The following is a 57,671-nucleotide window of genomic DNA, read 5'->3' as shown; positions in this document are numbered from 1 at the left end:
CCGGTGTTGGTCGTCGCGATCACCGGGACGCCGCATGCCATCGCCTGCGCCATGACCAACCCGAAGCCGTCTTCGACTGACGGCAGGACCAGCACCGAGGCCTGCGAATAATGCGCGGCGAGCTCAGTGCGGGGGAGCACGCCCAGCTGGCGCAGCGGCACATCGCACTTGGCGACGATGCGCGCCGCGTCCTTATCGACCTGCCCAATCAGCACCAGGTCGAGCGCCCCAATCCCCGCGCGCTTGACCGCCTCGAGCAGGTAAGCGATTCCCTTGCGAATCGAAATCGAACCGACAAACAGCACGCGGAAGACTGCGTCGCGCTTGGGCATCGGATGGAACATCGAGAGATCGACGCCCAGGGGATTGAGCCGCAGCTTGTCGCGCGCCACGCCCTTCTCGACGAACGATCGGATCGAGAAGCTCGACGGCACGCTGATCAGGTCGCAGAATTCGTACTCGGCAAGCTCGCGTTCGACGATGCGCGCGTCGATCCCGCGATACGGGATGCCGTAGTGCTCGTATTCATCGCGCAAAATCTCATTTTGGAATGTGATATGCGATGAGCCCCGATCGCACACCGTAAGCGCGCCGTGCCTTGAGCGCGCCGCTCGATGGCTCTGCAAGCCGAAGCTGGATAGGCAATGGAACACGTCGCACGGCGCGAGCCGTTTCGCCATCCAGCGGTCGAACGTTTCGATCATCGGAAAATTCAGGCGCTCGCGCAGTCCCGGCATTCCAAGACGTCCCGCGAGCGCGGCCGGTCCCATGATCCAGGGGAAGCTGCTTACTTTCGCAGCCGGCAGTCCATCCACCTTGAAGCGCGGATAGGCGGTGTAGAAGCGGGCCAGATGGCCGAGGCGTTCCATCTGGCGCGCCAGATCGAAAACGTGAAACGGGCCGGCGCTCGCAACACAGACCTTCATGACGCCGGCGTTGCCTGCGGCTGCGTAAGATCGCATGCCGGAACCTGGCTGGGGTTCGCCATACCGCTCAATTCGAAAATGCGATCGAGCACCGGGGCAAAGACCCGCTCGTAGTTATATTGTTCCTCGAATGCGCGCCGCGCCGCGCGGCTCATCGTGGCGTATCGCTCGCGGTCCGCGAAGATCGACGTGATCGCGCGCGCGATCGATCCCGGATCTTCGATGTCGGCATACGTCACCCACTCCGCATCGCCCAGGAAGCCTCGGTAGCTCTCGCGATCCGGCACTACCACCGGCAATCCCATCGCCGCGTATTCGAACAGCTTGTTGCTCGCCGATCCCAGGTATTCCAGATTCTTCGTCGCCGGTTTGTGGAGCGCGAGTCCCACCGACGCGCGGGAAGCCCGCGCTCGCAACTCATCAAGCGCCAGCCATCCGTCCAGCCGCACTCGATCCGTGACGCCAAGCTCGCGTCCGAGCGCGTTGAAGCTCGCCTCGAATTCGGCAAGATAGCCGCCGATCACCCGCATCCGAATGCTGCCGTCCGTCATCGCTAGCGCACGCAGTCCCTCCAGATGGCCGTTGGCGGCGCTCGCGTAGCCGACGTAAACCACTTCCCGCGCGCGATATCTCATCGCGATCGTCTCGTTCCAATCTGCCGGCCCGGGATAGTAACTCCGACCGGGACAATTCGGCACGATTATCGGCGCGCGCGAGTCTCCCGCAGCCGTTAGCCAGTGGCGGGCGCGATACTTTTCCGGAAACACTGCTGCATCTGCCGACTTGGTGCCGGTTAACGCCGCCTTTACGACCCACGTTTGCATCGAGGTCCACGAGAGACTCGCCGTCTCCGGCAACTCGTGGAGCTGAAATATCAGCGGCGTCGCTCTCCCGCCCATCCGCCCGACAATGCTTGCGACCAACGCGTGCGGGTCGTACGAATAGACAATCGCCGGCTGCATCTGCTTGACCAGCGCGCGCGTCCGCGCGATGAATTTCGCATATTCGATCAGCTTTGCACCCGCGCTCGCCGCTTCTTTTTCGCGCGGCGACGCGTACGCGCCGAATCGCTCGATAGTCACATCGGCGGGCCATTCTTCAATCGGCTCGGCCATGTTCCGGCAAAGAATGTGTATCGTGAAATAGCTACTTAGTATCCGAACTGCATACACTGTCGGCGGATAATAATCCGGATTCGCGTATATCGTGATAAGCAATCGGGGTTTCATTTCCGAAGCGCGATCACGTGCCCGTATTCGCTGATGCTCGAAACCGCGGCGCCCCCCATATCCTCGACTTTGAAGCCCAATTCATCCAGCAGGCCGAGAAAGCTCGCGCTGGTCGTGCCCGTCTCCGCCCACGCGAAAGGATGCACTTCCAGCAGGATCGCCCGGGGACGCCGATGCTGTTCAGTCAGGATCGTTCGCGCACCCTGGATAACCTGCTGCTCGAAGCCCTCGACGTCGATTTTCATGACATCGATTCTCCCGCCGGCCAGCTGCCCGTCGAGCGTGACAAGCGGCACCGTAATCACGCCGTCGCCCGAATCCGAACGCGTCTCGATTCGCGATTCCATTCCCCGCGCCGCGGCAAAGCGGACTTGTCCGCTGCGCTGGCCGACCGCGGCTCTGATCACGGTTATTCTGTCTTGCCAGCCGTTGACTCTGACGTTGGCTTCCAGAGCCGAGGCACTCTGAGGATCGGGTTCGAACGCCGTGACATGGCCCGCCTCCCCGACTCGTCCCGCGAACGCCAGCGCGTAGAGTCCAAAACTTGCGCCGACTTCCACCACCTGGTCGCCCGTCCTGACTTCGTGCATCACGCGGCCCCAGACCGCCGGTTCATACTCTTGCGCAACGAACCCACGCGACTGCGGGCTCAGGCGGATCGTGTCAGTGCCATTGATCACCCGTTCCAGGCCGTGACCACGCGCAATTGTCGCCAGCATCCGATCGTACGCAGGCCGGATCCGGTCCCACAGCCAGTCGGCATGTTCCAACCCCGGTGCGTGACGGATTGCAGCGCCGGCTCGTTCCAGGATGTTCATGATTTCCGATTCATTGTGGGCGCTGCGGCAAGCCGTGGAACGGCGGACCTGACAGGCTGCGCCGCAGCAGCGGCGGAAGCATCGGGCGTGTCGTAGAGCCACACCGATACTCCGTTGAAGATGACTGGAGGATGGGTCCGGTATTCGTGCGCCAGCGCGGCAGCCAACTGCACGGATTCCCGTTTGTTCGGGTCGCGCGGATCGAGATCAATACTGCCCGGCTTCATGAGCCAAATGCGACGGTAACTCTTCGGGAGTGAACCGACCTTCCCCAGCACGCCGCTGGTATAGGACGGGAACCGATTCGTCACGATTCGAATCCCGTCCACGAGGTCGCGGTTCTCGCCCAGTATAACGGGGAAGGCAGCAGTGTTTGGTTCTCGTGCGGCGTAATATTGGAACGCGTAGCGGCACTCCGGAGTGACGAAAATCGCAGCGTCGCCGGGTTGGCCGTGCCTCATCACGTATTGAGCCGTGCTGCGCCAGTCATCCCGTGATTCTAAATTGTAGGAGTCGCGCAGTTCCCACGCGGTCAAGGCGACAAGTGCGGCGACCACGATGAGCGCTGCCTTCCGCGGGCGAACAGTCAAAAGGCCTTGCGCGGCGAGTACTACGAAAGGCGGAAAGCAAAGCAGGAGATACCGCCCCATCAGCATCGGCACGAAAAACCCGCCCGCAATCGTTGCCATGATCGGAACCAGAAATCCGGCTGACGCAAATGCGCAACTCTCCCATCCTGACCGATCGTTGCCCTTTTGAAATGACCCGAGAAAGGCCCAGATCAGAAGCAGGACATAAGTCAGGCAGAAAATCGCACCGGCATTGCCGTGAAGCCCACCTGAGACTGTCACGAAAACATCGGCGATCTCCGCCCATGAAAGCGGAGCAATCCAGCCTGCCTGTCCGGAGTTCAGCGTCACCATGAAAATCGGAATTAGCGCCAAAGCGACTGCGGCGGCCGCGGTCGCCAGAGCGAGGCGCTTGACGGAGGATAAATCGGGACGCCGAATCGCGATGCAGACCCATTGCGCGGGGATAATGCCCAATCCAATAAAATGGCAATAACCCATGAGCACCATCAGCACGGACCATATGCTCAGATTTCGCGGCCGGGAATTGTGAAGAGCCGCCAGAAACGCGAGCCAGCACAGGGCGCTCAGAAGTACATAGAGCGAATAGCCGCGCACCTCCTGGGAATACCAGATTTGCACCGGGCTGACGGCGGTCATCGCGGCCGCGATCAATCCTGCCCGGCGGCTGAAGAGCCGCTCACCGAGATAATAGATCGCCACGATAGCCACGAGGCCCAACACTACCGACAACGAGCGCAGCGCCACCTCGCCGGTCCCAAAACAGAGCGTCCAGGGTTTCAAGAGCACGAAGTAAAACGCGGTCCATGGCTCGTAAAGTATCGACAGCCAAAATGGGCGCCACGGCTGCATCACGATAGCGGCGCTGAAGCCCTCGTCACCCCAGAGGCTGTAGTCGGTGATTTTTAGGATTCGCAGCGCCGCGCCGGACACGACGATGAGCGCAAGCGCAGTCGCCGGTTTCGAAAACCATCGAATCAGCTCGCCACGCGGCTCGCGGCTTTGGGTATTGGCGCGTCCGGGAAGACCCGGCGTGTGAGACGCGGCGACGGCGTTGGTCATGAGTTAACCGGGTAGAAGACGGGCTCGTTCCAGGATGTTCATGATTGCCGATTCATTGCGGACGTTCTTCCAAAAACGGTGAACCTGACAGGCTGCGCCGCAGCCGCGGCGAAAGCATCGGGCGCGCGCAAAAGAATCGCGCGGTCACTTAGAGCCAGCTCGTGGACCGGGGCGTGGCCCCATTCGAGGCCGAGGGTTTCAAGCGCCCCGGAGTACGCCGCCAAGGCGGATGCGCTACCGCGCCTTCGTCGGAGGCAAACATCATGAGGTTCTGGCGATAGTAGTATGCGAGGCGATGGTCGGTGAGGATCAAATGGGGGCGTCCCAAACATTGCCTCTCCCTTCGAGATGGCGGTTGATCTCCATCGTACAGTCGCGCCGCAGGATAACGTCTTCGCCCCGCTGCGATTCGACGAAACCGTAGGGCGCCGTGGCCCGCCGAAGGGCCTCCCCGCAATCAGGCTCAAAACGGTCGTGCAGTTCGACGAACATCGCACATACCCGGCCGAGCCAACGATCACACGGGGCGGAGAACAGCTGTTTTTCAGCCCCTTCGATGTCGATCTTGAGTATGTCGATCAAGGGTGCGCCCGTCCATCTTAGCAGCTCCTCAATCGTGATCCCGACCACGGTATCGACCTCGGCTGCCGTTGCTTGCCGAGTCTGAAATCGCCACGATTCATCGCTTGGATTTGCGATTGCAAGAACGTCAGGCCGTCCCCATATGGCCGCGCGGATCGGCACGATGTTGCGGTAAGGGGCGGCATTCCTGCGCAGCATCTCGAAGTTGGCCGCCTCTGGTTCTATTGCCAGGATGGTGGCCTGCGGGTACCTGCAAGCAAAGAACACGCTCGCGCACCCAATATGGGCGCCTGCATCGATTATGAGGCGCGGCTCGGGCGAGACCTCCACATCGTATTGCCGTTCCATAAAAATCTGCCGGAACACCCTGACATCGGCGGTTCCGCCTCGCAGGAAAAATGGTCTTCGAGAACCCGGAATCAGTAGTCCCAGCGTGCGACCGGACGCTCCCGGACGGGTGCGCAGTACAAACATAGCGATCAGCCCGCGTGCTACGCCCAGGCTCTGCAGATACTCGCCTGCATGGCGGCACCTCCAGTAACACCAGAGCGCCGGTCGGTGCAATCGCACTGCTCGAAGCATGCGCCCTGCAAGCGGCATCAGCGCGTTCCTCTTGATATCGACTTATCGACCCATCTGCGTCGAGTTAGCCATGCGCCGTTTCTGATCTCAGGCGCAGCGCTGGCTCGTTCCAGGATGTTCATGATTTCCGATTCATTGCGGGCGATCCGGCAAGCCATGGAACGGCGGACCTGACAGGCTGCGCCGCAGCCGCGGCGGAAGCATCGGGGACAGCATTCCCGCAACTTTGGCGGGAAGCATGGCCCACCCGAGCCGGAAATAAGTCTTCAACATCAGCGGTCTGTAGCGAAGCGACGCGCGATAGCATCGCCGCGCAAGCGTGCGATCGCCCTCGTGCATCGCCGTCATCCCGACTGCGATCAGCTCGTTCGCGAGCTTATCGATCGCCCATTCTGCAAGTTTGCGGCCGCGAGCGCCGAAATGCTCGCGCACCAGTCGTGCAAAAATCAAAAGCCCGTCGCTCAGCCGCTCCGGCTCTTCGAACTGATCGATCCCGCTTTGGTTGCTGTCGCGCGAGCGGATCCGCTTGGCCAAATTCCCGTTAAAGTCCGAAAGCCGGTAGCGCACCAGTTTATCCGGCACGAAGTGAATTTCGCCCCGCTCCCGCACCAGCAGGGCCGCGAACGTGTCTTCGCCGCCGTATCCGCGACGGCCGAATTCCTCCGAGAAACCGCCGATCGCCATGATCGTCTCCCGCCGTATGACGGTCGCGCTGGGCAGGTTCGGCCACGGCCACTCAAGCATCTCGTCGAGCGTCGGCGAATGCTGGAATTCGGGTGAAACCCAGGTTCCATATTCCTTGCCCGCGCCGTCCACCTGCATCACATCCGAGAATACCGCCGCGCACGCCGGATTTTCATCGAGCACCGGCGCCGTCTTCTGAAGCTTGTCTTCATTCCACGTATCGTCGCCGTCCAGCAGCGCGATATATTCGCCCGACGCCGCTCTGATGCCGGCGTTGCGCGCCGCCGACACGCCCGAGTTCTTTTGATCGATCACGCGGATCCGATCGCCGAATTTTGCCAGTATCCCGCGCGTGCTGTCGGTCGATCCATCGTTGACGACGATCACCTCGAACTTGGCCTCGAACCGCTGCGCCAGCGCGCTCTCCACCGTGGCCGCAATTGTGCCTTCGTTGTTATAGGTGGGAATCACGACCGACACTTTCATTGCGGACGTTCTTCCAAAAACGGCGGACCTGACAGGCTGCGCCGCAGCCCCGGCGCGAGCATCGGTGACAGCATTTGCGTGACGCTCGCCGGCACAGTCGCCCACGCCAGCCTAACGTAGGTCTTCAGCTTCAACGGCCGGTTGCGGAGCGAGCTCAGGTAACATCGCCGCGCGAACCTGCGATCGCCTTCATGCATCGCCATCATTCCCATGGCCACTTGCTCGTGCGCTATCGAATCGATTGCATAGTCCGCAAGGCTGCGGGCGCGAGCGCCGAATCGCTCGTGCATCAGCCGCGCCCACGCATGGTATCCTCTGACGTGCCGCTGCGGGTCTGCCGGTGGGTCGCGCAGTTTCCCGCTCCGGTCAATCTCTTCGCGCAATTTTTTGCTATTCAACTGTCGATGAGGAAACCTGCGTCCGGACGAGCCGAGACAATAGTAACACGCCTCGAGCGGTTCCTCGTCGCGCAAGTAGGCTTCCAACTCTTCTCTGAGTCGCGGGTTGTCATGAATCCTCACCCCGTCTAAATCGCGGTTCAGGACCGACTCACCTCTGAGCGCCATTCGGCCTTGCAGAAAAGGAGCCGGCGAACATTTGAAGTAGTAACCTTGATGAACTGTGTGGCAGCTCCAGTCATGCGCCAAGGCGCACTGCCTGAAGATTCGCCGCACCAAGCTGGCATCCCGATGGCGGCTGTTGAGCGTGGTAACTCTGAAGCTGTCAACTCTTTTAAGCTCCAGCTTAAAGTTATATCTTCTCGATAAGGATTCGAGCTCACGCTCTTCAACTCGGAGCCTGACACCGGGGTAAAGGCTGACCCGCAACCGATCAATCAGCTCAAATGTCGCCGGATCGCAGCGATGCAGGAGCAGGCCGTTGGTGCTCAAGGTTATCTCTTCTGCAAGCCCGCTCGCGCGCGCACATCGCAGATACTCCAGCAAATCGGGGTGCAACAAGGGCTCGCCCCCTAAGAGTCTCAACTCATTAAGATGCAGCACCTGCGAAAGCACGGCTAAGTCGCGTTGAAATTCCTTCACCTCGGCAAATTTCTTCGGCAAAAGCTCCGAGCTATGACTGCAACCTGCGCATCTCAGGTTGCAGTGTTCCGTTAGATTGTATTCCGCAGCCTTCTGCACGATTTTAGGCAAGGCTTTAGGCAAGGGTTTAGGAACGTCCGGCCCAAGCGTGCCTCCAGCCATTTGCCTGCTCATATTTGCCGCTTGGTAGCCACCAGGGTTTGAACGGTTTGAATGATTCAACGTGTTTGATCCACAAGTAGGCTGCTAAGTGCCACCAACCTGGCGGTGGCGGATAACACCGCGCTCAAATCGCTGGAGGACCGCACAGAGCGCGCGCAATCCTCCGCGGCAGCACCGCTGCGATCGGACGGGCGAGCGAGGACGGGACCAAGGTCCACGCCAGTCGAAACGGCAGCTTCAACTGGAGCGGTCGCCGCTTCAGCGCTTCGAGGTAGCAGTCGCGCGCAAAGCGCGCGTTGCCCTGATTGATCGCCAGCATCCCCGCGACGGTCAGCATCTCGGCCTGTTTTGTGCGGTGATTGCTAATGAGGCCTCGCGCTCTGCGGCCATACTCGCGGCGGACCAGGCGAATAAGAATCTCCTCTCCATGGACCAGCGACCGAGCGCGGATGTCTGGTCCGCCGTCGTTCGGTCCTCCAGGGAAGTTTGGAATCCGCTTCGCGAGATGGGCCACGGGATCGGCTAGCTGATAGCGGACGAGCTGCTCGCGAATGAAGTGGAAGGGCGCGCGGTCTCGCGCCCGTATCCACATCAGGACGTCGGAGCCGCCGTAGTCGCGCGGCCCGAATTCTTCGGCAAAACCGCCACAGCGATCGTAGATCGAGTGGCGCATCACTGCTGTGCTCGGCAGGATCCACCACCACTCACGCAGCAGGTCGTCCAATGAAGGCTCGCGGGAATACCCCGCGGCAATATACGAATGATTCCTGGGCACGCCGCGCGAATCCACCAGCGCGGCGTCCGAATAGGCCAGCCCGCAATTTGAGTCGCCCTCGAGCGTCGATACGGTCTTCGCGAGCTTTTCCGGCAGCCATTCGTCGTCGGCATCGAGGAACGCCAGGTATTTTCCTGCTGAGTTTCGCACCGCGGCGTTTCTTGCGGCTGCGCACCCGCGATTGGGCTGCGCGACCACCTTGATGCGATCGCCGAAGCCGCGCAGGACCTCGGCGGTGCCGTCGGTCGATCCGTCGTTGACGACGATCACCTCGAACCCGCCCTCGAACTTCTGCGCCAGCGCGCTCTCCACTGCGGCCGCAATTGTGCCTTCGTTGTTATAGGTGGGAATTACGACCGACACTTTCATTGCGGACGTTCTTCCAAAACCGGAGGACCTGTCAGGCTGCGCCGCAGCCCCGGCGAAAGCATCGGGGAGAGGCGCTGCGCAACTTTGCCGGGAAGCATGGCCCATCCCAGCCGGCAATAGGTCTTCAACATCAGCGGTCTGTAGCGAATCGATGCGCGGTAGCATCGCCCCGCGAACCCGCGATTGCCGTCGTGCATCGCCATCAACCCGACTCCGACCAACTCGCTCGCGGCGCCATGGACCGCCGACTTTGCAATTTTGCGGCCGCGAGCGCCGAAGTGCTCGCGCACCAGTCGTGCAAAGACAGTGCTCCCCTCGAATCGGCGCTCGAACTCGCTGAATGCTTCCGCCGAATCGATCTCGAAGCGCCGGCTGCGCAGCCGGTTGGCGTACTTTGTGGCGAATTCCCTGAACGGGCGCCGCGCCAGCGTCTCAGGCAGGAACATGATTCCGCCGCGCTCGCGCACCAGCAGCATAATGAAAGTGTCCTCGAAGCCGTAATGTCCCGCCGCGAATTCCTCCGAGTATCCGCCGATCGCCAGCAGCGTATCCCGCCGGATGACGGTCGCGCTGGGCAGATACACCCACACCCGATCGAGCATCTCGTCGAGCGTCGGCGAATGCTGGAATTCGGGTGGAACACAGCACCAAAGTTCGCTGCCCGCGCCGTCCAGCACGATCACGTTCGAATACACCGCCACGCACGCCGGATTTTTGTCGAGCACCGGCACCGTCTTCTGAAGCTTGTCCTCCGTCCACGTATCGTCGCCGTCCAAGGGCGCGATGTATTCGCCCGACGCCGCTCTGATACCGGCGTTGCGCGCCGCCGACACCCCCAGGTTCTCTTGATCGATCATCCGGATCCGATCGCCGAATTTTGCCAGTATCCCGCGCGTGCCGTCGGTCGAGCCGTCGTTGACGACGATCACCTCGAACCCGCCCTCGAACTTCTGCGCCAGCGCGCTATGCACCGTGGCCGCAATCGTGCCTTCGTCGTTATAGGTGGGAATCACGACCGACACTTTCATTGCGGGCGTTCCTCGAAAACCGGCGGGCCTGACAGGCTGCGCCGCAACCCATGCGGAAGCATCGGCGACAGCATTTCCGCAACTTTGGCGGGCAGCATCGCCCACCCCAGCCGGAAATAGGTCTTCAGCATCCGCGGATTATAGCGAATCGACGCGCGGTAGCATCGCCGGGCAAGCGTGCGATCGCCCTCGTACATCGCCATCAACCCGACTCCGATCAGTTCGCGTGCGACGCTATCGATCGCCAAGGCTGCAAGTTTACGGCCGCGAGCGCCGAAATGCTCCAGCGTCAATCGCGCAAGGATGAGGTTTGCCTCGTAGCGGCGCTCGAACTCGCGAAATGCCTGCGCTGAATCGATCTCGAGGCGCCGGCTGCGCAGCCGGTTGGCGAGATGTTCGCGAAATTCCCGGTAACGGTACCGGACCAGCGTCTCGGGCACGTACCGAATTTCACCGCGCTCGCGCACCAGCAGCATAATGAAAGTGTCCTCGCAGGCGTAATGTTCCGGTTTGAATTCTTCCGAAAAGCCGCCGATCGCCACCAGCGTCTCGCGCCGGATGACGCACGCGCTGGGCAGGTACGCCCACAGCCGATCGAGCATCTCGTCGAGCGTCGGTGAATGCCGGAATTCCGGCGTAACCGGGTACGAAACGACCCTGCCCGCGCCGTCCACCCCGATCACGTTCGAAGCCACCGCCACGCACGCCGGATTTTCATCGAGCACCGGCACCGTCTTCTGAAGCTTGTCCTCGGTAAAGGCATCGTCGCCGTCCAGCAGCGCGATATATTCGCCCGACGCCGCTCTGATACCGGCGTTGCGCGCCGCCGACACGCCCGAGTTCTTTTGATCGATCACCCGGATCCGATCGCCGAATTTTGCCAGTATCCCGCGCGTGCCGTCGGTCGATCCGTCATTGACGACGATCACCTCGAACGCTCCGTCGAACCGCTGCGCCAGCGCGCTCTCCACCGTGGCCGCAATCGTGCCTTCGTCGTTATAGGTGGGAATCACGACCGACACTTTCATTGCGGGCGATTCTCCAGGCTGGCCAACGGCGCAACCGTGGGCGCGAGCTTGCGGTACACGGTTAACATCTCGCCGGCGACTTGCTCCATCGTTCGACTCTTCGGGATCCCAAGTCGAAGCCGGGGCAGCAGCCCGGGTTCCGTTAGCAATCGATTCAACGCCGCGACCCAGGCCTCGATTGAAGCAGGCTCGACCAGCAACCCGTTTTTCTCGTGCTCCACAAGTTCCGCGATTCCACCCAGGTTGGAACCAATGACCGGAATACCCGCGGCGAATGCCTCCAGCACTACCAGCGGACCGGTCTCCAACCATTGCGAGGGGACGGCGAGACAATCGTATCCGCGAAGTTCGGATATCGCATTCACGTTGGCAAAGGGCGGGAGCAGCCGGATGCGCTGATCGGCTGCGTCCACCACTGTTTGCTTGACGGACTGCGCTTCGCTGTCATTTGCGATGCCGAATATATCGAGCTTGAGCCGGGGGCTGCTGATTCGCCGCATCGCCGCGAGCAGAATATCGATACCCTTCTCGCGCGCCAGCCTGCCCAGGAAGGCAATGCGGATATCGTCACCAGCCCTTCGCGGTTCGCCTGGATAGTTCAGTTGCGGCGAGTTGCGCAATGCATGATGCGAGATTGTCAGCTTCGACTTGTCCACGCCATTTCGCAGCATCAAATCGTAAACCCAGTTGCACACCGCGACTAATGCGTCAGCTTCGTCGAACAGACCCGTTAGCGCGTCTTTGCGCAGATGTATAAGTTCCGACGCGCGCACCGCCGTCATCAGTCTTCCTTCCAGCCCGAGCTTGCCGATCCGTTCGCCTATCGCGACCGGCAGACTGGCTAATGCAATGCTGAGTGGGCGGCTAAGTCCTTTGCCGTGAAGCATGCAAGCGGCGCATGGCGATGACTCCAGGTCGCCATCGCATTGCTCGATTCCCCAGCGCAACAGGGTTCCGCGGACGCAACTGACAGTGGGCGTATGATAGGTGAACACGACCGGGATACCCGCGGCTTTGGCGATGCGCAATACCCGGATTGACACCCCGGCGGTCCAGGAATGCAGGTGTACGACATCGGGTGCGCAAGACTCAAGGACCTTTGCAAACGACTGTGCCGCAACCGGATCCCCAAGGCCATATAAATCGGCCAAGCTCGGAGTACCGGTCGCGAATCGATGCACCGTCAGGTCATTGTATCGATATGAACGCTGATCAGGCGCCGGAACCGCGATTTCCGCCTCAACGTTCAGCTTACGCAGGCACGTAGCCAGCGATTCGACGTATATCTCGGTGCCACCAACCGGATCAGGGTAGAAGCAGAACGGAAGGTGCAAAGTTTTCATTGCGCTCACGATAACGGAAAAAAGCGAACGGCAGCCCGTGTCATTCTAGAGCGAAAGTCGCTGTGATTGAGCCGAAGCCCTGAGCGCTGCCGAAGGGGAAGAATCCCGGTTCCTTCCTTTTCTGTCATTCAGAGCGGAGTCTGCGAAGCGAAGAATCCCGGATCTTTCCTTTTCTGTCATTCAGAGCGGAGTCTGCGTAGCGAAGAATTCCGGATCCTTCCTTTTCTGTCATTCTAGAGCGGAGTCTGCGAAGCGAAGAATCCCGGTTCCTTCCTTTTCTGTCATTCAGAGCGGAGTCTGCGCAGCGAAGAATCCCGGATCTTTTCCTTTGCCGCGTGCCCGTGGCACCGCCCTGACAGGGCGAGGCCGACGCGAGTCGTCGAGCGTCGGGTGCGGGTCCAAATTCCAAATTCCTCTCCCATTTCTCTTTTCCGTCATCCTGAGCGTAGCGAAGGAACCCGGATCCGGGATTCTTCGCTTCGCTCTAGAATGACACAAAAAAAGAGCAACCAAGCTTCCCCTTAACCTCTTCTAACAGGGCGAAGCCCGCACGCCTGCCGTTCTTCCATTGCGTAGTCGCGAAAAGATGCGCTGCGCAGATTCTCACGTCTTCTCACTGCGGTGCAGGGCTCAGCCCTGCCCAAGGAGGTGCGGAACCCATGGTGGGTTCCGCATTTAATTAATTTCTCCTTTCACGGCCTCAAAGCGCTCAGGTAGATACTGTCGGCAAACTGGAGCATCGCCGGCACACGCTCGCTGGCGGCGCGCAACGCATCGGACGCACGCACGATCAGGCGATATCGCGCAGGCAGGATGCGCAGGTCGGAATGCTGCGGATTGAGGCTGAAGTAGCCATCGACTGAAATCGTAGCCGGCCCGATCGCCCGCGATGCGGCCAGGCGCAGTTCGCGCGGTGTCCAATAGCGAACCTGGAACCCGGCGGGTTCGCGAAAGCGGCGTCGCGCCTGATGGTAGAGGCAGCGCAAGCCGTAAACATTCGCCATCTGGATCAACGCGCGCCCGCCCGGCATCAGCACGCGGCCGGCCTCGCCGAATGCGCGCACGGCGTCCGGCTTTGCGAAGTGCTGCAATACGCTGTACGAAAACGCGACGCTGAAAACTGAATCGTGAAACGGCAGATAGCGCGCGTCGCCTACGACGAAGCGCACCTTTGCGCCGAGTTGCCTGGCGACTCGTGAAGCTGCCTGAAGCGACGCGAGACCGGGATCAATTCCAACCGGTTCGTAACCGAGTCGCGACGCCGCGATACACCAGCGGCCCCAGTTCGATCCGATATCCAGGAGGTACTGGCCGGGTCCGGTGGCGCGCGGCAGGCGCATCTCGGGGATTGGATACTCGGTGAGCGATCCGATTAGCCCCGCGTACAAATATCCTCCCGTCGCGGCGATCGCGCTCTGCACGTAAGGGTCAACCCCGATAGCCGGCGGCGGCGCAGCTGATGCGGTTGGCGGTTCAGCATCGTCGCTGACGGCGCGCAGCGAATCGGATGCGACGCCGAGCGTCTGCGGCACGTCGTCCAGCAACATCACCGGGATATCGCCAACCACGCGATAGCGATGCTGCTGGGCGCAAGCGAGCACGTCGCCGGCCGCGTCGAGGTCGATGTGATCGCGCGGGCAGACCAGATTCGCGACCAGGAACGGATCGAGCGGGCATTTGGTCCGGCCGCGAATCATGGCATCCGGGAAACTCTAACAGCGTCCTTCATCGCTCCGACAATCCCACCACTGCTCCCCTTACCCGGTCCTGGCAGGGCTCAGACCTGCTCGTGGCGACGGCAGCGCAGCATTTAGCCGTTGGCAGGGGCCGCGCGCGACAACGGAGCGCGGCCTTAACACTGGGTGAAGGGGTCACCCCTTCCCGACAATCGAATCGAGCGCGGACAGCAAGCCGTCTCGGTCCGCGTCGAAGCCAAGATGCGCAACTTTTTCGAGAGCGCGCGCGCCCATCGCGGCGCGATCCTCGGGGTTGTCGATCATCCGATGCAGCCGATTTGCGAGCGCCGCGACGTCGCGCGCCGGATACACGAATCCATTGACGCCGTCCTCGACCAAATCCGGCCCCGCGCCGACGCGATCGCTCACGACGACCGGCGTGCCCGCGTTCATTACTTCGTTGATCACCAGCCCCCACGGCTCGTGCTCGGAGGGCAGCACGAATACGTCGGATAGATCGTACAAGGCGGGAAGTTCGGATTGGTTCCTGAAGCCGATGAAGCGGATCGAGTTCCACTTCAGCGCGCGCGCGCGGCGTTCGAGCTTGGCTCGCTCCTCGCCGTCGCCGGCGAAGACCAGGCAGGCCGCGGGCTCGGCGGCTCCGTCGGGCGACATTCGCGCGTATGCCTCGAGCAGGTCGCCGGCGCGCTTGTGCGGCTGCATCTTCGAAGCGAACAGAATCACCGCGCGCCCCGGATGCAATCCAAGCTCGGCGCGCAGCCGTTCGCGGCGCGGCCGCGCTTGATCCGCCGCGGCGCGAAAAAATTCGTTGTCCACCGCGTAAGGCATCGAAAAAATTCGGCCGGCTTCGACGCCGTAATGAAGATAGTATTCGCGATTGAGGCGCCCGATCGCCAGCCACGCGTCAATCGTCCGCAGCAGCGCCGGCATCGCGATACGCTTGAGGCGCAGCTTCAGCGCGTCATCGGTCTCGCTGAGCAGATTGGACTCGCCGCGCAGCATTACCGGGATGCCCAGGGACTTCGCCGCCGCGATTCCCGCGATACATCCGCGATGCGCGTAGCCGTGGACCCACAACGCGTCGAATCGCCCGCGTCGAAGCCGCGTGCGCATCCCGAACGTCCACGGCCGCCAGAAGGAAAGTCCGCTTCCCGAACCCAGATGCGGCAGAAAATCGTGGCGGTAGCCGTCGAGCAGCGGCACATCCCATTTCACGCTCACGCCAAAGCCCGAATCGCGATAGGCGCGGATCGAGAAATCGCTCAGGAAAAAAACCGTCAGTTCAATGCCCGGACGCGCCGCCAGATAGCGGAACAGCGGCGCCTGGTACTGGATCGGATGGCTGACCAGGCACGCAACGCGGTACGGCGCTTTCATCGCGGGATGCCGCCGGCCGCGCGGCATCAGACCAGCAGCGCCCCGAAGTTCTGCCGGAAGCGATCGAAGCTGAAGTTGGTCGCGACCAGCGCGCGTCCCGCGGCGCCCATCCGCGCCCGCAGATCGGCATCGCCCAGCAAAAGCCTCAAGCGGCCGGCCAGCGCGTGGGCGTCGCCGTGGTCAACCAGGAAACCCGCCGTTCCGTCCGCCCAGACTTCGGGCGTTCCACCATGATTGCCGCCGACCACCGGGATTCCGAGCGCCATCGCTTCCAGGAAGACGATGCCGAAGCCTTCCGTCCTGCTTGGCATCACGAAAATTTCGCACGCCGCGTAGAATGCGCGCAGCGCGGCGGCGTCCACCGAGCCGGCGAATGTCACGTGCTGATCCACTCCGCAGCGGTGCGCGAGCTGCTCGAGACGGGGACGATCATCGCCGTCGCCGACTACCACGTAGCGAACGCCGGGAAACGCCGCCAGGACCTCGGGGAGCGCCTCGATCACCGTGTCGATGCCCTTGTATTCGCCGTGCTCGGCGCTCATCAGGCGCGACACGGTCAGCACAATGGGCGGCTCGCCCGGATGCGGCCGCGGTGACGCGACGCCTTTCGGAGGCGCGAATTCCGGGTCGAGGGCGCACGGGACGATCGCGATCCTTTCCCGCCCGACACGCTGGAGCGCCACCACCTTGGCCGCGTTGAACTCTGCCGTCGCTGTGACCCGATCCGCGCATCTAAGCCCAAGGGCGCGCACGCGCGGCAGCGGCTCCCAGACCTCCGTGCCATGGGTGCTGACGATGTAGCGCGCCGCCGGATTGAGCGCGCGTATCACCAGTCCCAGCGGCGCCAGATTCGGATGATTGAAATAAGCGAGCCAAACCCCGCGCGCGCGCGCCATCACGGCGCGAGTCATCGCGAGCTTGTTGCGCGCAAATCCGGTGACGGGAAAGCTGGCGCCGGCGGCCTCGATTTCATGCTGGCCCACGGAGTCGTTCAGGCCCATGAACCGATAATCCTCGCCGCGGCTGCGCGCCAACGTCGCGATAACCGCGGCGGCGTGGCGTCCATAACGCTGGATACCGCCGTGCTCGGTGAGACCTGTGAAAACGCCCAGAATCATCGAATGCGTGCCGAGTGCATAGCTGGCGGCATTGCGAGTTGGATGCGTCCGCCTGAAGTTGTCAACTAAAGTAGGAGGAAATCCCGCGGGGCCGCGAACCGATCGTGAGCCGCGATGCGGCGTCAAACCTTGGGGCGAAGATTGCGGACAAAGCGGGGATGCAATGTCTCGCTATCGTCGGGGCGAGGCGACGGGTCGTCAAGCGTCGATGCGGGCTCGTCGGTCACTTGATTCAGGCCTTCGAGCTGCGCTTTGGCGCGGCGGATGAAATCCGACCCGAGAATCCATGTGCAGATGAGCGCGAAGGTGATCGAGGCGGCCAGCGTCGCCTTCTGGCGCGCCTGGGGCGAGTAATAATTGTCGGGCACGACCGGAGGTTCGATGACCTTGAACGCGAAGTCGGATTGCACCTGCGCGAGTTTCTCGCGCTGAATCTGCCGCGCCATCAGCTCGTAGAGTTGAGTCTGCAAAAGCGCGTCGGAAGTTTTGCGGACCTCCTCCTCCAGCGAAGCGGCCGCGCTGGCTCCCGCTTGCACTTCCTCGTTGCGCAGCTTGTCGCGCAGGCTGTCGAGGTAAAATCCGAGCACGCGCTGCGCTTCGGCAGGCGACGGATCCAGGAAGTACAGGGTCAGGTTGCCGCTCTTGAAGTCGTATTCGGTGCTGAATCGATCCGCAATCTTCATATGGATCGACCACTTCGTCACGGTCGGAGCACTCTTGCTTTGGACGCCGATGATGGTGTGCTCGAGATGATACTTATTGACCAGGTCGGTCGTGAACGCATAGCTGTTCATGATCGCCGTATAGCGCTCGGCCAGCATTATCGTGTCGGAGGCGCCGCCGCCGAGCAGCGAGGCGATTCCCCCTCCCAATCCATCAACCATGTCACCGGTGGTTCCTGTCCCCATTGAGAGACCCTCTTCGGGCTGCACCGGAGTGACGATGGCCTGCGCGCGATACCACTTCACGGTCATGTATTTTATGTACAAGCCGTAGCCCAGACCGATGCCGATGGTCAGGGTTACAATCAGGATCCATCGCGCACGCAGCAGGCCGCCGTAATGGAGCAGCTCCAGCATCGCATATTGCGCCTCGGTGAGATCACGGGGCGCGCCGGCAGCGGAAGCGGATGCGCCCGCGGACGAAGTCGAATGCCTGTTGATTCCCGAAGGATCCATAAATTTGCCGGAGACTGACGTTTCTGTTTAGCGCCAGACCAGGCCGCCCCAGGAGGGCGTTAACGCGAAACTGAGCTGGAAAAGGGCGCGGATAGAGCTCTCGTTGGAATAGTTGATATCGCTCACGTATTCGATTCCCGCCCGCGCCTTCATCTCGCCGAGCGAATTCGCCAGCGGGTTGATTTCCAGTGGCAGGTGGAGCAAGTCAAAAGCGACGCCGTAACCAGTCTCGGTATTACGTCCAAGCGGATCGAAGGTCGCCGCCGCGATGTCGGCCGCACGACGAGTATAGAAAGCGTCCACGCCGATGCGCGACTGGAAATTGAGCCATCGATCGATCTCGAAATCGACCTGCCACGCGCCCGGCCCCAGCGAACTGCCCATCAGGGCGTTCTGGTAAGACCAGTACAGCGAGTCGTTGTGGACCGAATACTCTTTGTCGGTCAGTGTGTATTCGAATCGCGCCGTGGTGCGCCCGTCGAGCGTGACCTGCGGAACATAGATTCCGGCAACGTACGACGGTCCCTTGAACGGGAGCTTGAAGTCGATGCTCTTGCCGAACGGCAGGAAAAAGTCTTCGGCCAGTTCCTCGCCATAAATCTGCGTATTGCGCAACTGCGGGATGCGCACCTTGGCGAAGACACCGAAGCGCGTGTTGGTGTTGGCACCCGCTGAATTTCCCGTCGAAAGACCGGTCAGGTCACCGACGAATTGCAGCGGACTGTAATTGTCGTTGCCGCTGCCCCCGAACATGATCACGTGATCGAGGCCCCATTCCAGGTACGGCAGTGTTTTGAAGGTAATCACCTGGCCGGAGAGCCACGGCCGCGCGAACGTTCGATCCGCGTTGAGCTGACCCAGGAACGCCTGATACCGATACAGCCCCAGGTAACGCAGAATGCCGGGCAGATGGCCCGGATGAATATTCTGGATGCGCAAGGCCGGGAACGGAGCAGCGTTATTGGACTGCGAAAGTTGGTTGTAGTGCCCGACCCCCCATGACATCTCCTCCTGCCCGAAGGAGATAGCCGTGTTGCCGAGACTCACCACGACCGCACCCGTCAACAGTTGCGCCCGGCTTGCCTGGCTCGGACTGTCGCTCAGCGGACCCGCCAGCGCGCCTTCGCCGTAGCCGGTGATGAAGCCGCCAATCCCGGTCCATCCCGACCACCGCAGTACTTCATTGCTCCCCTGGCTGGTTGGGAGGTTGTCGTTGTTCGGCAGCAGCGGGGTTCCTTCCTGGTAGTCGAGTCCACTCTTGCCGGTCTCGATCTGATCGCGCTTGCCCTGCGACATAACGTACTGGCCCTCGACGCGCTCGACCGGATGGAACATCGTGGGCAGGTTGTCTTCGTGGTCCTGCTCGATCCATTGCACTTCGTCGGGCAACTGGAGCCGCAGTGCGTTGATGCAACTGCGTGCGAGTTCGCTCTGATCCTGCATTTCGGACAGCTTGGACTCGGCTTCGACCGCGATGCGCGCGGCCTCGACGCGCGTGATGGGCTGGATTTCCGAAATGTAGCTGTCCGCGAATCCGAGATCGTTCAACGTATCGAGCTCGTCGTAGATCGAGCTGTCGAGCGGAACGTAAGCCGCGTATGTCGAAGCGAATGCCGGGCGGGCGAACCACGCGATCGCGAGCGCCGCCAGCATGAGCGCGAAGTTTGTGCGGTGCGCGGATCGTGCGGTGCTAACGAGGGCCATCAGGTTCACCGATGCGGCTGGCGGTCTGTTGACGGTCCAGCTCGAGTTGTCGCAGGTGCTGGATCTCGGTGAGCCGGTCGATCAAATCTGCCGGCGGATTTTTCTGGTGCATCAGGACCGGCTGCGCATGGCCGACTGCCCGCCTGGGACCAATGTGTCGCGGCGCCGGATCGATTGCTGGTGCCGTGCCTGCGCCCAAGCGTGCGGCGAGCGGGCTTCGGCTGTCGCCGAACAGATACGCGACCAGCACCTTGCGCACATAGTGCTGGGTCTCCGGATAGGGCGGGATTCCGCCGTACTTGTCGACTGCGCCCTCGCCCGCGTTGTAGGCCGCGAGCATCTCGGGCAGGCTCAAAGTCGCCCCCGCGCCGCCGTCGTTGCGATACTGGCGCAGATAACTGATAAACCGCACGGCGCCGAGCGTGTTGCTGACCGGATCGAACGGGTCAAGCACCCCAAAGCGATTCGCCGTCGCCGGCATCAGCTGCATCAGGCCCTGGGCGCCTTTGGGCGAGACCGCATTTGAATTGCCGCCCGACTCGACGCTCGCAATCGCGGCCAGCAGCGCGGGATCGAGGCTGTAGAGCTCGGCCGCGGCGTGGAACAAACGATCATTGTCCGCGCGCGAGCGCCCGTCCGCCGGGCCCGGCTGCGCCTGTGCCGCAGTCGCGCCCATTATTGCGAGCGACAGCGCGGCCGCGACGATTGTTTTCCGAACCCCCACCGGTTGTATCTGGCAGACTCCTACAGACTCGCGGCCAATATTCCTATCACGGCCAGCGACGACACGGTATTTGCAATGATCTGAGTAACCGTCGCTGTCTCCGCCATCTTGTTCTCGTAGATCAGTTTCTCAGGAACGTACACCGTATCGCCGGGGTCGAGCCGCGCCGTCATCAGGCCGCCCGATATCACCGGCAACAGCGGGAACATCGTGGATTGCTTGCTCGCTTTGATTCCATCTTCGGTCATCACCGAGCCGTCGGCCTTGATAACCATGATGTGGTCGGGGTCGGCGCCTTCGTTGGGGCCGCCCGCCTGATTGAGATATTCGCGCGTGGTCTGCCCCGGCCGATATACGATCGCGTTGGGACTGTACACCTGGCCGAGCACATTCACCGCCGCCGGACGGCGCGGAATCGTCAGCTGGTCCTGATCGACCAACACCACGTTATCCGGCGAATTGGCCAGCTCGTTGAGCGGATGCATATGGACGACGAGGCGGCCCTGGGCTTGCTGGCCTTCGGTTTCCGTCAGCACCTGCTCGAGCGCGTTGAGCGTGGTCGGACTGGTGGCGGGATTCTGCGCTGCTGCCATGTTGCCGGTAGCCTGGCTTATCTGGCTAATCGTACCCGGATTCATCTGAATCCGTACGATCGACTGCTGCAATCGTGCGCGCGCCTCGTCAAGGCGCTGTTGCTGAAGCTGTCTGATCGACTGTCGAATCAGCACGGTGGCGGGCAGATAGGCGTCCGGCAGCAGTCCGCCCGAGCGCTCGAGTACCGACGCGATTCTTTCGCCATCATGAATCGTGTACGGCCCGGGCCGCGCGACCATTCCGCGAACCATCACTACCCATGGCAGATGCCAGTCCGACGCGCGCCGCACGAACAGCTGATCGTTCGCTTCGAGCACCGGATTATGCTCGTCCGTGCCGGACATGGCCGAGCGCAGATCGATATCCATGAAGGTGTGGCTGGTGCGGCTGCCGTTGACCACCTGGGTGCGCGCGAGTTCGGCCGCTTGCTGATAGGCGTCGTCCTTGAGGCCGCCCGCCAGGTAAAGCAGGTCGCTCACGTGCATGCCCTCGCTCATCACGTAGTAGCCGGGATTGCGCACCTCGCCGAAGACCTGCACGGTCGGCAGATACTTCATTTGCGATTCGCTGAACACGGTCAACTCGTCTTCCTGGTTGAGCATGAGGTTCTGCGGCTCGCCGATATTGGCCGACAGCGCTTCGCCGAGATCGACCGGCACCAGCCGCACGGTCTTGGCCTTGCCCTCTTTGCGGCGAATCAGCGCGTACTTGAAAAAAGTATGCGGCGCGACGCCTTCGGCGAGTCCCACCAGATCGGCGACCCGCATTCCCTGATGCCATTCGAACTTGCCCGGCCGATTGACGCTGCCGCGTACAATCACCACGTCCTGCTGCGCAGGCAGCACCGGGTAAATCTTGATCAGATCGCCGTCGCGGATGTCGAAGTGCTGCGAGCGGATGTCGTTCAAATCAACGTCGAGCGCGATTCGCTTCTGATGTTCGGCGACCCGTTCGACCTGCACGCGCTGCGAGTAGCCGAACGCGCTGATCCCGCCGCCGAGCTTGATAACCGAGCTGAGCGCCTCGCCCGAGCTCCCGAGCTCGTAGATGGCGGGACGCTTCACGTCGCCGACCATTCCAACCACCGGCCCGATGACCGGCACAAAGATCACGTCGCCGGGCTGCAGCTGCTCGTCGCCCTGCTCGTTGCCGGCGAGCAGCAAACTATAAAGATCGATGGTGCGGACGAGCTGATTGCCGCGCCGAAGTTCGACCTTGCGCAGGCTGCCTATTTTGGTGATTCCTCCGGCCGCGCCGAGCGCGTTCGATACGTGCGACAACGCGCTCACCGTGTAGGCGCCGGGCTGCGCGACTTCGCCGACCACGAACACCTGGATGGTCTTGAGCTTGCCCATCGTGACGTCGACTTTGACGCCGGTGATTTGTCCGGCGCGATCCTCGATGAGCTTCTTGGCCTGCGCGAAGGTCAAGCCCGCCACTTGCAGCGGACCAATCTCGGGAATACTCACCGCGCCGTCGCGGCTGACGGTCAGATTAATCGTGTTGTTGATTCGTCCCCACATCAGCATCTTGAGCTGATCGTCGGGACCGATCACGTAGTCGTCGCTGACCGGAACGTTGCCCAGCGGAGCGAAGGTCGAAACGCGCGAGGCAAACAGCGAGTAGCCGAATTGCTGCAGATTGCGCGTGCTCGGCGCGGCCAGCGCGGCGGCGGAATCGAGCGAGCGGAATTGCGATTCAACCGATGACACCGGCTGATTCGAACTTCCCCCCGACGACGATCCCATCTGCACCCCGGACGGCCCCTCGTCCGATCCGCCTGGCCCCGCAAGCCCGGTGCAACTTTTCAGCTGCGACATCTGCTGGTCGGTGAACGCCAGGCCGAGCGACTTTGCGATACCGGCAACGTCACCGGCGCCAAGCTGCTTCGCCGCGAAATGCAGACATAGCTCCTGCATGTCGTCAGAGCTGAGACCGCCCGACGACATTTCACTTTTCAGGCTGCCGAGCTCGTCGGACGAAATTCCAAGCTGCTGGATGACCGCAGCCATCGATTGTTTATTGATCGTGCTGCCGAAGCCCTGCCCACCACCGATCGCCGACGGACCCCCGGAAAGAGACGAACCGCCGGAAAGAGTAGACGGGCCGGCTTGGGCAGCCTGATCGGAATCACTGTTGTCATCTGAATTTGCGCACGACGGCAGGCCGGAGTTGACCGCGTTTGGGTCACCCGGCGCGACGCATCCGCGATTCATCGCGTTGCTCGATGCCCCCTGCGAGGAGTCGCTGTCGGTGCCGTCATTCTGCGCGCCTGCCGCGCTGCCGGAGCCGGCCAAGCCGCCGGCGCCCCCGAGCGCTGTGCCGACGAGCCCTCCGCCGCCGGAATTACCCATTTGTGCGCTTGCGACGGAGGGGCATAGGAAACCCAGCGCGAGCAGAAAGGTCAGACTTCGCAGCGTTGTTAGAACTCGTTGTTTATTAGTACTACGCATCGTATGACCCCCCAGGGTTGACGCGACCACCTCGGGTGCCAGCCAGAGTCTGAGCCCCGTCATGATAGCTAAGTTTCCGACTAATGAAAGGGCCAAAACTCGTTATGGCCGAGCAGGCTCTGCTTTGATCTGTGTGTCGTTTGGGCATGCGTCCGCCATCCCGCGTTATCAGGCTTGGGCATCATTTGCCAAAACTGGACTGCCCCCCGTCCAGATTCTTAACCACACCCGGCGACCTCCGCGTGACTCCGCAGTAGTCGAATCTGGTTAGTTTAATATTGCCGAGTACTCCGAAGGCACGTTATAACACGCTAATGAAACGAACGTCAAGCAGCTTCATCCTCATAAGCACGATGACGCGTGTTTGATGCGTACGCGAAGGCCCTGCCTTTGCGGACAATCTGCGCCTACGGACTGTCGAGTGCTTCGTTTTCTATCGCGTCTTGCTTGAGTGGGCCACCGCCCGGCCCCAACATTGCGACGAATCGCTTCGGACCATCAAATACGACCCGTTCGCCGTGCGGAAGCTGCCAGAACGCCTGCGTGTCGGCGGGAGCGCTGCCCTTGGAGCTGTTTTGCTCGCTGGGCGGACCGACGGCCTGGATCAGCTTCTGGAGTACCTTCCCGCTCGAATCAGGCGTGAACCGCGCCATCACGAGCTGCATGCCCGAGTAGGTCGTGAACTCGTACTTCACCTGCTCGTAGCGGATTGAATCGACCTCGATATTGTTTAATCGGTAGGTGTCGGCGCCGTAGGGAGCGGTCTCCATCACACCGGATGGGAACCTGTTCTGCACGCGATAGAACGAATCGCCGAATCGCACATCCAGAAACGACGTCAGGTTGGGCGGTCCCACGAGCCCCAGCATTTTAGGTATCGCCAATCCCGGCGAACTGGCGGAACAGCCCGCGCACGCGAGCGCCGTGCCCGCCAGCATTGCGCGAATAATTTTGAGTGCACGCGGCGACCGCATCTGTCAGCTATCTTTGGCGACCGCCGAGGCTGACAGCACTACGCGCAGCCCGCCCGATTCCACGGCGCTGAGTAGAATCGCCACTCGCTCCGCGCCGGAGAGATAACGCTGGAAAATTGCCTCGAATCCCCGGAACGGACCGTCAACGACGACCACCCGCTCGCCCGTGCCGAATGGCTTGTCGGCTATTTCGATCACGTCGTCCACGCCCCGGCGTCGAATCTCCGCGACTATCGCCGCGGGCACCGCCAGCGGATCGATTCCCGCCGACACGATCGCGCGCACCCCGGCCATATATTTCACCTCGAAGTACTGCCGCTGAAGGTCGAACCTGGCGAACACGTAACATGGAAACAGCGGCGCTATCGACGTCGCCATCCGTCCCCATCGCGGCGCCTTCGCCTTGAGCATCGGCAGGAACACCTCCGGCACCGCGTTGGCCAGTTGATCGCGGACCCAGCGCTCCTTGCCGATCTTGGTGCGCACCAGGTACCAGTCTGTCTGTGGATTGTCGTCCATCGCGATATGCGCGGCCGGCGTGGAAGATCGAGGCGAAAAAAAACGCGGTCGCACCCCGCTTGATCCCCCCAATGTCGTCATCGTGCCGGAAAAAAGAAAGCGGCTGTAGCATATGCTACAGCCGCCCGATCAGTCCAATCGACTTCTAGATTTCGTACGTGAAGGTGAACTCGAGTTCGTTGAAACGCTGCTCGCGGCTGAGCAGGTACGGATCCGTGTAGCGCCCGCTTCGTCCGATGAACCACTCCGCATTCATCCCGAGCAGAATGTTTCGTGAATACCGGTAAACGTTGGTCGTCGCCAGCTCGCCGACGTTGTCGTCGACGTCCCACACCACTGTGTTGAGGGCCGTCAACTGGCCGTTCATCAGCCAGTTCGTTGCCGCGATGAACGCTATGTCGCTGATTTGGCGGTTCTTGCCCGCGTCGGTTACGATGGTCGTCGCATGGTTGGGAAGATCCGGCTGCCAGGTCAGCGTGTTCTGAAACGTCAGGAACGTGTGCTGCTTCGATATCCAGGGGATGTACGTCGGACGATCACCCGCGAGGACCCAGCGTGTGAACTCGGTCCATTCCGAGCCTTGAGCGTCCTTGGCAGACGCAACGCCGACCGCGTGGTCCGGCTGGTACAGAATGTCGTAGCGGTACACGATGTCGGTCAGGTCTTTATCGTAATAGGTTCCCGTCATGCCGAAGAAATTGTTGCGCCGATAGTCGGTCTCGGAAACGTCCACAAACGTCCCGCCCACGGGCACCCCCGCACGCGGCTTGACGGTGTAAATCCCGGGAACGACGAACTCGCCGGGGCCTACCCCAAACGCGCCCGGTTCGCCCGTGATGCTCGCTTTGCAGTTCGAGCAAGCCACACCGCGTGCATCGCGGAATTCGTACAAGTAGATGAAGCTGGCCTGGAGTCCGTTGCCAATCGGCAGCAGGCTCGAATAGCGCACTCCGAATTCGCTGTTTTGCAGCGAGTTTGATGGGGTGTGGCTGATATTTTTTATGACGACGTCGTAAAAGGAATACGTTTGCTTCCCTTTAATTATGGGGCCGAAGGGCAGGGCGACCATCGACTTTGCGAAGTTCCATCCGGCGCCGTTGGGCAGTTCGCTGACGTTGTTCTGCTGCCCATTCTGGTTGATGCTGAACGGAAACGGCGTGTCTGGCGCGCCAAAGCCGCAGGTCGAAACCGGGCAACCACCGAACAGTGCGGCCGGAGCAACCCACGGATTGCGCGGGTCTGTTTGGACGTTGATCCCGGCGCCCTCGAAGTCGCCGGGGATGATAAACCCTTCAAGCTCGTTGTTCGCCGTCTTGTAGAAGTCCGGCAGGATGTAGTTCAGCTTGATCATCCGCAAGTTTGTGCGCGTGTCTTCGGGCGACTCTGCGCCATAAACTCCGTGCCATGTCGCATTAACCGGGTTGGTGACTTCGGTGCCTGACAGCGCGTCGGCTTCCGTCCAGATGACCTGCTGCTTGCCGATTCGTGCGGAGAAGTTGTCGGTAAAGTTCAACTGCGCATAATACTCGCGCAGATCATCCTTGAAGTATTCGTTCTGCAGCGTAGGGCCTCCGCCTCCCGTGTTGTACGGCACCACATCCGTGTTCGGCTCCTGCCGGCCACCGTTCTTGAGCGAACCGTACGAGTCGTACCACGGCCGGTAGTACGCGAAGAAGTCCGCATCCTTGATATACAGCGTGTCGAGGCGGCCAAGCAGCTTGTAGTTCTTGATCATGTGGTAATCGGGCCGTACGTCTGCAAGGTTGCGCTGTTCGGCCAGGTCCCAATGATTGAAATCGAAACTGCCGCCCGTCATCCCGAACGACTGCCCCGGGATCGCGTACGTCCCGGGCACGCCATGAACGATCTTCGTCGGCGTCGAGTCTTCAGAGGCGCTACCTTCGCCCCACTGACCCGAATCGCGAGTTTCGAAAAATCCAAAAACTGAAAAATCGCCCTGCGTGATCGTCGCCATCGCGGACGACGCCCACAGTGTCCCGATCGCTGCCACGGCGGCCACCAACAGACTCCGCCACCGCGTTCCGCCGAATCCCTGATTCCCGTTCTGCATAGTCACCCCCAAGCTGGAGCCCTCGTGGTTACGACTCCTCGCCCGATTGTCCACCAGGCAAGCGTCAGACACTCATTCCCCGTTCGCGCGCAATAATCTGCGAACGCGGCTTAGGTATCATTCCCCCGCATACCTTGTCAAGGAGGATGCACGCGCCGGTAATATGTTCGCAACAGCCCGTTAAGGGCCGCATCGTATTTGCGTTTCCCGATTCGGTTGTTCGGCTCTGGCCGTCCTCAGCTGGCCCGGCTCAAATGCCCGCTTATCCGGATCCCGGGCGGCGCTTGCGGCCCTCCGGGGCAATTGAGTAAAGTTCCGTCTCGATTTGGATGCAATTGGCACAGTCGATCGCTCGGGTGACCGTCAACTGCGATCATGAACAAAGGGTTACGCCGGACTTGAATTTCTCATCCGATCAGTGTAGGTACGACCACCGAATGCGCGTCCGGGGCGTTTTCCGGACCTTGGCGGGGCTTGCGTTGGCTTTGCGAGGATCGGAACGAACCGACGGCTGCGTGGGTTTTCTAGGCTGATTGGGTCAGCAGACGGGACACCGATTCGACTCGGCGGGGGTTAGAAACAATGACGCATGGAAGGATGCAGGCGATGACTCAGGGCAGGGATGGGATCTCGTTGGCGCGCGCGCGCGCGCTGGAGCTGATGGGGGTCGCTCGTCGGCTTTCGCTCGTGGCCGCGGTGTTCGTCACCGCTGCGCTCGTTGCGGGGACAGCGGGTTCCAGCTACGCGGGATCAAAAAAACTCACCCGCGTCGACAAACCGCGTCTGGAAGACACCGTCGTCGTGTCGAGTTATGGCGCCGTCTTCGACGGCAGCCTCGAGACCTTCCTCGCGGGGGCGGGGGCCAGTGCCGGGCCTAAATTATTTGTCCACGGCCCCAACACGAATTTGGGCGCCAGCACCGGGGCGGCTCAAGACGCAGTGAGCTCGATCGACAATGAGATCGCGGTGACGCTTCCGATCGATTTTCTCGATCTCGATTCCGCCCTCTGCGGTCCGTTTGGCCAGCCCGCCCCCGGCACCACGAGCCCGTTGTTATATGGCACTGGCTTGGTCGAGCTCTTCTCTCCGGGCGCCAACGGCAACTCACTGCCGGACAACATAATTTGCTCACCGCTTTTCGCGTACGGTTACCCCAACACTACCGGCGTCTTCTTACCCCGAGGCGCGGCCTTTGAAAGCCCCTACGATGGGCAAAATCCCGGGACCGATATGCTGGCGGTTGCGAATCAGTTTCCCGAGGTAATTGGTTCTCCTGACTGCCCTGCTGGGGAGTGCGACCAGGCCGCCTGCCTGGAAGGGCCCTCCACAATCACAACCGAGCCCCTAAGGTGCTCGACCGGGCCGGTCGGGCCGGGCGCGTCCTTGGGCACGATTACGATGTACAATAGATGGACCCTGCCTTCCGGCATCGCCAACGTTGCCCCCTCGCTTCCCTCGGGCGGATGGGTCGTGAACGCAGTCAACCCGCTCACTTTAGGCCTCTACGACCAGAACTCCACGATCGGCGGATGCTTCACTCTCTTGGCGGGTCCGGAAAGCCTCACGTTTGACCAATATGGCTACCTGTTCGTCGTGAACAACGCCGGCGCCCTCGCCTGGGCCCTCCAGTGCGCCCCTCGCTACGTAACCGTGTATGCTACTCCCCTGGGTGGCGATGAATTTCCGACCTCTCTCATAGGTTCGTGCGGCGCCACGTGCGTAGGCAGTCCGACACAGGACGCACTGATTGATCCGGTAGCTGATGCGGTCGACCCGGATGACGACTTGTTCGTGACAGACCGTGGCGCAAAGGGTAAGGACCTCAACCAGATGTGCACCGCCGCTGCTACGCCGCACTCTTGCTGCACGGGCAGCGGAACCGGAACCTGCACCGACGTCCCGGCCAGCATCCAAATCTTCGATCCTTTCCTGAATTACGATTACACTAACTTCTTTTTTGATGGCGAACTGCTTGGCACGATTTCAGGCCCACACACGCATCTCAGAGCTCCGGAGGGCATTGCGATCAACGCGGCCGACGACGCTATGTACGTCGTAAACAACGGCAACAATTCGCTGTTGATGTTTACTGATTTTCCTACTAGCGGCGGCGACATTCCCCCGACCCTGATCATTTCAGGACCGCACGCCAAGATGAACTTGCCGGCCGGCGTTGCGCTGCCGGCGTTCACCCCCACGCCGGTACCTACCAGCACCTGCACGTCCACTGCGAAAGGTGCGCACGGTGACGGAGCCTGTGAGTAACAACCGCTAGCTAGCCACACGAACTAAACAACGAACGCCGAATCCGGATTTCCGGATTCGGCGTTCGTCTTTGTGCACTCTCGTGTCTTTTCACTGCGGGTGCAGGGGCTGCAGCCCCTGCCCAAGGAAGCGTGAAACCCAGGCGGGTTTCACATTCAATCTCCCGCTAGCGCAGATCCTCCGCCAGCGACGCCGCCAGCAGTCCGCCGATCGCGCCGCGGGCCGCCAGGCTCGGATGGTCCGCCTCTACCGCTACCTCGCCCTTGCCGGCGAGTTCGAGAAACCGGGCCGCGTCCACGCCCTCCATGCTGAACCTGACAAATTGCACCGCGCTGATTCTTTCGTCTGACATCTGGCGATCGTCGAATCTTGCCGCGATCCTTTGCGGACCCACTTTCAGCCACAGATGGCGTTCCAGGCCGGCCAGCCGGGCCAATGCCGCGTCGCGTTCGCGCGGTTCGGCGTACTCGATCAACAGCGTCGCGGCAATTTCGCCGGCGGCCGGAAGCAACTCGTTGTAGGTGTCGATTTCGTGCTGAATTGCTTCGCGATGCGTCATTTTCTCGGCCTTGATCATCTCCTCGATCTGGTACCACGCAGTCTGCGCATTCTCGAAAATAAACGTGAGATGCGACCCGACGTGGAGCCGGCGCCGTTCCTTCTCATGAATAAACAAGGGCCGCAGCCGCGCGCGCACCCGTTCGTAATCGGCCAGCGGAAGTATTTCGTCAAAAGTGATCGTCTTCAATCGTCATTCTCCTTGCAGCAAATGAAGTTCTAACCGGGACGAAGTCCCGCAACTTTTCTTATCCCAAAACTGCGTGCAGCGGTCACCCCTGCGGTGCGGCCGTCCGTGTCATTCTAGAGCGAAAGTTGCTGTAGCGAAGAATCCCGGATCCGGGTTCCTTCGCTTCGCTCAGGATGACTCAAAAAAAGTCCTAACAGGCCGTCAGGCCGCATCTTCTCCTTTTCACTCGGCGCAGGGCTCACTTCTGCCCATCGCGTAGTCGCGAAAAGATGCGTTGCGCAGATTTTCGCGTCTTCTTAACACCGGGTGCAGGGGTCACCCCTGCCGCCCACCGCGCAGGTGATTCTTCCTTCATGCCGCGCCCGCCAACCGGCAGGGCTGAGCCGATGCTCACCCCTGCTCCTGCTTGTACGCGCGCGCCAGCACTTCGAGCGGATGAAGCGGACGGACTCCCGTCGCCTGCTCGATTTGCACCGCCGCCAGCGGACAGTCGGTCGCCATCACCCGTGCTCCGGCTTCGCGCATCCCGGCGAAAGCCTTCTCGCCCCACTTCATCGAGAGCGCGAAGAATTCTTTTTTCATCGCCCACGTCCCGTCATGCGCCGTGCATGCATCGACGGTCGTTACTTCCACGCCCGGAATCTGGCGCATCAGGTCGCGCGAGCGCAGCCCGATACCCTGGGCCTTGAGATGGCACGGGACGTGATACGCGATAGTGCCGGGCGTGGACAGAAATTCCTTGTTGAACTTGCCGGCGCGATGCAGCTCGTAAAGCAGTTCGTGCGAATCGACCACCGCCGCCGCGAACTCCTTGACCTCGGCGCCGGGCAGCAGGCTCGGATACTCCGCGCGCATCATCAGCGAGCAGGTCGGATTGATCGCGGCGATTTTGTAGCCCTCGCGCACCAGCGGCAGCATCGAAGCGATATTCGCCCGCGCTTCCTTGCGCGCGAACTCGACGTCGCCGCCGTCCAGCGCGGGCATCCCGCAGCAGTTCTGCTTCGGGCATTTCACCGCGCATCCGTTTTTCGCAAAGACCTCGACCGCGGCCTTGCCCGGCCCGGGGTTGTAGTAATTGACAAAACAGGTCGGAAAGATCGCGACCTTCGCGGTCGGCTCGGCCGGCATTGCAGGCAGCCCGGTCCGCCTGAGCCACTTGTCGAAAGTCTCGGCGGCGAAGTCGGGAAGCAGCTTGCCGCGATGAATCCCGAGCAGCTTCTCCATCATCACGCGTTGGAACTTTTGATGGCATCCCCAGTTTGCCAGCGTCGGCGCCGCCGCGCCTGCCTTGCCGAGCTGATCGGGATGCGCCAGCAGGCGCTCGCGCAGCTTGACGCCGTCTTCCTTTGCGCTCACCGCCTTGGCGCGCAGGATGAGCCGCGGGAAATCGAGCTGGAACTCATGACCGTCGCGCGGCGTGTAGGGGCATTTGATCTCGCACAGTTTGCATCCGTAGCAGAGCGCGATAACGCGCTCTTTCTCGGCCGCCGTGAGTCCTCTCACGTCGCCGTCGTTGCGATCGGTCGCGTCGAACAGCGCCGGGAACGACGGGCAAAGATTGAAGCACAGACGGCAGCCGTGACAGATGTCGAACACCCGCTCGACTTCCTTGTCGAGTCCGGCGCGGTCCCAGTACTTCGCTTCTGTGGAATTGTAGGAAAGGCCGTCGCTCGGCCTGGCCTCGATTCGGTTGGCCATCGGGGAAAATCCTGGCTGCGGACTTTTCGATGCGGGCGCGCGCGGCGTGCGCGCGTACCGCAGTCCGGCGCGCGCCGCCGTTGAACTAGCGGGCGGGCTGTGAGAAGCCCGCCCGCTGGCGATGTTCGCGATACCCTGTTAGAGCGTGCCCTGCGCCTTGGCGAAGCGCCCTGCGTGGGATTTCTCAGCCTTGGCGAGAGTTTCGAACCAATCGGCAATTTCCGCGAAGCCCTCTTCGCGCGCCGTCTTCGCCATTCCCGGGTACATGTCGGTGTACTCGTGCGTCTCGCCGTGAACTGCGGACTTGAGATTCAGCATCGAATCGCCGATCGGCATGTCGGTCGCCGGATCGCCAACTGATTTCAGATAGTCGAGATGACCGTGGGCGTGTCCGGTCTCGCCTTCGGCCGTATCGCGAAACAGGCCCGCGATTTCCGGCTGGCCTTCGACGTCGGCGATCTTGGCGAAATAGAGATAGCGGCGATTAGCCTGGCTCTCGCCTGCGAACGCATTCTTGAGGTTCTGATGGGTTTTGGTTCCTTTGAGATTTGCCATTTTTGTTTCTCCTGGTTCTGACTCCAATTGGTTTGATTGAGCTGACTTAAAAAATCAATGGCGCGGCTTCCCGGTCCGATTCGCCCTGGCGCGTTTGGCCCCGCATTCCTCGCACAGCGCGTGAATCTCCAGCGACGAACCGAGCACCGTGAACTCGCCCAGTTCCGACTGCCCGGCGAGCAGGCGATCAAGGCGGGGGATCTCGATATCGCGGATGCGCCGGCATTTGACGCATACCACATGATGATGAGGGGTGATATTGCCGTCGTAGCGCGCGCTGTCATGCAGCATCGTGACCTTGCGCGCCTCGCCGATGTCGCACAGCGTTTCCAGCGTGCGATGCACGGTGGCGAGCGAAATATAGGGATGCTGCCTTCGGACCGCGGCAAAGATCGCGTCGGCGCGCGGATGCTCGCCGGAGCCGAGCAGCGCCTTGATGATCGCCAGGCGCTGCGGAGTGACCGCCAGGCCGCCGCGGCGGCATCGCGCGGCGAACTCGGACAGGCGCTTGGCGGCGTAAGGGCCGCGGCGTCGTTCATTTACGAGCTGTAGTTCCATCACCTAGGTGATAGTAGTTATCATCTGGTTATCGCTGTTGTCAAGCGGGAAGCACCCGGCGCTCGCGAAAATTGAACAGGCGCCAGGTTACAGCCGCGGCAGGGGTGGCAGAATGGGGGCGCGTCGGCAATCGGGCCTGGTCAGGATCATCTGCACGTCGCCGATGTAGCGCTCGCGAAAGCCCGCCTCGCAGTAGCAGAGGTAGTACTCCCACATCCGGATGAATTCTTCCGGATAGCCGAGCGCGCGCACGCGCTCGATGTTGTTGAACATCCGGATTCGCCAGTTCTTCAGGGTCTCGGCGTAATTGGGCGTGAGATCTTCGAGATGGAACAGCCGCAAGTCGCTCGAGCGCGTGATCGAATCGCACAGCGCCGTGACCGACGGAATGAAGCTGCCCGGGAAAATGTACTTCCTGATGAAATCGACGCGTTTGAGCGCGCCCGCATACTCGCGGTCGGTGATCGTAATCGCCTGCAGCAGCATCATGCCGTCGGGCTTCAGCAGCTCGCCGCATTTGCGGAAATACGAATCGAGGAACTGGTGCCCGACCGCTTCGATCATCTCGATCGAGACGGCCTTGTCGAACTGGCCGCTGAGGTCGCGGTAGTCCTTGAGCAGCACAGTGATGCGATCCGCCAGGCCCTCGGCGGCGATTTTTTTGACGGCGTAGTCGTGCTGCGCGCGCGAGATCGTGGTGGTCGTGATGCGGCATCCGTAGTTTTTGGCCGCGTGAATCGCGAACCCGCCCCATCCCGTGCCGATCTCGACGAGGTGATCGTGGGCGCGAAGATCGAGCTTGCGGCAGATGCGATCGACCTTGGCCGTCGCCGCCTCCTCCAGCGTGGCGCCGGCGCTCTCGAAGATCGCGCACGAGTACATCAGCGTGCGATCCAGAATCAACTCGAAAAAATCGTTGCCGAGATCGTAATGCGCCGCGATGTTGCGCTGGCTGCCGGTTTTGGTGTTGCGATTGAGGTAGTGGATGAAGCGGCGGACGGGATTGGCCAGCCGCGCCAGGCCGCCATCCATGCCCTCCATCACTGCGCGGTTGCGGATCATGATTTGCGCGAGCGCGGTCAGATCGTCGGCCGTCCACGACCCGGCCATGTACGCTTCGCCGGCGCCGATGCTGCCCGCGAGCGCGATGTCGGAATAGAAGCGGCGGTCCTTGACGTGGATGGTGCCGTGCAACTCGGCGTCCTCGATGCCTTGGCCGAATGGGATGCGCTCGTCACCATCTTCGATCACGATGCGGCCGGTTTTGATTCCCGCCAGACGGCTCAGAACCGCGCCGCGCGCGAAACGATCGATGATCGCGGGACGACGCGCCCGAGCAGCATCGACGCCCAATGTGACAATGGAATCAGCTTTGGCCATCTGAGAATTCTCCGACCTCGACGCTTCGATTACAACGCCGCCCCTTCGCCACGCAAGCGCAGCGGCGAGCCCCCCGTTGCCGTTGCGCTCTCCCCAAAGAGTTCCAAACTGCTGGATTATTTTCCGTGATGCGGTCATTCTGAGGAACCCGCGCGACGCATCAAACCCGCGCGAGCGGAACTCACGCAGATGCCCTCGTCCAATCCGCTGAAATACGTGCTCGCCATCGACATGGGCTCCAGCAGCACCAAGGCCGCCGTCGTCTCGAGCGCGGGCGAAGTCGTCGCGTCGGCATTGCGCCAAACGTCCACCATCATGATGGAGGGAGGCGCGGTCGAGCAGGATCCCGATCAATGGTGGCGCTCCGTGTGCGACACGGCGAAGGAGGCGATCGCGGCCTCGCGCGTGCCTTCCGCGCAGATCATCGCCGTCGTATGCACCACGCTGTGGGCCGTCACGGTGGCGGTTGACAAGGACGGCGCCGCAATCGGCAATGCGATCTCATGGATGGACACCCGCGGCGCGAAATACAATCGCGCGGTCGCCGGCGGATGGCCGCGAGTGCAGGGCTACGGCTTGTTCAAGCTGCTCAAATGGCTGCGCTTCACGGGCGGCGCGCCGGTTCAATCGGGCGTCGATGGCCTCGGCCATATCCTGTTCTTCAAGAATGAGCGCCCCGAGGTATATGCGCGGACCTTCAAGTTTCTCGAGCCGATGGATTACCTCAACCTGCGGCTCACCGGGCAATTCGCGGCTTCGTACGCGACGATGTTCACTTACTGGCTGACCGATAATCGCAACCCCAACCGGATTGACTACTTGCCTGAGCTGCTTGCGATGGCCGGCGTCGATCGCGCCAAATTGCCGGACTTGCGGCCGGTTAACGCCGTGCTCGGCGCCATCAAGCCCGAAGTCGCAGCGGATTTGGGACTGGCGCCGTCCACTCGCGTGGTGATGGGCTCGTGCGACGGCCATTCGGCGACCCTGGGCGCGGGCGCGGTGGACAACTATGAGGGCTATTTCTATATCGGCACCACGGCGTGGTTGAGCTGCCACGTGCCGGCGAAGAAGACCGACCCGCTCCACATGCTTAGCGCGATGCCGGCTGCGCTGCCGGGCCGCTACATGGTCAGTGCGGAACAGGGCGCGGCGGGACGCAGTCTCGAGTTCCTGAAAGACATCCTGTATCCCACCGACAGCGCGAATTCTCCCATCGACGTTTACGCTGATATGAACCGGCTCGCCGCGGCGGTTGCGCCGGGGAGCGACGGATTGATCTTCACGCCGTGGATCAACGGCGTGCTTGCGCCGCACGAGGATGCGTCGACGCGAAGCGCCTTCTTCAATCAGAACGCGCGCACCAGCCGCGGCCATTACGTGCGCGCAGTGATGGAAGGGGTCGCGTACAACCTGCGATGGCTCAAGGGCTACGTCGAGAAGTTCATCGGGAGGCCGTTCGAGCATCTCAATTTCATCGGCGGTGGCGCGAGCTCCGATCTCTGGTGCCAGATCCAGGCCGACGTGCTCGGATGCACGGTGCGGCAGGTCGCCAATCCGCGCAATGCCAACGCGGTGGGCGCCGCGATGGCGGCGTTTGCCGCACTCGGCGAGATCGCAGTCGAGGAAATCTCCGCACGGGTGAAGATTGCCGCCGAGTATCGGCCGATCGAGATCAACCGGCGCCTGTACGATCGCCAGTTCCGTGAGTTCCTCGAGTTCTATAAGCGCAACCGCGCGATCTACCGGCGCCTCAACCCGGCCGCCCGCGCATCGGATTGAATCTGGTGATGGACTAGTGTTCAAATCGATGGCGATCATAAGAGCGGCGACCGCCGGGCCGTTTCGCTTTTCACTGGTTCCCATCGGAGATCTTTAAGGAGTCGTCTTATGCCCAAGGCAGCGAAGAAGCAGCAAGAGCCCTCCGGACCTTTCGGAGATATGTTCCCCTATCGCGAAACCTTCGAGATCTACCGCGAGCTGCCCAAGAAGAGCCGCCAGCCCGAGGAGGTCATGCGCGAGTTGCGCAGTATCGCGCGCGAGGAAAACGCGCGCTGGCAGACCGGCCAGATCTCGGGCACCTACTACCACGGCGGGATGGAGCATTACGCTTACCTCAACCGCGTGTTCTCGCTGTTCTCGCACGTCAACCTGCTGCAGCGCGACATGTGCCCGAGCGGCACCAAATTCGAAGGCGAGATAATCACGATGACCGCGCGGATGCTGGGCGCGGAGCTGGCGCGCGAGCAGGATCCGCAGGCCGACGTATGCGGAGCGATCACTTCGGGCGGCACCGAGAGCATCATCCTGCCGATGCTGGCGTATCGGGAGAAAGCCAAAGCCGAGCGCGGAATTACGGCGCCCGAGATGGTGGTGCCCGAGACGATTCATCCGGCATTTTCCAAGGGCGCGCACTTTTTCGGCATCAAGCTGATTCGCGTGCCGGTCGGAGCCGATTACCTGGCCGACGTGGACGCGATGCGGCGCGCGATCGGGCCCAACACCATCGCGATCGCGGGTTCGGCGGCGAATTATCCGCACGGGCTGATCGATCCGATCGAGAAGTTGTCCGCGCTTGCGCTTGAAGCCGGCGTCGGTCTGCATGTCGATAGCTGCTTCGGCGGTTTCATCCTGCCGTGGATCGCAAAGCTCGGGTACGATGTTCCGGCGTTCGACTTCCGCCTGCCGGGCGTCACCTCGATGTCCTGCGATACGCACAAATGGGGCTACGGGCTGAAGGGCGCGTCGGTCGTGCTCTATCGCAATCATGCGTTGCGCCGGCGCATGTACTTCGCGATTACCGACTGGCAGGGCGGGCTGTATGCGTCGCCCACGGTGGCGGGCAGCCGCTCGGAGGGAATCAGCGCATCGACATGGGCCGCGATGGTCACGCTCGGCGAGGAGGGCTACCTGAAGGCGACCCGCCGCATCATGAAGGCGGCGGACACGATCAAGTCGGGGATCGCAAAAATTCCCGAGCTCAAGATTATCGGCAAGCCGACCTACTGCATCGGGATTACGTCGGACAAGGTGGACATCTTCCACGTCAACGATTTCATCGTGGAACGTGGATGGCGCGTTAACGGGCTGCAGCGGCCCCCGGGCTTTCACCTGTGCGTCACCTTGCCGCAGACACTTCCCGGAGTGGCGACGCGTTTCGTCAGAGACATCACGGCCGGCGTCGAGTACGCCAGGAATCCGCCCGCGACGCCCGCGCGCAGCGGCGCGGTGTACGGCGGCGGCGCGGCCTCGCTCGATCCATCGATGGTGAGCGAACTGATGTTCGCGTGGCTCGACGCGAGCACCGAAGTCCCGTAACCGGGCCGGCTCCCGAGCAGAGCAGCCGATGCCGACGATGGATGATCGCGCGATCGAAGAGTACGCCGCCTTTGCCTGCCATCTGGCGGACCTCGCGGGACGCACGATCCTGCCGTATTTTCGCGTGCGCCTCGCGGTCGAGAATAAGGCAGGCGCCGGCGGCTACGATCCGGTGACGCTCGCCGATCGCGGGGCGGAGCGGGCGATCCGCGACGAGATTCACCGCGTCCATCCCGGCCACGGAATCCTCGGCGAGGAACACGGCTTCACGGCCGGCGCCGATGGGCTGACCTGGATCATCGATCCGATCGACGGCACGCGCGCCTTCATTATCGGGCAACTGCATTGGGGCGTTTTGATCGCACTCAACGACGGCGTGCGACCGGTGATCGGCGTGATGCATCAGCCGTACACGGGCGAGACGTTCGTCGGTTCACGGCTGGGCGCCGAGCTGAGGGGTCGCGGCCCAAGCAGCCCGCTTCGGGTGCGCCAATGCCGGCGGCTGGAAGACGCGATCGTCTGCGCAACCGATCCGGCGATGTTCTCCGGGCCGGGCGAACGCGACGCATTTCGCCAGCTCGCGTCCAGGGCGCGGATGAGGCGCTACGGCGGCGATTGCTATTCGTACTGCCTGCTCGCCGCGGGCTTCATCGATCTGGTGATCGAGTCGAGCCTCCAGCCTTACGATATCCAACCGGTCATCCCGATCATCGAGGCCGCAGGTGGAATTGTGACGAGCTGGTCGGGCGGGCCGCCGTATGACGGCGGGCAGATCATCGCCGCCGGCGATCGCGAGCTGCACAAAATCGCGCTGGCGATGCTGGCGCCCGCCGCGCGATAACCGATCCTCCTGCGCCGCTTTGTTTGGAGCCACCCGCCGGATTCGAACCGGCGACCTGCTGATTACGAATCAGCTGCTCTACCAACTGAGCTAGGGTGGCTCTCCATCGCGCTGCTCCGCAGACGGGAATAGCAGATTAGCGAAGCCGGCGCTGGTGAGAAAGACTCTGGTCAACGCCGATCCGCGAAGGGCTTACTCCCGAATTGCGGTGGTGTAGAATCCCCAAGATCGAGGTGGAATGAATTGAAGACCGGGATCATCGGCGCACGCGGCGCCGGGAAATCAACCGTATTTCACGCACTGACGGGACTCGCGCCGATTGCGGGCACGGCCGAGGGCCGCAATCGTGCGCGCCCGGGACAAATCAAGCTCGCGGATCCGCGGCTTGATTTTCTTGAATCGGCGTACGGTTCGAAGAAAAAGATTCCGGTCGAGCTCACCATTCTCGACTTCGCGCCAAATCCCAAAGAGCAGAAGGAAGGCGCTGCGCTCGATCCGAGTCTGCTGCCGCTGGTGCGCGACATGGACGCGCTGCTGATCGTGATTCCGCAATTCGCCGGCATGGAAAAAGATCTGGTCGCGACGCTCGAAAGTATCGAGGGCGAGCTGGTGTTCGCCGACTTCGATCAAGCCGAACGCCGCCTCGAGCGGCTGAAGAAGGAGAAGGGCGGCAGCGACTTCGAACGCGCGGCGCTCGAGAAAGTGATCGCATGGCTCGGCGACGGCAAGGCGCTGAGACTGCTCGAGCTGACGGCGCAGGAGAGCCAGGCATTTTCGAGCTTCGGGTTTCTTTCGCGAAAGCCCGCGCTGGTCACCGTCAACTGCGAGATGGAACGCGCCGCCGCCGATGTCACCGACGCCGAGCGCGCCGCCGTGCGCGCGCACGGCCTCGAGGTGTTCAGGCTGGCGGCCGCCTTCGAGTCGGAATTGTGGGAACTCGACGAGGCCGGCCAAAGGGAGATGCTAAAAGACGCGGGACTCGACGCGCCCGCGCGCGATCGGCTGATCGGCGCGCTCTACAATCATCTCGGGTTGATCACTTTCTACACCGCCGGCGAGCCGGAGGCGCATGCATGGCCGCTGCGGCGCGGCGAGTCGGCGCTCGATGCCGCCGGCGTAATCCACACAGACATCGCGCGCGGATTCATCCGGGCCGAAGTTGTCAGCTACGAGGATTTTGCCATCCACAAGTCCGACGCGAAGGTCAAAGAGGCCGGCAAGCTCAGACTCGAGGGCCGCGACTACGTGATGCGCGACGGCGATATGATTCACATCCGCTTCAAAGTCTGACTCGGATACGCGGCGATGCGCTGATGCGGCGGGAAAGTTGCCGGCGCAGAGCGACTCGTTGGACCTGCGAGGCGCATCCGCGCCGGCTTGGGACACGGGACCTTTTCTGCGATCGCGCTCCGGGTGCGAAGCCTGCAATCGCGCGATACGCGAAATATATTCCGCGATCCGGCATATGTAAACTATTCAGTTTAGCGCGCTGTGGAAAAACCAAAGCGCGGAGCGCCACGGCGACTGGCCGTTTCGCTCCGCGCCTGTTTCAGCAATCAATCAGGCTGCTTAAGGCCTGGGCTTACGGTGCTGAGGCTACCATCGCTTTCACCGAGCAGAAATCCTTGTCGATCGCCCCCATGTTGATGTACCAGCATTCGTGCTCAGGCGTGTGCTGGCCGGGCAGGTAGCACATTGTCGAGTAGTTACCCTGCACGTCGATCGCAGCCGCGCCGACTACGAACTCCCGCTTGAACGGGTAAATCGCAACGCGCGCATCGGGCACCGGGCGGTCACGATAGGCCAGCCAGTAGATGTGCGCGCGCCACAAACGACCACTCCGGTCGTAGGTGTCGATGTACGGCTGAAACCCCAGTTCGGCGTCCACATAGACGTTGGACAATTTGTCGAGCGCGTTGCCTGCCTGGCCGATATCGCGCCGCGGTGTTGCCTCGACGATGTAAACGTGGCGCATCTCCCAATCCTCGGGGCATGCGGTCGCACCGCCGTCGTAGGCGCAAGTGTTTTCGGGCGAATGCACCGCATGCACGCTCGCGAGCATCTGCTTGTCGCCCAAAAACTTGTAGTTGTACTGCTCGGTCTTGGGGTTGAAGCCTGAATAGTGGTCAGGATCGAAGGTCGACGCATTCGTGGCGCTGGACAGAATTGCCTCGTTCAGGCGCCGTACCCGACGGGTGCCGGGCTGCCAATCCCAGCTGTCGTCGCCGCGTTTCGGCTCCATGTAGCGATAGCGGATTATTCCGTTTCCGCGCATGTTCTCCGGTGAAAGCACCGGGTACTCAGCGAACAACCACATGCGCCCCGATTGCTTGAAGTCCGGATCGACCGGGATCGGCTCCACTTCGGTCCGTCCGAAGAGGTTGTATCCGGCGTAATGACCGATCTCGAAGTCGGCGATCATGTTCTGGTCCTGGCCCGGACGAACGTACTGGCTCTGGCAATCGAAGAAGCGCAGGTCGTAGTCATCGCTCTGGATGGGTCGCCACACATTGTTCCAGATGACCTTCGTCCCCACATAAGGGTCGTTCGGATCGATCAGCGGAAACGGCTGGCCGGCGACGTAGCCGATCAGGCTGCGATGATCGTTGGTGAGCCGCACCTGCGACGAATATTTTTCTGTCGCCTCCCGGTAAGGCGGCGGCCACTCGATCCGCTCCGGTGCGACAATGTCCATGTGCATTCCATGAGTCACTGCGTAATACACCCCGGGCGAAACCAGGTCTTTGACCTGTGCTGAATTTTCGGGGGTTATGCTGTCACCCGGCTTCACTGCCGCATTTGCTGATGCCACGATGAAACATAAGAGCATTAACGTCCCCACGCCCGGCAATATCTTCCCCAAAGCATGCCTGGCCATTAGTATGACCTCCCCTTCATCTTAAGAATTCTAAATCTGCGTCGCGAAATTTTCTGAAATCAAGTATCTGGCTCAGAATATTATCAGATTGTTCCTTAATTCTACAAACTGATCTAGTCTGATTTGCCGACGGCAGAAAAGCGCGGGGCGGCGCAGCTTTTCGCTGCACCGCCCCGTTCGAGCTATTGGAGGGGCGTAAGCCCCTGATTTATCGGATTGACTCGCTTAAGGTGCTGAAGCGACCATCGATTTCACCGAGCAGAATTCCTTGTCGACTGCCCCCATGTTGATGTACCAGCATTCGTGTTCAGGCGAGTGCTGGCCGGGCAGGTAACACATTGACGAGTAGTTACCCTGCACGTCGATCGCAGCCGCACCGACTACGAACTCCCGCTTGAACGGGTAGATCGCCACGCGGGCATCCGGCACCGGGCGGTCGCGATAGGCCAGCCAGAAGATGTGCGCGCGCCACAAGTGACCACTCTGGTCGTAGGTGTCGATATACGGCTGGAAATCCAGTTCGGCATCCACATAGACGTCGGCCAGCTTCTCGAGCGCATTCACGTGCACATCGCGCCGGGGTACCGCCTGGATGATGTACAGGTGGCGCATCTCCCAAGCCTCCGGGCATGCGGTCGCACCGCCATCGTAGGGGCAAGTGTTTTCGGGCGAATGCTGCGCATGCACGGTCGCGAGCATCTGCTTGTCGCCCAAAAACTTGTAGTTGTACTGCTCGGTCTTGGGGTTGAAGCCTGAATAGTGGTCAGGATCGAAGGTCACCACATTTGTCGAGCTGGAGAGAATCGCCTCGTTCAGGCGCCGCACACGACGGGTGCCGGGCTGCCAATCCCAGCTGTCGTCGCCGCGGCTCGGCTCCATGTAGCGATAGCGGATTATTCCTTGTCCGCGCATGTTCTCCGGCGCAAGCACCGGGTACTCAGCGAACAACCAGGTGCGCCCCGACTGCCTGAACTCCGGATCGACCGGCATCGGCTCGACTTCGGTCCGTCCGAAGAGGTTATATCCGGCGTAATGACCGATCTCGAGATCGGCGATCATGTTCTGGTCCTGGCCCGGACGAACGTACTGGCTCTGGCAATCGAAGAAGCGCAGGTCATAGTCATCGGTCTGGATGGGTCGCCACACGTTGTTCCAGATGATCTTCGTCGCCACGTAGGGGTCGTTCGGATCGATCAGCGGAAACGGCTGGCCGGCGACGTAGCCGATCAGGCTGCGATGATCGTTGGTGAGCCGCACCTGCGTGGAATATTTTTCTGTCGCCTCCCGGTAAGGCGGCGGCCAGTCGATCCGCTCCGGCGCGACGATGTCCATGTGCATTCCGTGAGTTACTGCGTAATACACGCCGGGCGAAACCAGATCTTTCACCTGCGCCGCGTTTTCGGGTGTTATGCTATCCCCTGGCTTCACTGCTGCATTTGCTGAAGCCACGAAAAGACATAACAGCATTAACATCCCCACGCCCAGCAATCTCTTCCCCAAAGCATGCTTGGCCATTAGTTTAGTCTCCTGTCCATCTTTAGAATCCTAATTGATAGTCGCAGGATTTTCTGAAGTCAAGCATTTCCTCTTCGTATTATCAAATTGTTCCTTAACTCTACCGGTTGATCTATCGACGGTAAAAAGCGTGGGGCGGCACAGCTTTTTGCTGCACCGCCCCATTCGAGATATTGGAGGGGCGTTAAGCCCCTGAATTTTCTGGGTAATTCGCTTACGGAGCTGAGGCCACCATCGCTTTCACCGAGATGAAATCCTTGTCGACGGCCCCCATGTTGATGTACCAGCATTCGCGCTCAGGCGTGTGCTGGCCGGGCAGGTAACACATTGACGAGTAGTTTCCCTGCACGTCGATCGAAGCCGAACCCACCACGAACTCCCGCTTGAACGGATAGATCGCCACGCGGGCATCCGGCACCGGGCGGTCACGATAGGCCAGCCAGTAGATGTGCGAGCGCCACAAATGGCCCTTCTGGTCGTAGGTGTCGATGTACGGCTCGTATGTTAATTCGGTGTCCACATAGATGTCGGTGTACTTGTCGAGCGCGCTGCCGGCCTCGCCGATATCGCGCCGCGGTGTCGCCTCGACGATGTACAGGTGGCGCATTTCCCAAGCCTCGGGGCATGCGGTCGCACCGCCATCGTAGGGGCAAGTATCTTCGGGCGAATGTTGCGCATGCGCGCTCGCGAGCATCTGCCTCTCACCCAGGAACTTGTAGGTGTACTGCTCGGTCTTGGGGTTGAAGCCCGCGAAGTGGTCGGGATCGAAGGTCTGCGCTCCCGTCGCGCTGCTGTTTATCGCCTCGTTCAGGCGCCGCACACGACGGGTGCCGGGCTGCCAATCCCAGGCGTCGTCGCCACGGTTCGGATCCTCGTAGCGATAGCGGATCAGGCCTTGGCCGCGCTGGGCCTCCGGCGAAAGAAAAGGGTACAGACCGAACAACCACATGCGCCCCGACTGCTTGAAATCCGGATCGACCGGCATCGGCTCGACCTCGACTCGTCCGAAGAGGTTGTATCCGGCGTAATGGCCGATCTCCAGATCCAGAACTATATTCTGGTCCTGGCCCGGACGGACGTACTGGCTCTGGCAATCGAAGAAGCGCAGGTCGTAGTCATCAGTCGTGATGGGCCGCCACACATTGTTCCATGCGATTTTCGTCGCCACATAAGGGTCGTTCGGATCGATCAGCGGAAACGGCTGGCCGGCGACATAGCCGATCAGACTGCGATGATCGTTTGAGAGCCGCACCTGCGAGGAATACTTTTCTGTCGCCTCCCGGTAAGGCGGCGGCCAATCGATCTGCTGGGTCGGGACGATATCCATGTGCATTCCATGAGTCACTTCGTAATACACCCCGGGCGAAACCAGGTCTTTCACCTGCGCTGCGTTTTCGGGTGTTATGACGTCGCCTGGCTTCACTATCGCATTGGCTGAAGCCACGAAAAGACATAACAGCATTAACATCCCCATGCTCAGCAATATCTTCCTCAAAGCATGTTTGACCATTAATCTAGTCTCCTATCAGTCTTTAGAGCTCTAATTCATAATCTCAGGATTTTCTGAAGTCAAGTATATCTTTCTCATTTTATTCCATTGTTCGTTAACTCTACAGGCTGATTTGTCGACGACAAAAAGCGCGGAGCGGCGCAGCTATTTTGCTGCATCGCCCCATTCGAGATATTGGATTGGCGTTAAGCCCCTGATTTATCTGGTTAATTCGCTTACGGAGTAGCCTTTACCATCGCGCCGCAGGTGAGAAATCTCTGCCCACCTCACTAATGTCGATGCGCGAGCGCTCACGCTCCGGGGCGTCCTGCCCGGGCAGGCAATGCCCGGAAGCGTCATCGCTCCTGAACTATTCGTAGCGTAGAGCGTCGATCGGATGCAGCAGGCTGGCTTTGCGCGCCGGGTAATAGCCGAAGAAAACTCCGACCGCCGCCGAAAAAATAAAACCGCCCATCACCGCCGTCGGCGAAACCAGCGTCGGCCATTCCGCCAGCGCTGAAATCAGCTTCGACACGAGTATCCCCAAGATTACTCCCGCCAGCCCGCCCATCGCCGACAGCAGCATCGCTTCGACCAGGAACTGCAGCATGATGTGGATGCGGCGCGCGCCGACCGCCATGCGGATTCCTATCTCGCGGGTGCGCTCGGTCACCGACACCAGCATGATGTTCATGATTCCGATTCCGCCCACCAGCAGCGAAATTGACGCCACCGCCAGCAGCAGCATCGTCATCACCTGCGTGGCGCCCTCGGACGCCGCCGCGATTTCGCTTAGATCGCGCACCGTAAAGTCGTCGTCCTGTTTGGGCTGGATGTGATGGCGCTCGTGCAGCATGCGCGTGATTTGCGCAACCGCGTTGTCCACCTCGTCGGAACCGCTCGCCTTGACAAACATCACATTAACCACGCCGGTGATTTTCGCCGCGGCGCCGAACGCGTTGCTCGCTTCGGTGGTCGAGCTATAAACCGAATTGGTCGTCGGTACCGACGCGTAAGGATTGGTCGAGCTCGCCGTGGCGACCGCTGCGGGCGCGGCTGCTGCCGACGGCGCCGACACGCCCAGCACTTTGCGCTCTGCGGTGTTGAACGGGACGATTACCACGTCGTCCTGGTCCTGCCCGTAACTCGACTGTCCCTTGACTGACAGCACCCCGATTACTTTCATCGGGGAGTTTTTCACCCGGATCGTGGCGCCGACCGGATTCTGCCCCTCGCCGAACAGATTGTTCACCACCGTCTGTCCGAGCAGGCATACTGGCGCGCCCGCTTTTTCCTCCGCGTCGGTGAAGATGCGTCCGATCGATGGCGGCCAGTCTCGGATCGCAAAATAACTCGGCGTCGTCCCCTGGATGTTGGTGCTCCAGTTGCGATTTCCCGAGACCACCTGCGCCACCTGCCGATCCATGTACGTCACCAGCGCGACCGCGCCTCCGCTACGCGCAAGCGCCTGCGCATCGCCGATCGTAAGGGTGGAATTGCTGCCCAGCCCCGCGCGTGCGCCGTTGGCGGTCGTCGCGCCCGGCACCACTATCAGCAGGTTGGTGCCGAGGCTGTTGATTTGCGCCTCGACCGACGCTCGCGCCCCGTCGCCCACCGCCACCATCGTGATCACCGCCGCGACGCCGATGAATATACCCAGCATCGTGAGCGCGGCGCGCAGCTTGTTGCGCTTGATCGCGCGACCAGCCGCCACCACCGCCATGCTGGCAAACGTCCGCACCTCGTCCAGCAGCGATGCCGTTCGATCCGCCGCCTCCATGCCCGGCGCAGCGGCCGGGACGCTCGCGCCACCGCGCGCGCCGACCCCGTCTTTTCGCGTATCCGAGATGATCACCCCGTCGCGAAACGTGACGATCCGGTCCGCATAAGCCGCCACATCCGGATCGTGCGTCACCACGATCACCGTGAGGCCCTGTTCGCGATTGAGCTTGGTGAGCACGTCCATTATCTCGGCCGAGTTGGTCGAGTCGAGATTGCCGGTCGGCTCGTCGGCGAGCAGTATCGACGGGCGATTTACCAGCGCGCGCGCGATCGCCACGCGCTGCTGCTGCCCGCCCGAGAGTTGATTGGGATGGCTCTGCTCGCGGCCTGCCAGCCCGACCAGTTTCACCAGGTCGGCGGCGCGATGCTCTCCGTCGGCCGTCCACGCCGAATAGAACAGCGGCAACTCGACGTTCTCCAGCGTCGAGGTTCGCGACAGCAGATTGAAGTTCTGAAAAACGAACCCGATTCGACGGCTGCGGATCGTCGCCAGCTCCGACTCGTTCAGGCGCGCGACGTCCTCGCCCTCCAGGATGTAGCGTCCGCTGGTGGGCCGGTCCAGGCATCCCAGCATGTTCATCAGCGTCGATTTTCCCGAGCCCGACGCGCCCATCACCGCGACGAACTCGCCCCGCTCGATCTTCAGGTTGACGCCGCGCAGCGCGTTGACCTGGACCTCGCCAAGCTCGTAGGTCTTGGTCAACTCGACCAGTTCAATCACGCTTTTCATCGGATGACCGCCCGCGGCTAGTGGGGCATGTGCACCATTCCGCCCACCGGACCGGTCCCGGCGCTGCCGCCGCTGTGCGACCCTCCCCCGCCATGCGATCCCGCACTGCGCACTTCGTCCGTCACCACGCGTTCGCCCGCTTGCACGTCGCCCTGGGCGACTTCGACCCAGGTTCCGTCGCTGAGCCCGGTGGTGATCGTGACCGGTGTGACTTTGCCATTCTCGAAAACCCAGACTCGAGTCTGCTGGCCTGGCGCTCCATCCAGCGCGGCGGAATTCGCCGGCGGCTCTCCCGGCGGCGCAAAGCGCAGCGCGTCGATCGGAACCCGCACCACCTTGGCTTTTGACGCCGTCACGATGATCACATTGGCCGTCATCCCGGGCTTGAGCAGCAGTTCGGGATTTTCCACGCTTACCACCACGTCGTAGGTCACCACGTTCTGAACCGTGATCGGCGCCTGCCGAACTTGGGCAACCACGCCTTCGAAATCGCGATCGGGAAACGCATCCACCCGAAACGTGGCCTTCTGCCCTTCCTTGACGTAGCCGATATCGGACTCGCTGGCGTTCGAGTCCACCTGCATCTTGGTCAGGTCCTGCGCGATCAGAAACAGCGTCGGCGTCTGAAAGCTCGCCGCCACGGTCTGCCCCACGTCCACGTTGCGCGAGACCACCGTGCCGTCAACCGGCGACACGATATTGGTGTAATTCAGGTTCAACTCGGCCGCCTTCACGTTGGCCGTTTGCTGCTGGATGTTGGCGTGATCGAGGTTGACCTGTGCGATGTCCTCCTGCCACGCGCTGTACGACGAATCCAGCGTGTCTTTCGAGACCGACTCGTCCTTGAACAGCTCCAGGTTGCGCTCGTAGGTGACTTTCTTGTACGCGAGGTCGGCGCTATCCTTGCCCAGTTGCGCTATCGAGTTCGCCAGCGTCGCGTGCGCAATATCGACCGTGACCTGGTAGGGCCGCGGGTCAATTTTCGCGATTAGCTCCCCTTTTTTCACCGCCGCGTTGTAGTCTTTGTAAATTGCGGTGATCGGTCCCGACACGTAAGTGCCGAGTTGCACCACGATGACCGGATTGACCGTCCCGGTCGCGGTGACCGACCGCACGATCGGCCCTTCGGTGGCCTTGGCGGTAACGATCCGCATCCCGGACGAACTCCGGCCGAAGAAATACCAGGCCCCTGCGACTGCGATGATCGCGGCGATCGCGAGCATCCACGCGCTATTTTTCATACTGGACAATTTCATGGGTGATGCTCAATCATTATAACCATCGTTCATTGGTTTCCAACGAAATACGAAATACCAAAACTAACACACACTAGTGCCTCTCTTAGACGTAGCTCCGCCATGGAAGTTTCGAGTAAGTTTACCCCCATGGCCGAACAGCCACCCCCGCTGGCGGGAATAAAAGTTGTCGATCTGACCAGGTATTTCGCCGGTCCGTTCTGCACGCAAATCCTCGGCGATTACGGCGCCGAGATTTTCAAGATCGAACCGGTCGAAAATCCCCGCGGCGAACTGGGCGCCAGCAAGGGTCCCGACAACTACTTCTTTCTCTCCGCCAATCGTTCCAAGAAAAGTTTAAGAGTCGCCATCAAAAAACCCGAGGGCCGCGAAATCCTGATGCGCCTGATCGACGCCGCCGACGTGGTCGTGGACAACTTCCGGCCCGGCGTCATGCAAGCGCTCGATCTGGACTACGAAACGCTCGCGGCACGCAATCCGCGCATCATCACCTGCTCCATCTCGGGCTTCGGTTCCACCGGGCCGATGCGCGATTTCCCCGGCTTCGATCAGATAGCGCAGGGGATGTCGGGACTGATGAGCGTGACCGGGACCGCCGAGAGCGGGCCGACCCGCGTCGGCATCGCCATCTGCGATCTGCTCGGCGGAATTTTTTCCGCCCAAGGCATCCTGCTCGCGCTTCAGGCGCGCCATCGCGACGGCCGCGGCCAGCGCGTCGAGACCTCCTTGCTCGAATCCATCGTCAGCATCCTGACCTGGTCGGCGGGAATTTATTTCGAAACCGGGGTGACTCCCGCGCCCGCCGGCAACCATCATCCGCTGATATCGCCGTACGGCACGTTCCAGGCGTCCGATCGGCCGTTCAATATCGCATGCGGGAACGAGACGATGTGGCAACATCTCGTCGCCGCGATTGGACGCCCGGAACTCGCCGCCGACGAGCGATTCAACAGCAGCGGGCGGCGGCTCAAAAATCGCGACGCGTTGACCCTGGAAATAAATCGCGCGCTCGCCGCGCATCCCGCCGAGCATTGGATTCAATTGTTCAACCGCGAGGGCATCCCGTCGGGGCCGATCCTCACCGTCGAAGAAATGTTCAAGCATCCGCAGACCGCCGCGCGCGCGATGCTGCTTCGGATGCCGCATCCCGAACTCGGCGAGTACCTGACCACCGGGCTGGCCGCCAAGCTCGAGGCGACGCCGGGCAGGATAACGCGGCCGCCGCTGGCCGGCGAGCATACCGACGAAGTCCTCGCCGCGCACGGCTACTCGCCCGCCGATCTCAAGCGCCTGCGCGCCTCCGGCACCATCGCGTAACTCCGAAGTGAGCAGCCGGTAGCGGCGCAAAAAGGAGCATGTCCAGATGGATCGAGAAATCAGCCTGTTTGACGCAATCCGGACGATGCGCGCGATGCGCCGGCTGAAACCGGACCCAGTCCCCGATGAACTGATCCGTGAAATCCTGGAGGCAGCTATCTGCGCGCCGAGCGGTGGCGATACTCAGCATTGGCGCTTCATCGTGGTGAAGGATCCCCAGATTAAAAAGCAGATTCAGCTCAGATATAAACGCGCCTTCGAGGATCTCAAAGAACGATTCCATGCGGCGCCGCCCCCTCCGGGCAAAACTGAGGCGCAGAAGCAGCGGATGCTGGCGGCGAGGGACCATCTCACCGAACACTTGCACGAGGCGCCGGTGCTCATCGTATGCTGCCTATACGGCGATTCGGGAAGTGGAGTTGGAGCTGGGGCGTCGATTTACCCTGCCGTGCAAAACATGTTGCTTGCCGCGCGCGCCTTGGGGCTGGGCGCAACCCTGACCACGCGCCATCTGCTTTACGAGAAAGAGGTTGACGAGATCCTTGGATTGCCCGAAAAGGCCCAGACCTTCGCGATCATCCCGATAGGTTATCCGATGGGACACTTCGGCCCAGTCTCACGCGCGCCGCTGGAGCAAGTCACTTTCCTCGACCGATGGGGCCGCAAATATCTGTAGCCCGCTAAGGCGGCGCCGGCAGCGCATTATTCGGCCCTTGGCAGGGTCCCGCGCCCGCCAACGGCGGGCGGCCTTAACATTGGGTGCAGGGGTCACCCCTGCTGAGAAACCCTCAGCGTAAAGTTGTGACGATGACCTAAAGTTGCAGGACGGTAAACTATTAGAGTATGGTCCAGACTTGCCTATAGGAAATTGGAAATCCTTCGATTCCCTGGTGTCGCTCGCTTCGGGTCACCGATCGACTGATCGCAACTGCGGGACGCAGAGGCTAATCGACTGCGAACGAACAGATTTCGATGCCGCGCCGTCTCCATCTGTGCTAGCGCGCGCCACCAGAAAGGATGGCTTCCTTCGGCTCGGGACAGGCCCTGAATCTGAGAGATGGGTAAGCTACAGGAAAGTTAAACTTCGGTATCGACGGTTAGAATAGGGAGGATGTATGAAAAGGCAGCTTCTGTTTCTAGTCCTGGCTGGTGGCCTGGCATTGGCGACGGCGCCCATTGCGAGTGCGGTCCCGGCGCCATCCCCCGGCTTTTGCGGACACAGCTACGCGATGCTGATGCAGGGAGCCGAACCCAACCCCCTCCCAGCGAGTGGATCGGGGGGAATAGTCGGGCCGGGGGGATACAACGGGGCGCTCACCGCCATCGTTGGCGTTGGCGTCATCCAGTTCTCCGCAGGCTGTAGTAATATCACCGGCGAATTGATCTACAACGACGGCGACATCCAATTCCTCGAAACCGGCGTCGGCATGATTGGGGGCCCTGCTACCTGCTACTCGGCAGAAGCGGCGTTGACAGGAGCTCTGCCGTGCTTCGACGGTGGCAACCACTTCACCGCTGCAAGTGTCACGACCGCGGGAGAGCCGCCAGGGATGGCGCTGCTGCAATTCACCGCCAACTTCAACTACTACGACTTAACCCTTGGACCCACCCCCACTGGCAGTATGGCATTCGCATTCACCATCCAGGAGATGGCCGGCGGCTCCACGCTGTTTGGCAACACGGTCCCATCACCGACTGCACCAGTTCTCACTTTGACGATGCAGCAGCAGTCGCCAGGTCCAAGCGGGATACCCACCGCCTTTGGCCGGGCTCCGTATTCTGGCAATCATTCAATCATTTGCAATGGGTACAGCGCCGACCAGGACGACCTCATCGCCTACGTCGAAAATTATGAGTCGGGCGGGGTCACGGGAGGCTACGGCACGGCTCTTGGGTCGGTGACAATCCCCGTGAGCGGCCCAGCCACCGGAATCCTCAGCTTCAATAGCAATGATAACCTCCAGGTCCCCGGCAGCGGCGTGCCTCCGTCCAACAACACGGCCTGCGACTTCACGGCGGTTCTTGATCCTTATGATGGCCCCGGCGCATTTGCAGACGGTGCCAGCAACCTTTGGGCCAGCATCACCAACGCCGCCACCGACCCGACATGCACCAACGCGGCGAACGCCGGCGCCGGATTCGAAACCAGCATGGTGGCCTGGGGCAGCTCCAATCAGAACTCCTATGCGATAGTGACCGGTCTTACTGAAACAGCTTTACCATTCATTCCACCGGGCGAGATGTCAACTTGCACCTTTCTCGCCCCGCCTCCGCCGGCCGTGGTGAAGATACCATAAGGGCCATAAACGGTGACTAAGACTGCCGCGGCAGTTGAGAAATAAACGATTCGACCGATCAGCCGCACGATGCGCAGAATATTAGCGCAGTAGGCCTCCTTTTGTCCGAGACCTCCCCGGCCGAAGGCACCGGCGCCGCGCCCCCGCCGCGCGATAGAAGAATCACCTGCGCGGTGGGCGGCAGGGGCTGACCCCTGCACCCACTGTTAATCGAAAAGTCTGCCGAAGCGTCCTTTTCTCTCAAGGCCGAGAGCGAAAGACCGTCCTCGGGATTTCGCGATGGACACCGGGTGCAGGGCTGAGCCCTGCACCCGGTATTAACGCCACGCTCCGTTGTCGCGCGCGGTCTCTTCTATAGTGTGGTCGCGAAAAGATGCGCTGCGCAGATTTTCGCGTCTTCTCACTGCGGGTGCAGGGGCTCAGCCCCTGCCCAAGGAGATGTGAAACCCAGGCGGGTTTCACATCTCCGGGGTCAATCGCGGCGCCCCTGCCACCTCGACGCGGCGCCCGTCGAGCCGCCACTCGATCGATGTGCACCGCCGCGCGAGTTCGTCGTCATGCGTCACGATCAGCATCGCGCCCGGATACTCGACGAGCGCGTCCTCCAGCCGTTCGATCGCCGGCATGTCCAGATAATTGGTCGGCTCGTCGAGTACCATTGCCCACACCTGCCGCCCCAGCCCGTACGCCATCGCGAGCTTGCGCGCCTCGCCGGGTGACGGCGCCGCGGACTCGAGCAAGCGGTCGGGATCGACGCCGAGCGCCGCGACCAGCGTGAGCACGCGCCCGCGCTCGTCGGCGTTGAGCTCGCGGACCTTGTCGAGCATCAGGGTACCGTCGTGCGCGGTGAGTTCCTGCGGCAGATAGAGAATGCGCGAGGCGGCGACGTGGGATCCGCGGATCATCGCGGCCAGCAGCGTGCTCTTGCCTATTCCATTGGGGCCGGCGACGCGAATTTTCGCGTCTCGCAGCACCGCGAGATGAATGTCTTCCAGCAGCCGCGCATCGCCGGCGAATATCGCGGCCTTGTCGAGCGTGAAGACCTTGGCCACCGGCGCAGGGGTGTAATTGACAAAAATCGAGCGTCCCTTCGCTTTGCTGAACTTGTACGCGCCGAGCTTTTCCGACACGCGATCGACGTTCGCACGCAGCACAGCCGCGTCGCGGGAAATTCTCCGCGACGCCATCTCGGCTTTGCCCTTCGCACGCGCGCTGGTGGCGTCATGGTCACCCCGGAACTTCATGCGCTTTCGGGTGCCCGCGTTTGCCTCCGCTTCGGCCGACGTTGCCATACGCCGTTTGTCGGCGAGCCGGCGCGCGAGGTTCTCGCGATGGTGCTTCAGGCGCTCGTATTCCGATTGACGCTCGCGCTCCTCGGCCTCCCACGCGCGCTTCGCGTCGCTGTACGAGCCGCGCCAGATGCGTGCAGTGCCGTCATGCACGCGCACGGTGTGGCTCGTGAGACGGTCGAGCAGTGCACGGTCGTGCGAAACAACGATTCCGACGCCGCGAAAGCGCCCGAGGCCTGCGATCAGCAGCTCGCGCGCTTCAACGTCCAGATGGTCGGTCGGTTCATCGAGCATCAGCACCGTCGGCTCGGCGCCGACCGCCGCGCCGACCTGCCATCGCTTGCGTTCGCCCGGCGACAACGTCGGCCATCGCTCCAGTGAAAGAGCGTCGAGGCGCAACTCGCCATGGATTCGGCGCGCGACGCCGTCGGTCGAGCGCGCGAACGCGGCAATTTCGGGTGTCAGCGTCTCGACGGTCTGCGCACAAATTCGAATCGCCCCGCCGGGCGGATCGAGATGCACATGGCCGGCCACCGGCTCGAGATCGCCACCGATAAGGCGGATCAGGGTCGTCTTGCCGGCGCCATTAGGCCCGACCACTCCCGTCCAGCCGGTCGCGAGCGTGAGAGTGACGTCGGTCAGAATGGAAACGGAATCGGTATATGAAAAGCAGAGACCTGATAATCGTACGAACATCGTAACTGCTCCACCAAAATGCCCACGCGCATTGAAAAAAATCGCCGCGCGAGCGATTGTCCGATGACACGAACTATGGAGTAGTTACTTCCGCACGCCTTCAGTCTCTCCAGTGAGGGATATATCGAAACTATCCGCGCGATCACCGCGAATCAACCGTGCCGGCGCGCCGCGCCCCTGCCGCCGATGAGGGCGCCATAACGTCCTTCTCACTGCGGGTGCAGGGGCTCATCCCCTGCCCAAGGAAGTGTGAAACCCACGGTGGGTTTCACATCTGCGGGGTCACCCCTGGCCGTGGCGACGGCAGCACAGTATTAAGCCCTTGGCAGGGGACGCGCGCGACAACGGAGCGCGGCCTTAACACTGAGTGCAGGGCTCAGCCCTGCCCCTGCAAAAACTCGATCAGGATCTCGTTGATCTCTTTAGGGCGTTCCTGCTGCACCCAATGGCCGGCGCCGGGGATGATCACTTTCTTTTTCAGATTCGGAGTGAACGCACCCGCCATCGCGTACCCGCCTGGGATCATTTTGCCGACCACGTCATGCTCACCGGCGGCGAACACGGCGGGTTGGCGCAGCTTGGCGCCGTCGAGGAAAGGTGTCAGCTCCCAGTTGCGATCGAAATTGCGATACCAGTTGACGCCGCCGCGAAAGCCCGCCCGCTTGAACTCGCCGGCAAAAAAATCCAGGTCGGCTTCGGTGAGCCACGGCGGCAGCTTGTCGGGCAGGATGCCGGTCTCGATAAACTTTGTCGTCTTGGGAAACAGGATTGATAACTCCCCGGTCCGCGGCACGTCGCCCGACGCCGAGTAGAGGACCATCGCCATCGAGCGGCGCGGATCGGCGTCGAGTTCCTTCTCGACCTTGCCCGGCTCCTGGAAATAGAGCTGGTAGAAATTCTTGTCGCCGGCCATGGCTTTCATCGCGTCGGTCGGACGCATCGGAGTGCGCGGAAAATACGGAACGCTGAGCAGTGCGATCGCGCGAAAGATGTCGGGGCGCAACAGCGCCGAGTTCCACGCCACCGGCGCGCCCCAATCGTGGCCTACGATCACCGCCGACTCGACGCCGAGGCTGTTGACCAGCCCGACGATATCGCCGACCAGGTTGAATATGTTGTACGACTCGATCGGCTCGGGCGCGTCGGTATGCCCGTAGCCGCGCTGATCGGGCGCGACGACCCGGAAGCCCGCCGCCGCGAGCGCGGGAATCTGATGGCGCCACGAGTACCACGATTCGGGCCATCCGTGGCACAGGATCACCAGCGGACCCTCGCCCTGCTCGACGTAATGCATCCGGATGCCGTTGCTGTTGACGTATTTGTGCTGCAGTTCCGGCATCGAAACTATTCTTGGCCCGCGCGCGCGGGCTACGAATGCTTGAGCTTTTTGATTTCCTCGGTCATCTCGGGCACCGCTTTGAACAGATCGGCGACCAGGCCGTAGTCGGCGACCGCGAAAATCGGCGCCTCTTCATCCTTGTTGATCGCGCAGATGACCTTCGAGTCTTTCATCCCGGCCAGATGCTGTATCGCGCCTGAAATTCCGACTGCGATGTAAAGTTCGGGCGCAACCACCTTGCCCGTTTGTCCAACTTGCAGATCGTTGGGCACGAAGCCCGCATCGACCGCCGCGCGCGACGCGCCCATCGCGGCGCCCAGCTCGTCGACCAGCGGCTCGAGCACGGTCTTGAAGTTTTCGCCCGCCTTGAGGCCGCGCCCGCCCGAAACGATTATGCGCGCCTCGGTGAGTTGCGGGCGATCGCTCTTGGTCGCGTTGAACGAAACGAATTCCATCTTGAGTGCGCCCGCGTCGATCTCGGCATTCTGCTTCTCGACGGGAGCGGCGCTGTCACCTGGCTTGGCGGCGTCGAATGCGGTGCCGCGCACCGTCAATACTTTGATTGGTCCGTCGATTTCGACGGTCGCCATCACGTTGCCCGCGTAAGTGGGGCGCACGAAGGTCCCGTCGTCGTTGATTGCGGTGATTTCCGACGCCATCGCGGCGCCGAGGCGCGCGGCCAGCCGCGGGAACAGGTCCTTGCCCATCGCCGTCGCCGTCGCGATTATAAATTCCGCGCCTTCCTTTTTCGCCAATGCGGCAAGCGCCTGCGCGTGCGCGTCGGCGAGATAGTTCTTCAACGCGGGATGCGCCAGCGCGATCGCCTTGGCGACGCCGTACTTGGCGATTTCGCCCGCGGCCGCCTCCGGCGCTTCGCCCGCCACCACCGCGATAGCTTTGCCGCCGCGCTTTTTCGCCAGGTCGAGGCCCGCATGAACGGCGGTCAGTGTGGCTTTGGGGAAATGTCCCCCCTGATGCTCCGCGAAAATCAGAACGTCACCCATGTCAATTCACTCCGGCGTTCGCAATCGTAAAAATCGGGTTCAAATAACCTTTGCTTCGGTGTGAAGCAGCGACACCATCTCCTGCGCCGACGCGATCTTGCGTCCCCCCTGGCGCTTGGGCGGAGCGGCGAGAGTCTTTATCTTGAGCTTCGGCGCGAGATCGACGCCGAGGCTGTCGGCCGCAATCTCTTTGAGTTCTTTCTTGCGCGCCTTCATGATTCCCGGCAGCGAGGCGTACCGCGGCTCGTTGAGGCGCAGGTCGGCGGTGACGACCGCGGGCATTTTGAACGCGATTGTCTCCAGGCCGCCGTCAACTTCGCGTATGACCGAAATCTTGTCGGCCGTGATCTCAACCTTGGATGCGAATGTCGCCTGCGGCCATCCCAGCACCTCGGCAACCATCTGCCCCACCTGGTTCGCGTCGTCGTCGATGGCCTGCTTGCCCAGTATGATGAGGTCGGGTTTCTCGTCGCCGGCAATTTTCGCGATGATTCTCGCGATCGCGAGCGAGTCGAGCGCGGCGTCGGTCTTGACCAGGATTGCGCGGTCGGCGCCCATCGCAAGGCCGGTGCGCAATTGCTCCTGCCAGGTGGATTGGCCGACCGAGATCAGGACGACCTCGCCGGTCTGTTTCTCCTTGATGCGGAGCGCTTCTTCGATGGCGATTTCGCAAAACGGGTTGATGACCCATTTGACGTTGTCGGTGGCGATGCCGCTGCCGTCGGGGAGAACGCGGATGGTGGTGGCGGGATCGGGAACTCGCTTGATTGGTACTAGAATCTTCAAAGCACTAAACTCCACGCGTTCATTGATGCATCGGTTGAATCCGAAAACACAGAGGTTGCCCGGGAATAGAACCGAGGAACGTAAAAATTTCTAACAGCGCCCCGCCAGTTAGTCAAACCACGCTAATGGCCGTGGCGACCGCGGCACGGTATTAGGCCGTTGGCACGGGATCGCGCGCGACAACGGAGCGCGGCCCTAATACCGGGTGCAGGGGTCACCCCCTGCCGCGCGACAGAAGAATCACCTGCGCGGTGGGCGGCAGGGGCTGACCCCTGCACCCACTGTTAATCGAAAAGTCCGCCGAAGCGTCCTTTTCTCTCAAGGCTGAGAGCGAAAGACCGTCCTCGGGATTTCGCGATGGACACTGGGTGCAGGGCTGAGCCCTGCCCAAGGAGGTGTGGAACCCACGGAGGGTTTCACAAAAAGATCATTCGTTGTAGCCGAGGCGGCGCGACAGTTCGCGGCCGGCCTCGAGCAGGGTCGGCGCGATTTCGGCGGCGATTCGCTCTGCGCCGATGCGATAGGTTGGGCCGGCGACCGCGATCGATCCGACCACTGAGCGCGTGTAGTCGCGAATCGGCACCGCGACCGACGACACTTCTTCGATGAACTCGCCGGAATCCACCGCGTAACCGTCGCGCGCGACTGCTTCGAGCTGCGCGAACAGAGCGGCGCGATCGACGATTGTGCTACCGGTGAAGCGGCGCAGCGTCTCGGGCAACGCCGACTTGAGCTGCTCCTCGGCGTCGAAGGCAAGATGCGCCTTGCCGGCCGCCGTACAATGAAGCGGCAGGGTAATTCCGATGGGCGGCGTGATGCG

The 57,671-nt window shown here is 61.6% G+C and carries 44 protein-coding genes and 1 tRNA gene (1 of these 45 running past the window's edge); 8 read left to right on the top strand and 37 right to left on the bottom strand.

Going from position 1 to position 57,671, the window contains the following annotated elements; genetic code table 11:
* The 21 genes from ABSB13_RS03560 to ABSB13_RS03460 form a co-directional block, all read right to left on the bottom strand.
* Window positions 1–962, bottom strand: partial view of a glycosyltransferase family 4 protein gene (locus ABSB13_RS03560; RefSeq protein WP_428105560.1) — the 5' portion only. The gene continues 232 nt to the left of window position 1, outside the view; 962 of the gene's 1,194 nt are visible here — the first part of the coding sequence; the start codon lies at window positions 960–962; its stop codon lies beyond the left edge, outside the window.
* A complete protein-coding gene (locus ABSB13_RS03555; protein WP_428105558.1) occupies window positions 923–2,041 on the bottom strand; it encodes a glycosyltransferase family 4 protein in 1,119 nt (372 codons plus the stop codon). The genes ABSB13_RS03560 and ABSB13_RS03555 overlap by 40 nt, the downstream gene beginning before the upstream one ends.
* A 110-nt stretch (window positions 2,042–2,151) precedes the next feature.
* Window positions 2,152–2,973, bottom strand: a complete 822-nt coding sequence (locus tag ABSB13_RS03550) for an FkbM family methyltransferase (protein WP_428105557.1) — start codon at window positions 2,971–2,973, stop codon at window positions 2,152–2,154.
* A complete protein-coding gene (locus ABSB13_RS03545) occupies window positions 2,970–4,625 on the bottom strand; it encodes a glycosyltransferase family 39 protein (RefSeq protein WP_428105556.1) in 1,656 nt (551 codons plus the stop codon). Before ABSB13_RS03545 ends, ABSB13_RS03550 begins: the two co-directional genes overlap by 4 nt.
* Before the next feature lie 309 nt (window positions 4,626–4,934).
* On the bottom strand, window positions 4,935–5,555 hold the full coding sequence (locus tag ABSB13_RS03540; RefSeq protein ID WP_428105554.1) for an FkbM family methyltransferase: 621 nt from the start codon (window positions 5,553–5,555) through the stop codon (window positions 4,935–4,937).
* A 366-nt stretch (window positions 5,556–5,921) separates the two neighbouring features.
* Window positions 5,922–6,959: a glycosyltransferase family 2 protein gene (locus tag ABSB13_RS03535; protein ID WP_428105553.1), complete on the bottom strand. Its 1,038-nt coding sequence runs from the start codon at window positions 6,957–6,959 to the stop codon at window positions 5,922–5,924.
* Entirely contained in the window at window positions 6,956–8,221 is a 1,266-nt protein-coding gene (locus ABSB13_RS03530) for a radical SAM protein (RefSeq protein ID WP_428105552.1), read from the bottom strand. Before ABSB13_RS03530 ends, ABSB13_RS03535 begins: the two co-directional genes overlap by 4 nt.
* 64 nt (window positions 8,222–8,285) lie before the next feature.
* A complete protein-coding gene (locus ABSB13_RS03525; RefSeq protein ID WP_428105551.1) occupies window positions 8,286–9,305 on the bottom strand; it encodes a glycosyltransferase family 2 protein in 1,020 nt (339 codons plus the stop codon).
* Entirely contained in the window at window positions 9,302–10,333 is a 1,032-nt protein-coding gene (locus tag ABSB13_RS03520) for a glycosyltransferase family 2 protein (protein ID WP_428105549.1), read from the bottom strand. The genes ABSB13_RS03525 and ABSB13_RS03520 overlap by 4 nt, the downstream gene beginning before the upstream one ends.
* The gene (locus ABSB13_RS03515; protein WP_428105548.1) at window positions 10,330–11,361 is read right to left on the bottom strand and encodes a glycosyltransferase family 2 protein; all 1,032 of its coding nucleotides are present in this window, start codon (window positions 11,359–11,361) and stop codon (window positions 10,330–10,332) included. Before ABSB13_RS03515 ends, ABSB13_RS03520 begins: the two co-directional genes overlap by 4 nt.
* A complete protein-coding gene (locus ABSB13_RS03510; protein ID WP_428105546.1) occupies window positions 11,358–12,704 on the bottom strand; it encodes a glycosyltransferase family 4 protein in 1,347 nt (448 codons plus the stop codon). The genes ABSB13_RS03515 and ABSB13_RS03510 overlap by 4 nt, the downstream gene beginning before the upstream one ends.
* A 692-nt stretch (window positions 12,705–13,396) precedes the next feature.
* A complete protein-coding gene (locus ABSB13_RS03505; protein WP_428105544.1) occupies window positions 13,397–14,401 on the bottom strand; it encodes a methyltransferase domain-containing protein in 1,005 nt (334 codons plus the stop codon).
* A gap of 174 nt (window positions 14,402–14,575) precedes the next feature.
* Window positions 14,576–15,778, bottom strand: coding sequence for a glycosyltransferase family 4 protein (locus ABSB13_RS03500; RefSeq protein WP_428105542.1), 1,203 nt, complete (start codon window positions 15,776–15,778; stop codon window positions 14,576–14,578).
* Between the two features lie 26 nt (window positions 15,779–15,804).
* Window positions 15,805–16,896 carry a glycosyltransferase family 4 protein gene (locus ABSB13_RS03495; RefSeq protein WP_428105541.1) on the bottom strand — a complete coding sequence of 364 codons (1,092 nt, stop codon included), beginning with the start codon at window positions 16,894–16,896 and terminating at the stop codon, window positions 15,805–15,807.
* Between the two features lie 122 nt (window positions 16,897–17,018).
* A complete protein-coding gene (locus ABSB13_RS03490) occupies window positions 17,019–17,975 on the bottom strand; it encodes a GumC domain-containing protein (protein WP_428105539.1) in 957 nt (318 codons plus the stop codon).
* A 126-nt stretch (window positions 17,976–18,101) separates the two neighbouring features.
* Window positions 18,102–19,778, bottom strand: a complete 1,677-nt coding sequence (locus ABSB13_RS03485; protein WP_428105538.1) for a capsule assembly Wzi family protein — start codon at window positions 19,776–19,778, stop codon at window positions 18,102–18,104.
* On the bottom strand, window positions 19,765–20,502 hold the full coding sequence (locus ABSB13_RS03480; RefSeq protein ID WP_428105537.1) for a lytic transglycosylase domain-containing protein: 738 nt from the start codon (window positions 20,500–20,502) through the stop codon (window positions 19,765–19,767). The genes ABSB13_RS03485 and ABSB13_RS03480 overlap by 14 nt, the downstream gene beginning before the upstream one ends.
* A gap of 20 nt (window positions 20,503–20,522) precedes the next feature.
* Window positions 20,523–23,450 carry a polysaccharide biosynthesis/export family protein gene (locus tag ABSB13_RS03475; RefSeq protein WP_428105536.1) on the bottom strand — a complete coding sequence of 976 codons (2,928 nt, stop codon included), beginning with the start codon at window positions 23,448–23,450 and terminating at the stop codon, window positions 20,523–20,525.
* A gap of 506 nt (window positions 23,451–23,956) precedes the next feature.
* Window positions 23,957–24,418, bottom strand: a complete 462-nt coding sequence (locus tag ABSB13_RS03470) for a hypothetical protein (protein ID WP_428105534.1) — start codon at window positions 24,416–24,418, stop codon at window positions 23,957–23,959.
* Window positions 24,419–24,526: 108 nt separating this feature from the next.
* Complete coding sequence (gene nusG / locus ABSB13_RS03465; protein WP_428105533.1) at window positions 24,527–25,042, bottom strand: transcription termination/antitermination protein NusG; 516 nt, start codon at window positions 25,040–25,042, stop codon at window positions 24,527–24,529.
* 145 nt (window positions 25,043–25,187) lie between these two features.
* Entirely contained in the window at window positions 25,188–27,062 is a 1,875-nt protein-coding gene (locus ABSB13_RS03460) for a DUF1302 domain-containing protein (RefSeq protein ID WP_428105531.1), read from the bottom strand.
* 633 nt (window positions 27,063–27,695) lie between these two features.
* On the opposite strand from ABSB13_RS03460, the gene ABSB13_RS03455 reads away from it, so the two are divergent.
* Window positions 27,696–29,378: an NHL repeat-containing protein gene (locus ABSB13_RS03455; RefSeq protein ID WP_428105530.1), complete on the top strand. Its 1,683-nt coding sequence runs from the start codon at window positions 27,696–27,698 to the stop codon at window positions 29,376–29,378.
* A gap of 166 nt (window positions 29,379–29,544) precedes the next feature.
* Here ABSB13_RS03455 and ABSB13_RS03450 read toward each other — a convergent pair whose 3' ends face one another.
* The 5 genes from ABSB13_RS03450 to ABSB13_RS03430 form a co-directional block, all read right to left on the bottom strand.
* Entirely contained in the window at window positions 29,545–30,126 is a 582-nt protein-coding gene (locus tag ABSB13_RS03450) for a DUF3501 family protein (RefSeq protein WP_428105528.1), read from the bottom strand.
* Window positions 30,127–30,516: 390 nt separating this feature from the next.
* On the bottom strand, window positions 30,517–31,824 hold the full coding sequence (locus ABSB13_RS03445) for an anaerobic glycerol-3-phosphate dehydrogenase subunit C (RefSeq protein WP_428105527.1): 1,308 nt from the start codon (window positions 31,822–31,824) through the stop codon (window positions 30,517–30,519).
* Between the two features lie 138 nt (window positions 31,825–31,962).
* Window positions 31,963–32,379, bottom strand: coding sequence for a rubrerythrin family protein (locus ABSB13_RS03440; protein WP_428105526.1), 417 nt, complete (start codon window positions 32,377–32,379; stop codon window positions 31,963–31,965).
* 54 nt (window positions 32,380–32,433) lie between these two features.
* Entirely contained in the window at window positions 32,434–32,937 is a 504-nt protein-coding gene (locus ABSB13_RS03435; protein ID WP_428105524.1) for a Fur family transcriptional regulator, read from the bottom strand.
* A gap of 87 nt (window positions 32,938–33,024) precedes the next feature.
* Entirely contained in the window at window positions 33,025–34,317 is a 1,293-nt protein-coding gene (locus tag ABSB13_RS03430) for a class I SAM-dependent methyltransferase (protein ID WP_428105523.1), read from the bottom strand.
* Window positions 34,318–34,506: 189 nt separating this feature from the next.
* Between ABSB13_RS03430 and ABSB13_RS03425 the strand changes: the two genes are divergently transcribed.
* The 3 genes from ABSB13_RS03425 (at window position 34,507) to hisN (ending at window position 38,473) form a co-directional block, all read left to right on the top strand.
* Window positions 34,507–36,096, top strand: coding sequence for a xylulokinase (locus ABSB13_RS03425; RefSeq protein ID WP_428105521.1), 1,590 nt, complete (start codon window positions 34,507–34,509; stop codon window positions 36,094–36,096).
* Window positions 36,097–36,204: 108 nt separating this feature from the next.
* Window positions 36,205–37,632, top strand: a complete 1,428-nt coding sequence (locus ABSB13_RS03420) for a pyridoxal phosphate-dependent decarboxylase family protein (RefSeq protein WP_428105520.1) — start codon at window positions 36,205–36,207, stop codon at window positions 37,630–37,632.
* Between the two features lie 28 nt (window positions 37,633–37,660).
* Window positions 37,661–38,473, top strand: a complete 813-nt coding sequence (gene hisN, locus ABSB13_RS03415; RefSeq protein WP_428105519.1) for a histidinol-phosphatase — start codon at window positions 37,661–37,663, stop codon at window positions 38,471–38,473.
* A gap of 24 nt (window positions 38,474–38,497) precedes the next feature.
* Here hisN and ABSB13_RS03410 read toward each other — a convergent pair.
* Window positions 38,498–38,573, bottom strand: a tRNA-Thr gene (locus ABSB13_RS03410).
* Between the two features lie 143 nt (window positions 38,574–38,716).
* Between ABSB13_RS03410 and ABSB13_RS03405 the strand changes: the two genes are divergently transcribed.
* On the top strand, window positions 38,717–39,763 hold the full coding sequence (locus ABSB13_RS03405; RefSeq protein ID WP_428105517.1) for a DUF933 domain-containing protein: 1,047 nt from the start codon (window positions 38,717–38,719) through the stop codon (window positions 39,761–39,763).
* 292 nt (window positions 39,764–40,055) lie between these two features.
* Here ABSB13_RS03405 and ABSB13_RS03400 read toward each other — a convergent pair whose 3' ends face one another.
* The 5 genes from ABSB13_RS03400 to ABSB13_RS03380 all read right to left on the bottom strand — a co-directional run bounded on the left by ABSB13_RS03400 (window position 40,056) and on the right by ABSB13_RS03380 (window position 48,123).
* On the bottom strand, window positions 40,056–41,285 hold the full coding sequence (locus ABSB13_RS03400; protein WP_428105515.1) for a DUF1329 domain-containing protein: 1,230 nt from the start codon (window positions 41,283–41,285) through the stop codon (window positions 40,056–40,058).
* 291 nt (window positions 41,286–41,576) lie between these two features.
* Complete coding sequence (locus ABSB13_RS03395) at window positions 41,577–42,818, bottom strand: DUF1329 domain-containing protein (RefSeq protein WP_428105580.1); 1,242 nt, start codon at window positions 42,816–42,818, stop codon at window positions 41,577–41,579.
* Window positions 42,819–43,080: 262 nt separating this feature from the next.
* Window positions 43,081–44,328, bottom strand: coding sequence for a DUF1329 domain-containing protein (locus tag ABSB13_RS03390; RefSeq protein ID WP_428105513.1), 1,248 nt, complete (start codon window positions 44,326–44,328; stop codon window positions 43,081–43,083).
* 397 nt (window positions 44,329–44,725) lie between these two features.
* The gene (locus ABSB13_RS03385) at window positions 44,726–46,867 is read right to left on the bottom strand and encodes an ABC transporter permease (protein ID WP_428105512.1); all 2,142 of its coding nucleotides are present in this window, start codon (window positions 46,865–46,867) and stop codon (window positions 44,726–44,728) included.
* A 17-nt stretch (window positions 46,868–46,884) separates the two neighbouring features.
* Window positions 46,885–48,123, bottom strand: a complete 1,239-nt coding sequence (locus tag ABSB13_RS03380) for an efflux RND transporter periplasmic adaptor subunit (protein ID WP_428105510.1) — start codon at window positions 48,121–48,123, stop codon at window positions 46,885–46,887.
* Between the two features lie 102 nt (window positions 48,124–48,225).
* Between ABSB13_RS03380 and ABSB13_RS03375 the strand changes: the two genes are divergently transcribed.
* The 3 genes from ABSB13_RS03375 to ABSB13_RS03365 all read left to right on the top strand — a co-directional run bounded on the left by ABSB13_RS03375 (window position 48,226) and on the right by ABSB13_RS03365 (window position 51,737).
* Window positions 48,226–49,440, top strand: coding sequence for a CaiB/BaiF CoA transferase family protein (locus tag ABSB13_RS03375; RefSeq protein ID WP_428105508.1), 1,215 nt, complete (start codon window positions 48,226–48,228; stop codon window positions 49,438–49,440).
* Window positions 49,441–49,486: 46 nt separating this feature from the next.
* Window positions 49,487–50,116 carry a nitroreductase family protein gene (locus tag ABSB13_RS03370; protein ID WP_428105506.1) on the top strand — a complete coding sequence of 210 codons (630 nt, stop codon included), beginning with the start codon at window positions 49,487–49,489 and terminating at the stop codon, window positions 50,114–50,116.
* Window positions 50,117–50,555: 439 nt separating this feature from the next.
* The gene (locus ABSB13_RS03365; RefSeq protein WP_428105505.1) at window positions 50,556–51,737 is read left to right on the top strand and encodes a hypothetical protein; all 1,182 of its coding nucleotides are present in this window, start codon (window positions 50,556–50,558) and stop codon (window positions 51,735–51,737) included.
* A 458-nt stretch (window positions 51,738–52,195) separates the two neighbouring features.
* On the opposite strand, the gene ABSB13_RS03360 is transcribed toward ABSB13_RS03365, so the two are convergent.
* The 5 genes from ABSB13_RS03360 to ABSB13_RS03340 all read right to left on the bottom strand — a co-directional run.
* A complete protein-coding gene (locus tag ABSB13_RS03360) occupies window positions 52,196–53,722 on the bottom strand; it encodes an ATP-binding cassette domain-containing protein (protein ID WP_428105504.1) in 1,527 nt (508 codons plus the stop codon).
* 376 nt (window positions 53,723–54,098) lie between these two features.
* Window positions 54,099–55,061, bottom strand: coding sequence for an alpha/beta fold hydrolase (locus ABSB13_RS03355; RefSeq protein ID WP_428105502.1), 963 nt, complete (start codon window positions 55,059–55,061; stop codon window positions 54,099–54,101).
* Between the two features lie 29 nt (window positions 55,062–55,090).
* Complete coding sequence (locus ABSB13_RS03350) at window positions 55,091–56,065, bottom strand: electron transfer flavoprotein subunit alpha/FixB family protein (RefSeq protein ID WP_428105501.1); 975 nt, start codon at window positions 56,063–56,065, stop codon at window positions 55,091–55,093.
* 39 nt (window positions 56,066–56,104) lie between these two features.
* Complete coding sequence (locus ABSB13_RS03345) at window positions 56,105–56,851, bottom strand: electron transfer flavoprotein subunit beta/FixA family protein (RefSeq protein WP_428105500.1); 747 nt, start codon at window positions 56,849–56,851, stop codon at window positions 56,105–56,107.
* A 427-nt stretch (window positions 56,852–57,278) separates the two neighbouring features.
* A partial coding sequence (locus tag ABSB13_RS03340; RefSeq protein ID WP_428105498.1) for an IclR family transcriptional regulator occupies window positions 57,279–57,671 on the bottom strand: 393 nt, incomplete at its 5' end.

Source organism: Binatus sp. (SeqCode), from assembly GCF_050013435.1.
Lineage (GTDB): Bacteria > Desulfobacterota > Binatia > Binatales > Binataceae > Binatus.
The sequence above is the reverse complement of the archived record's forward strand: the minus strand, read 5'-3'. Positions and strand labels throughout refer to the sequence as shown.

Bases quoted from the DNA above. Each gene is read 5' to 3' on its own strand.
- ABSB13_RS03440 (WP_428105526.1), bottom strand. From the start codon at position 32,379: ATGGCAAATCTCAAAGGAACCAAAACCCATCAGAACCTCAAGAATGCG.
- ABSB13_RS03505 (WP_428105544.1), bottom strand. From the start codon at position 14,401: ATGATTCGCGGCCGGACCAAATGCCCGCTCGATCCGTTCCTGGTCGCG.
- ABSB13_RS03555 (WP_428105558.1), bottom strand. From the start codon at position 2,041: ATGGCCGAGCCGATTGAAGAATGGCCCGCCGATGTGACTATCGAGCGA.
- ABSB13_RS03500 (WP_428105542.1), bottom strand. From the start codon at position 15,778: ATGAAAGCGCCGTACCGCGTTGCGTGCCTGGTCAGCCATCCGATCCAG.
- ABSB13_RS03360 (WP_428105504.1), bottom strand. From the start codon at position 53,722: ATGTTCGTACGATTATCAGGTCTCTGCTTTTCATATACCGATTCCGTT.
- ABSB13_RS03520 (WP_428105549.1), bottom strand. From the start codon at position 10,333: ATGAAAGTGTCGGTCGTGATTCCCACCTATAACGACGAAGGCACGATT.
- nusG (WP_428105533.1), bottom strand. From the start codon at position 25,042: ATGGACGACAATCCACAGACAGACTGGTACCTGGTGCGCACCAAGATC.
- ABSB13_RS03385 (WP_428105512.1), bottom strand. From the start codon at position 46,867: ATGAAAAGCGTGATTGAACTGGTCGAGTTGACCAAGACCTACGAGCTT.
- ABSB13_RS03395 (WP_428105580.1), bottom strand. From the start codon at position 42,818: ATGCTGTTATGTCTTTTCGTGGCTTCAGCAAATGCAGCAGTGAAGCCA.
- ABSB13_RS03485 (WP_428105538.1), bottom strand. From the start codon at position 19,778: ATGGCCCTCGTTAGCACCGCACGATCCGCGCACCGCACAAACTTCGCG.
- ABSB13_RS03370 (WP_428105506.1), top strand. From the start codon at position 49,487: ATGGATCGAGAAATCAGCCTGTTTGACGCAATCCGGACGATGCGCGCG.
- ABSB13_RS03425 (WP_428105521.1), top strand. From the start codon at position 34,507: ATGCCCTCGTCCAATCCGCTGAAATACGTGCTCGCCATCGACATGGGC.
- ABSB13_RS03535 (WP_428105553.1), bottom strand. From the start codon at position 6,959: ATGAAAGTGTCGGTCGTGATTCCCACCTATAACAACGAAGGCACAATT.
- ABSB13_RS03355 (WP_428105502.1), bottom strand. From the start codon at position 55,061: ATGCCGGAACTGCAGCACAAATACGTCAACAGCAACGGCATCCGGATG.
- ABSB13_RS03455 (WP_428105530.1), top strand. From the start codon at position 27,696: ATGACGCATGGAAGGATGCAGGCGATGACTCAGGGCAGGGATGGGATC.
- ABSB13_RS03510 (WP_428105546.1), bottom strand. From the start codon at position 12,704: ATGAAAACTTTGCACCTTCCGTTCTGCTTCTACCCTGATCCGGTTGGT.
- ABSB13_RS03550 (WP_428105557.1), bottom strand. From the start codon at position 2,973: ATGAACATCCTGGAACGAGCCGGCGCTGCAATCCGTCACGCACCGGGG.
- ABSB13_RS03445 (WP_428105527.1), bottom strand. From the start codon at position 31,824: ATGGCCAACCGAATCGAGGCCAGGCCGAGCGACGGCCTTTCCTACAAT.
- ABSB13_RS03435 (WP_428105524.1), bottom strand. From the start codon at position 32,937: ATGGAACTACAGCTCGTAAATGAACGACGCCGCGGCCCTTACGCCGCC.
- ABSB13_RS03475 (WP_428105536.1), bottom strand. From the start codon at position 23,450: ATGGGTAATTCCGGCGGCGGAGGGCTCGTCGGCACAGCGCTCGGGGGC.
- ABSB13_RS03545 (WP_428105556.1), bottom strand. From the start codon at position 4,625: ATGACCAACGCCGTCGCCGCGTCTCACACGCCGGGTCTTCCCGGACGC.
- ABSB13_RS03420 (WP_428105520.1), top strand. From the start codon at position 36,205: ATGCCCAAGGCAGCGAAGAAGCAGCAAGAGCCCTCCGGACCTTTCGGA.
- ABSB13_RS03380 (WP_428105510.1), bottom strand. From the start codon at position 48,123: ATGAAATTGTCCAGTATGAAAAATAGCGCGTGGATGCTCGCGATCGCC.
- ABSB13_RS03365 (WP_428105505.1), top strand. From the start codon at position 50,556: ATGAAAAGGCAGCTTCTGTTTCTAGTCCTGGCTGGTGGCCTGGCATTG.
- ABSB13_RS03515 (WP_428105548.1), bottom strand. From the start codon at position 11,361: ATGAAAGTGTCGGTCGTGATTCCCACCTATAACGACGAAGGCACGATT.
- ABSB13_RS03470 (WP_428105534.1), bottom strand. From the start codon at position 24,418: ATGCTGGGGCTCGTGGGACCGCCCAACCTGACGTCGTTTCTGGATGTG.
- ABSB13_RS03375 (WP_428105508.1), top strand. From the start codon at position 48,226: ATGGAAGTTTCGAGTAAGTTTACCCCCATGGCCGAACAGCCACCCCCG.
- ABSB13_RS03540 (WP_428105554.1), bottom strand. From the start codon at position 5,555: ATGGAACGGCAATACGATGTGGAGGTCTCGCCCGAGCCGCGCCTCATA.
- ABSB13_RS03525 (WP_428105551.1), bottom strand. From the start codon at position 9,305: ATGAAAGTGTCGGTCGTAATTCCCACCTATAACAACGAAGGCACAATT.
- ABSB13_RS03495 (WP_428105541.1), bottom strand. From the start codon at position 16,896: ATGATTCTGGGCGTTTTCACAGGTCTCACCGAGCACGGCGGTATCCAG.
- ABSB13_RS03350 (WP_428105501.1), bottom strand. From the start codon at position 56,065: ATGGGTGACGTTCTGATTTTCGCGGAGCATCAGGGGGGACATTTCCCC.
- ABSB13_RS03490 (WP_428105539.1), bottom strand. From the start codon at position 17,975: ATGCTGGAGCTGCTCCATTACGGCGGCCTGCTGCGTGCGCGATGGATC.
- ABSB13_RS03430 (WP_428105523.1), bottom strand. From the start codon at position 34,317: ATGGCCAAAGCTGATTCCATTGTCACATTGGGCGTCGATGCTGCTCGG.
- hisN (WP_428105519.1), top strand. From the start codon at position 37,661: ATGCCGACGATGGATGATCGCGCGATCGAAGAGTACGCCGCCTTTGCC.
- ABSB13_RS03390 (WP_428105513.1), bottom strand. From the start codon at position 44,328: ATGCTGTTATGTCTTTTCGTGGCTTCAGCCAATGCGATAGTGAAGCCA.